The organism is Streptomyces sp. NPDC000404, from assembly GCF_040300365.1.
GTDB classification, from domain to species: domain Bacteria; phylum Actinomycetota; class Actinomycetes; order Streptomycetales; family Streptomycetaceae; genus Streptomyces; species Streptomyces ramulosus.
Map to the genome: position 1 here is coordinate 57,672 of NZ_JBEPDN010000015.1, position 56,991 is coordinate 114,662.

49 protein-coding genes and 1 riboswitch (2 of these 50 running past the window's edge) are annotated in these 56,991 nt (G+C 74.6%); of the genes, 26 read left to right on the forward strand and 23 right to left on the reverse strand.

All coding sequences use genetic code 11. The features are described from left to right. The 3 genes from ABT345_RS26890 to ABT345_RS26900 form a co-directional block, all read right to left on the reverse strand. A protein-coding gene (locus ABT345_RS26890) for an amidohydrolase family protein (RefSeq protein ID WP_345087316.1) crosses the window boundary here: on the reverse strand, positions 1–174 show its 5' portion. It extends 1,128 nt beyond the left edge of the window; the window shows 174 of its 1,302 coding nt (coding positions 1–174); its start codon is at positions 172–174; its stop codon lies beyond the left edge, outside the window. Between the two features lie 336 nt (positions 175–510). Next, complete coding sequence (locus ABT345_RS26895) at positions 511–1,149, reverse strand: response regulator (RefSeq protein ID WP_345087313.1); 639 nt, start codon at positions 1,147–1,149, stop codon at positions 511–513. Further along, positions 1,146–2,459, reverse strand: coding sequence for a sensor histidine kinase (locus ABT345_RS26900; RefSeq protein WP_345087310.1), 1,314 nt, complete (start codon positions 2,457–2,459; stop codon positions 1,146–1,148). Before ABT345_RS26900 ends, ABT345_RS26895 begins: the two co-directional genes overlap by 4 nt. A 230-nt stretch (positions 2,460–2,689) precedes the next feature. Here ABT345_RS26900 and ABT345_RS26905 point away from each other — a divergent pair, with 230 nt between their 5' ends. The 9 genes from ABT345_RS26905 to ABT345_RS26945 all read left to right on the forward strand — a co-directional run bounded on the left by ABT345_RS26905 (position 2,690) and on the right by ABT345_RS26945 (position 14,617). Continuing rightward, a complete protein-coding gene (locus tag ABT345_RS26905; protein ID WP_345087308.1) occupies positions 2,690–3,247 on the forward strand; it encodes a GlcG/HbpS family heme-binding protein in 558 nt (185 codons plus the stop codon). A gap of 185 nt (positions 3,248–3,432) precedes the next feature. Then, positions 3,433–4,029, forward strand: coding sequence for an ankyrin repeat domain-containing protein (locus ABT345_RS26910; RefSeq protein ID WP_345088126.1), 597 nt, complete (start codon positions 3,433–3,435; stop codon positions 4,027–4,029). Beyond that, positions 4,026–5,117 carry a YncE family protein gene (locus ABT345_RS26915; RefSeq protein ID WP_345087306.1) on the forward strand — a complete coding sequence of 364 codons (1,092 nt, stop codon included), beginning with the start codon at positions 4,026–4,028 and terminating at the stop codon, positions 5,115–5,117. Before ABT345_RS26910 ends, ABT345_RS26915 begins: the two co-directional genes overlap by 4 nt. A 185-nt stretch (positions 5,118–5,302) precedes the next feature. Continuing rightward, positions 5,303–6,730, forward strand: coding sequence for a purine-cytosine permease family protein (locus ABT345_RS26920; RefSeq protein ID WP_345087304.1), 1,428 nt, complete (start codon positions 5,303–5,305; stop codon positions 6,728–6,730). A 37-nt stretch (positions 6,731–6,767) separates the two neighbouring features. After that, entirely contained in the window at positions 6,768–8,408 is a 1,641-nt protein-coding gene (locus tag ABT345_RS26925; protein WP_345087301.1) for an amidohydrolase, read from the forward strand. Then, complete coding sequence (locus ABT345_RS26930) at positions 8,405–9,535, forward strand: C45 family autoproteolytic acyltransferase/hydrolase (RefSeq protein ID WP_345087299.1); 1,131 nt, start codon at positions 8,405–8,407, stop codon at positions 9,533–9,535. The genes ABT345_RS26925 and ABT345_RS26930 overlap by 4 nt, the downstream gene beginning before the upstream one ends. A gap of 234 nt (positions 9,536–9,769) precedes the next feature. Next, the gene (locus ABT345_RS26935) at positions 9,770–9,934 is read left to right on the forward strand and encodes a hypothetical protein (RefSeq protein ID WP_345087297.1); all 165 of its coding nucleotides are present in this window, start codon (positions 9,770–9,772) and stop codon (positions 9,932–9,934) included. Positions 9,935–10,142: 208 nt separating this feature from the next. After that, the gene (locus tag ABT345_RS26940) at positions 10,143–13,328 is read left to right on the forward strand and encodes a lantibiotic dehydratase (RefSeq protein WP_345087295.1); all 3,186 of its coding nucleotides are present in this window, start codon (positions 10,143–10,145) and stop codon (positions 13,326–13,328) included. Next, the gene (locus ABT345_RS26945) at positions 13,325–14,617 is read left to right on the forward strand and encodes a lanthionine synthetase C family protein (RefSeq protein ID WP_345087293.1); all 1,293 of its coding nucleotides are present in this window, start codon (positions 13,325–13,327) and stop codon (positions 14,615–14,617) included. The genes ABT345_RS26940 and ABT345_RS26945 overlap by 4 nt, the downstream gene beginning before the upstream one ends. On the opposite strand, the gene ABT345_RS26950 is transcribed toward ABT345_RS26945, so the two are convergent. Next, a complete protein-coding gene (locus ABT345_RS26950) occupies positions 14,560–15,552 on the reverse strand; it encodes a MerR family transcriptional regulator (RefSeq protein ID WP_345087291.1) in 993 nt (330 codons plus the stop codon). The two genes, ABT345_RS26945 and ABT345_RS26950, sit on opposite strands and share 58 nt — an antisense overlap. 286 nt (positions 15,553–15,838) lie before the next feature. Here ABT345_RS26950 and ABT345_RS26955 point away from each other — a divergent pair, with 286 nt between their 5' ends. The 3 genes from ABT345_RS26955 to ABT345_RS26965 all read left to right on the forward strand — a co-directional run bounded on the left by ABT345_RS26955 (position 15,839) and on the right by ABT345_RS26965 (position 17,729). Continuing rightward, on the forward strand, positions 15,839–16,447 hold the full coding sequence (locus ABT345_RS26955) for a DUF4232 domain-containing protein (protein ID WP_345087289.1): 609 nt from the start codon (positions 15,839–15,841) through the stop codon (positions 16,445–16,447). A gap of 285 nt (positions 16,448–16,732) precedes the next feature. Next, positions 16,733–16,951 (forward strand): CbtB domain-containing protein, encoded by a 219-nt coding sequence (locus ABT345_RS26960; protein ID WP_345087287.1) that lies wholly within the window; start codon positions 16,733–16,735, stop codon positions 16,949–16,951. A 22-nt stretch (positions 16,952–16,973) separates the two neighbouring features. Continuing rightward, the gene (locus ABT345_RS26965) at positions 16,974–17,729 is read left to right on the forward strand and encodes a CbtA family protein (RefSeq protein ID WP_345087284.1); all 756 of its coding nucleotides are present in this window, start codon (positions 16,974–16,976) and stop codon (positions 17,727–17,729) included. A gap of 131 nt (positions 17,730–17,860) precedes the next feature. Here ABT345_RS26965 and ABT345_RS26970 read toward each other — a convergent pair whose 3' ends face one another. Continuing rightward, positions 17,861–18,436, reverse strand: a complete 576-nt coding sequence (locus ABT345_RS26970) for a histidine phosphatase family protein (protein WP_345087280.1) — start codon at positions 18,434–18,436, stop codon at positions 17,861–17,863. A 579-nt stretch (positions 18,437–19,015) separates the two neighbouring features. Here ABT345_RS26970 and ABT345_RS26975 point away from each other — a divergent pair. After that, positions 19,016–19,474, forward strand: coding sequence for an Hsp20/alpha crystallin family protein (locus ABT345_RS26975; protein ID WP_345087278.1), 459 nt, complete (start codon positions 19,016–19,018; stop codon positions 19,472–19,474). Between the two features lie 168 nt (positions 19,475–19,642). On the opposite strand, the gene ABT345_RS26980 is transcribed toward ABT345_RS26975, so the two are convergent. Then, positions 19,643–20,287, reverse strand: a complete 645-nt coding sequence (locus ABT345_RS26980; RefSeq protein ID WP_345088124.1) for a CBS domain-containing protein — start codon at positions 20,285–20,287, stop codon at positions 19,643–19,645. A 353-nt stretch (positions 20,288–20,640) separates the two neighbouring features. Between ABT345_RS26980 and ABT345_RS26985 the strand changes: the two genes are divergently transcribed. Beyond that, a complete protein-coding gene (locus ABT345_RS26985) occupies positions 20,641–21,546 on the forward strand; it encodes a universal stress protein (RefSeq protein ID WP_345087276.1) in 906 nt (301 codons plus the stop codon). A gap of 168 nt (positions 21,547–21,714) precedes the next feature. Then, positions 21,715–23,721, forward strand: a complete 2,007-nt coding sequence (gene ftsH, locus ABT345_RS26990; protein ID WP_345087274.1) for an ATP-dependent zinc metalloprotease FtsH — start codon at positions 21,715–21,717, stop codon at positions 23,719–23,721. A gap of 74 nt (positions 23,722–23,795) precedes the next feature. Here ftsH and ABT345_RS26995 read toward each other — a convergent pair whose 3' ends face one another. The 3 genes from ABT345_RS26995 to thiI form a co-directional block, all read right to left on the reverse strand. Continuing rightward, positions 23,796–24,542 carry a SpoIIAA family protein gene (locus tag ABT345_RS26995; protein WP_345087272.1) on the reverse strand — a complete coding sequence of 249 codons (747 nt, stop codon included), beginning with the start codon at positions 24,540–24,542 and terminating at the stop codon, positions 23,796–23,798. 209 nt (positions 24,543–24,751) lie between these two features. Beyond that, entirely contained in the window at positions 24,752–25,732 is a 981-nt protein-coding gene (locus ABT345_RS27000; protein WP_345087270.1) for a 1-phosphofructokinase family hexose kinase, read from the reverse strand. A 373-nt stretch (positions 25,733–26,105) separates the two neighbouring features. Next, positions 26,106–27,377, reverse strand: coding sequence for a tRNA uracil 4-sulfurtransferase ThiI (thiI, locus tag ABT345_RS27005; RefSeq protein ID WP_345087268.1), 1,272 nt, complete (start codon positions 27,375–27,377; stop codon positions 26,106–26,108). A 402-nt stretch (positions 27,378–27,779) separates the two neighbouring features. Between thiI and ABT345_RS27015 the strand changes: the two genes are divergently transcribed. Further along, positions 27,780–28,106, forward strand: coding sequence for a nucleoside triphosphate pyrophosphohydrolase (locus tag ABT345_RS27015; protein WP_345087266.1), 327 nt, complete (start codon positions 27,780–27,782; stop codon positions 28,104–28,106). 127 nt (positions 28,107–28,233) lie between these two features. Here the strand turns inward: ABT345_RS27015 and metE are convergent, their stop codons facing one another. Together metE and ABT345_RS27025 are read right to left on the reverse strand one after the other, a co-directional pair. Next, a complete protein-coding gene (gene metE, locus ABT345_RS27020) occupies positions 28,234–30,552 on the reverse strand; it encodes a 5-methyltetrahydropteroyltriglutamate--homocysteine S-methyltransferase (RefSeq protein WP_345087264.1) in 2,319 nt (772 codons plus the stop codon). Positions 30,553–30,719: 167 nt separating this feature from the next. Next, positions 30,720–30,932, reverse strand: a riboswitch (cobalamin riboswitch). Between the two features lie 234 nt (positions 30,933–31,166). Beyond that, positions 31,167–31,535 (reverse strand): VOC family protein, encoded by a 369-nt coding sequence (locus ABT345_RS27025; RefSeq protein ID WP_345087262.1) that lies wholly within the window; start codon positions 31,533–31,535, stop codon positions 31,167–31,169. Positions 31,536–31,828: 293 nt separating this feature from the next. Here ABT345_RS27025 and ABT345_RS27030 point away from each other — a divergent pair, with 293 nt between their 5' ends. Next, a complete protein-coding gene (locus ABT345_RS27030) occupies positions 31,829–32,932 on the forward strand; it encodes an LLM class flavin-dependent oxidoreductase (RefSeq protein ID WP_345087260.1) in 1,104 nt (367 codons plus the stop codon). 80 nt (positions 32,933–33,012) lie between these two features. Here ABT345_RS27030 and ABT345_RS27035 read toward each other — a convergent pair whose 3' ends face one another. The 6 genes from ABT345_RS27035 to ABT345_RS27060 all read right to left on the reverse strand — a co-directional run bounded on the left by ABT345_RS27035 (position 33,013) and on the right by ABT345_RS27060 (position 39,549). Next, complete coding sequence (locus tag ABT345_RS27035; RefSeq protein ID WP_345087258.1) at positions 33,013–33,627, reverse strand: FMN reductase; 615 nt, start codon at positions 33,625–33,627, stop codon at positions 33,013–33,015. A gap of 192 nt (positions 33,628–33,819) precedes the next feature. After that, a complete protein-coding gene (locus ABT345_RS27040) occupies positions 33,820–34,563 on the reverse strand; it encodes an SAM-dependent methyltransferase (RefSeq protein WP_345087256.1) in 744 nt (247 codons plus the stop codon). 123 nt (positions 34,564–34,686) lie between these two features. Further along, positions 34,687–35,061 (reverse strand): hypothetical protein, encoded by a 375-nt coding sequence (locus ABT345_RS27045; RefSeq protein WP_345087254.1) that lies wholly within the window; start codon positions 35,059–35,061, stop codon positions 34,687–34,689. A gap of 474 nt (positions 35,062–35,535) precedes the next feature. After that, complete coding sequence (locus ABT345_RS27050) at positions 35,536–36,234, reverse strand: DUF4328 domain-containing protein (protein WP_345087252.1); 699 nt, start codon at positions 36,232–36,234, stop codon at positions 35,536–35,538. A gap of 125 nt (positions 36,235–36,359) precedes the next feature. After that, positions 36,360–37,868: a transferase gene (locus ABT345_RS27055; RefSeq protein WP_345087250.1), complete on the reverse strand. Its 1,509-nt coding sequence runs from the start codon at positions 37,866–37,868 to the stop codon at positions 36,360–36,362. Positions 37,869–38,007: 139 nt separating this feature from the next. Beyond that, entirely contained in the window at positions 38,008–39,549 is a 1,542-nt protein-coding gene (locus ABT345_RS27060; RefSeq protein WP_345087248.1) for a protein kinase domain-containing protein, read from the reverse strand. Between the two features lie 283 nt (positions 39,550–39,832). Here ABT345_RS27060 and ABT345_RS27065 point away from each other — a divergent pair, with 283 nt between their 5' ends. Continuing rightward, on the forward strand, positions 39,833–41,173 hold the full coding sequence (locus ABT345_RS27065) for an MFS transporter (protein ID WP_345087246.1): 1,341 nt from the start codon (positions 39,833–39,835) through the stop codon (positions 41,171–41,173). Positions 41,174–41,225: 52 nt separating this feature from the next. On the opposite strand, the gene ABT345_RS27070 is transcribed toward ABT345_RS27065, so the two are convergent. Then, positions 41,226–41,810 carry a helix-turn-helix domain-containing protein gene (locus tag ABT345_RS27070; RefSeq protein ID WP_345087244.1) on the reverse strand — a complete coding sequence of 195 codons (585 nt, stop codon included), beginning with the start codon at positions 41,808–41,810 and terminating at the stop codon, positions 41,226–41,228. A 152-nt stretch (positions 41,811–41,962) separates the two neighbouring features. Here ABT345_RS27070 and ABT345_RS27075 point away from each other — a divergent pair, with 152 nt between their 5' ends. Both ABT345_RS27075 and ABT345_RS27080 read left to right on the forward strand, forming a co-directional pair. After that, complete coding sequence (locus ABT345_RS27075; protein ID WP_345087241.1) at positions 41,963–42,799, forward strand: EamA family transporter; 837 nt, start codon at positions 41,963–41,965, stop codon at positions 42,797–42,799. Positions 42,800–42,886: 87 nt separating this feature from the next. After that, entirely contained in the window at positions 42,887–43,600 is a 714-nt protein-coding gene (locus ABT345_RS27080; RefSeq protein ID WP_345087238.1) for a B3/B4 domain-containing protein, read from the forward strand. A 7-nt stretch (positions 43,601–43,607) separates the two neighbouring features. On the opposite strand, the gene ABT345_RS27085 is transcribed toward ABT345_RS27080, so the two are convergent. After that, positions 43,608–44,564, reverse strand: coding sequence for an AraC family transcriptional regulator (locus ABT345_RS27085; RefSeq protein ID WP_345087236.1), 957 nt, complete (start codon positions 44,562–44,564; stop codon positions 43,608–43,610). A 93-nt stretch (positions 44,565–44,657) separates the two neighbouring features. Between ABT345_RS27085 and ABT345_RS27090 the strand changes: the two genes are divergently transcribed. Continuing rightward, a complete protein-coding gene (locus ABT345_RS27090; protein WP_345087234.1) occupies positions 44,658–45,086 on the forward strand; it encodes a pyridoxamine 5'-phosphate oxidase family protein in 429 nt (142 codons plus the stop codon). Positions 45,087–45,138: 52 nt separating this feature from the next. On the opposite strand, the gene ABT345_RS27095 is transcribed toward ABT345_RS27090, so the two are convergent. From ABT345_RS27095 to ABT345_RS27110, 4 genes are all read right to left on the reverse strand, one after another. Then, positions 45,139–46,125, reverse strand: coding sequence for a phospholipase D-like domain-containing protein (locus ABT345_RS27095; RefSeq protein WP_345087232.1), 987 nt, complete (start codon positions 46,123–46,125; stop codon positions 45,139–45,141). Between the two features lie 337 nt (positions 46,126–46,462). After that, complete coding sequence (locus tag ABT345_RS27100) at positions 46,463–47,386, reverse strand: RNA polymerase sigma-70 factor (RefSeq protein WP_345087230.1); 924 nt, start codon at positions 47,384–47,386, stop codon at positions 46,463–46,465. A 41-nt stretch (positions 47,387–47,427) separates the two neighbouring features. After that, complete coding sequence (locus tag ABT345_RS27105; protein ID WP_345087228.1) at positions 47,428–47,901, reverse strand: carboxymuconolactone decarboxylase family protein; 474 nt, start codon at positions 47,899–47,901, stop codon at positions 47,428–47,430. Positions 47,902–48,129: 228 nt separating this feature from the next. Next, positions 48,130–49,608, reverse strand: a complete 1,479-nt coding sequence (locus ABT345_RS27110) for an RICIN domain-containing protein (RefSeq protein ID WP_345087225.1) — start codon at positions 49,606–49,608, stop codon at positions 48,130–48,132. Between the two features lie 307 nt (positions 49,609–49,915). On the opposite strand from ABT345_RS27110, the gene ABT345_RS27115 reads away from it, so the two are divergent. The 5 genes in view from ABT345_RS27115 to ABT345_RS27135 are tightly spaced (at most 34 nt apart) and all read left to right on the forward strand, a layout consistent with a single transcriptional unit that may run on beyond the window. Next, positions 49,916–50,215, forward strand: a complete 300-nt coding sequence (locus tag ABT345_RS27115) for a WXG100 family type VII secretion target (protein ID WP_345087223.1) — start codon at positions 49,916–49,918, stop codon at positions 50,213–50,215. Positions 50,216–50,249: 34 nt separating this feature from the next. After that, positions 50,250–54,650, forward strand: a complete 4,401-nt coding sequence (locus tag ABT345_RS27120) for an FtsK/SpoIIIE domain-containing protein (RefSeq protein ID WP_345087221.1) — start codon at positions 50,250–50,252, stop codon at positions 54,648–54,650. After that, complete coding sequence (locus ABT345_RS27125; protein WP_345087219.1) at positions 54,650–54,928, forward strand: hypothetical protein; 279 nt, start codon at positions 54,650–54,652, stop codon at positions 54,926–54,928. Before ABT345_RS27120 ends, ABT345_RS27125 begins: the two co-directional genes overlap by 1 nt. A gap of 30 nt (positions 54,929–54,958) precedes the next feature. Next, positions 54,959–56,314 (forward strand): hypothetical protein, encoded by a 1,356-nt coding sequence (locus ABT345_RS27130; RefSeq protein ID WP_345087217.1) that lies wholly within the window; start codon positions 54,959–54,961, stop codon positions 56,312–56,314. Between the two features lie 11 nt (positions 56,315–56,325). Continuing rightward, positions 56,326–56,991 carry the 5' portion of a hypothetical protein gene (locus ABT345_RS27135; protein ID WP_345087215.1) on the forward strand. Its footprint extends 66 nt past the window's final position, so 666 of the gene's 732 nt are visible here — the first part of the coding sequence; it begins with the start codon at positions 56,326–56,328; the stop codon falls past the right edge of the window.

Here is a 56,991-nt window from a genome sequence, read left to right on the forward strand (position 1 = left end):
GCCGGTGGGTCCGGCACCGGTCCCCGGGCCGCGTCCGGAGCCCCGTGCGGGGGCGGCGACGGCGCCCGGCGCGGCGGAGAGGGCGGCTGCCGTTCCGGCGAGGGCGGCGGCCCCGGCGAGCACCCCGCGGCGGGTGACCCGGCTGGACGGGGGCGGCACGTTCTCGACACACATGGCGGGCTCCTTCGGACGTTCTCGGCCTGCGGCACGGCTGGCCGGCCAACGGACGCCCAATTGGTATACCAAAGTGGTGGGGCGCGACAAGGGTCGTCACCTGGGAGATCGGATGCGGCGGCGAGGTTTCCCGCAGGGCGGGGGAGAGGGCGGCGATCACCGCGGGATTTGGTATGCCGCATACGCGGACCGGGGACGCCCCGCCCGCCTGCGCACCGGAAAGCCGGGCGCGGCCCCGCCGCCCGACCGGTCATCCGTCCGGCCGCCGGGCGCCCTGTCTGCCGGGTGTCCCGTCCGCCCGGCTCCCCCTCCGCCGGCCGCCCCGCCCGGCGCCGCTCACGGCAACAGCCGCTGCTCCTTCGCCACCGCCACCGCACCGGCGCGGGTTTCCACGCCGAGCTTGTCGTAGATGCGGCCCAGATGGGTCTTGACCGTGGCCTCGCTGATGAACAGCGCCTTGGCGATGGCGCGGTTGCCCAGCCCCTGCGCGAGCTGCGTCAGGATCTCCCGCTCCCGCTCGGTCAGCGTCGGGCGCGGCCGCCGCATGTTGGCCATCACCCGGCCGGCGACCGGCGCCGACAGCGCGGTCCGGCCCTGCGCCGCAGCCCGGATCGCCGCGAACAGCTCCTCGGGCCGCTCCGCCTTCAGCAGATAGCCGGTCGCGCCCGCCTCGATGGCCCGGGTGATGTCCGCGTCCGTGTCGTACGTCGTCAGCACCAGCACATGCGGCGTGGGGCCGGCGGCCGTCAGCCGGCGGGTGGTCTCCACCCCGTCGATGCCCTCGCCGAGCTGGAGGTCCATCAGCACCACGTCGGGCCGGACCTTCGCGACCAGCGCGAGGGTCTCCTCGCCGGTGCCCGCCTCGCCGACGACCTCGATGCCGGGCGCGCTGTCCAGCAACGCCAACAGCCCGGCCCGGACGACCACATGGTCGTCGCAGAGCAGGATCCGGACCGGGGGCTGGGGAGTGTTCACTGCGGCTGCTCCAAGGGGATCGCGGCGGTCAGCACGGCGCCCTCGCCGGGCGCCGACTCGATGGTGAGGGTCCCGCCGAGCTGGCGGACCCGGGCCCGGATCGCCGGGACGCCGTGCCCGCGCACCCCGGACGGCACCTCGGGCAGCGCCGCCGGATCGAAGCCGCGGCCGTCGTCGGCGACGTCCAGGACCACCTGGTCGTCCAGGACGGTCAGGGTGAGCGCGGCGGTGGCGGCGCCCGCGTGCTCACGGACGTTGGCCAGCGCGCCCTGGGCGATCCGCAGCAGCGCGGAGCACACCGGATCGGGCAGCTCCACCCCGCCCGGGTCGTCGATGTGCACCCGGACCGTCAGCCGGTCGTCGCCGCTGCGCTCCGCGAGCGCCCGCAGCGCCTGCGGCAGCCCGCCGCCGCGCGCCAGATCGGCGGGGGCCAGATCGTGGACGAAGCGCCGCGCCTCGGTGAGGTTGTGCTCGGCGATCGACGCGGCCGCACGGACGTGTCCGCGGGCCTTCGCCGGATCCGCGTCCCAGGTGCGGTCCGCCGCCTGGAGCAGCATCCGCTGGCTGGACAGCCCCTGGGCCAGCGAGTCGTGGATCTCCATCGACAGCCGCTGCCGCTCGGCGAGGGTGCCCGCCCGCCGCTCGGCCGCCGCCAGCTCCCGCCGGGTGCGGATCAGATCACCGATCAGCGCCCGCTGCCGCGCCGCCTGCCGCTGCATCTGCGTGAAGACCGACGTGGCGAACGCGGCGACCGCCGCCGGTCCGATCACCAGATCCAGGTCGAAGCGCTGCGCCAGCGTCAACTGCGCCAGGATCACGAACACCGTCAAGACCGTGACCAGCGCATACGCGGCGGGCGGCGGCAGGGTGCGCAGCGCCGCGTAGAACAGCGGCACCGCCACCCACCCGAAGCTCGGCGCCATCTCCACCAGCACCGCCCACGCCACGACGACCGCGCCCAGCCACACCAGCCGCCGCACCGGCGGCCACGGCACGCGCGCACCGGGCGGCAGCAGCGGCACCGCGGGCCCGCCCCGCCAGGACCCGGCGACGTACAGCAGCGCCAGCGCCACCGCCAGGGCCGGCACCCACGGCGCATGCGCCTCGCCGCCGTGGCGCTGCACGAACCGTGCCATCGACGAGCCGAGCAGCAGGAAGAACGTCGCATGGAGGACGGTCACCAGCCGCCGGGCGTCCGGTTCGCCGTCCGGCACCTGCTCACTCGCGCACACCGCGCACCGCCTTCCTGCCGCCCCGGGGCGGCCGCCGCGCCCGTCCGACCTGCGCGGACGCGTGACGGGCCCTCCCATTGTTTCCCCGCCCCGGCCCTGGGTGGGTCAACCGATCGGTTGACCCCCGTGTCCACCGCCCCGCGCGCGGGCCCGAGCCGGTACGACGACGGGCCGGGGCCGGGGGCGGACCCAGGATGGATGACGGAAGCGGGAGACCGGCCCGGCGGCCCGGCAACGGCCGGCGCCCCACGGCCCCGCGACCGCCAGTCCCTGCGCCAACCAGCCCTCGACACCCCGGAGTTGATCCCATGAAGCACGTCAAGAAGGTCTCGAAGCGCGCCCGCGTCGTCACCGGTGGCGTGGCCGTCGCCCTCCTCATCGGCGGCGCCGGCGCCTGGTCCGCCGGCGCCGCCACCCCGGCCGCCGCCAAGCCGGTCAAGGCCGCCGCGGCCGACGCTAACCTCACCCAGTCCACCCACCTGACCGTCGACGCCGCCACCAAGGCCGCGCAGGCCGCCCTGGACGCCGCGAAGAAGGCGAACCAGAAGGTCTCCGTCGCCGTCGTGGACCGCAACGGCAACACGCTCGTCACCCTGCGCGGCGACGGCGCGGGCCCGCAGTCCTACGAGTCCGCGGTCAAGAAGGCCTACACCGCCGTCTCCTGGAACGCCCCCACCTCCGAGCTGGTCAAGCGCCTGGAGAACGCCCCGACGCTGAAGGACATCCCCGGCACCCTCTTCCTCGCCGGCGGCGCCCCGGTCGCCGCCAAGGGCGCGCCGGTCGCCGGCATCGGCGTCGCCGGTGCCCCCTCCGGCGACCAGGACGAGACCTTCGCGCAGGCGGGCGCCGCCGCGCTGGCCGAGTAACGCCCGTGGCCCACGGCCGTGAGGCCGCCCGGACCCCGGCGGCGCACCCCGTCCCCCGCACGGTGCGCCGCCGGTTCCCCCTCTCCGCCCTGCGCGCGGGGCTCGGGATCGCGGTCCGTACGAAGGCGGCGACCACCCTGTCGGTGCTGCGCACCCGCCCCCTCCGCAGATCGAGGAGCACCCCGATGAACGCGCTCGACCACGCCCTCCTGGCCGCCGCGGCGCACGGCGACACCGACGCCGTGCGCACCGCCCTCGCCGGCGGCGCCGCGGTGGACGTCCGCGACGCGCACCGCCGCACCCCGCTGCTGCTGGCCGCGCTCGGCGACCATGTCGCGGCCGCCGAGGCGCTGGTCGCCGCCGGCGCCGACCCCGATGCGCTCGACGACCGCAGCGACAGCCCCTGGCTGGTCACCGGCGTCACCGGCAGCGTCGCCATGCTTCGCGCGCTGCTCCCGGCCGGGCCCGATGTGACGGTGACCAACCGCTTCGGCGGCACCTGCCTCATCCCGGCGAGCGAACGCGGCCACGTCGACTACGTCCGCACCGTGCTGCGCGAGACCGACGTCGACGTCGACCACGTCAACCGGCTCGGCTGGACCGCCCTGCTGGAGGCCGTCATCCTCGGCGACGGCGGCCGCGCCCACCAGGAGATCGTCGAGCTGCTGATCACCGCGGGGGCCACGCCGGACCTCGCCGACGGGGAGGGTGTCACCCCGCTCGCGCACGCCGAGCGGCGCGGCGCCACCGAGATCGCCGCACTGCTGCGGGCCGTCCGGTGAGGCGCGCCGCCCCGGCGCTGCTCGCCGCCGCCCTGCTGCTCGCCGGCTGCGCGACCCAGGGCGTCGAGGACGCCGCCCCGAAGGCGGGGAACTCCGCCCCCGCGCCCGCCGGCCGCACCCCGCACGGCACCCTTCTCGTCGCCGACTTCGGCGCGGACACCGTCTCCTTCGTCGACCCGCGGCGCGGCGCCTTCGACGCGGTGCGCGTCGGCACCGCCCCGTACGGCCTGGCGGTCGGCGACGACGGCCGGGCCTGGGTCGCCACCGCCGAGGGCGTCGCCGTCGTCGACACCGAGACCCGGAAGAAGATCACCCGCATCCCGTACCGGACGAAGGGGATCGGCGCGCCGGTGCACGGCGAGTACCGCGGCGGCGGCATGGGCATCGCCCTCGCCCCCGACGGCCGCCACGCATACGTCGGCGTCAACCGGCCCGGCACCACCGGCACCGTCGAGGTGATCGACACCCGCACCCTGAAGGCCACCGGCGCCGCCGAGGCGGGCCGCCGCCCCTTCGATGTGGACGTCGCCCCCGACGGCCGCGCGGTCTACGCCACCGGCCACGACTCCTTCGACGTGACGGTGGTGACGCCCGGCTCGCTGCGCACCCGCCGGATCGAGGTCGCGCCCTACGACACCGAGGGCGGCCTCGGCTCCTGGCTCAAGCCGCACTACGCCGCGGTCCGCCCGTCCGACGGGAGGCTGCTGCTGCCCTTCGAGGGGGAGAAGCTGGTCGTCCTCGACCCGGTCACGGGCCGCTCCCGCATCGAGAAGACGACCGCCCGCACCCATCAGCACGGCGTCACGATCACCCCGGACGGCACGCTGTTCGCCGTCGGGACCGGCGCCGTCGAGCAGGGCAGGGGCCCGTCGCTGACCGTCCGTGCGCCCGGCGGCCGGGAGCGGGTGATCGGGCTGGACGGCCCGCACGAGAACGTCGCCGTCGCGCCCGACGGCCGCACCGCCTATGTGACCGGCGGCTTCACCCGCGACGGCTACTGGAACGGCATCTCCGTCGTGGACGTGGCCTCCGGCACCGTCCACCGTCTGGCCGCGGGGCAGCGGCCGCTGGGCGTCGCCGTGCTGTGAGCGGCGGACCGGCCCGGGCGAGGCCTCCCGGGCCGCCCCGCGACGGTTTCCGTCGTCTGCGGGCGTCTTCCCGGTGAAGCCTTGACGCCGCGTCGTGCGCCGCTGTTGGATCCCCGTTATTGGGCACGTAACCAATAAAGGGATCCGGCGGCGACGGCGCCGCCGGTGCTTCTGGGGAGGACGCCATGGCGACCGGAGACCTGACCGCCACCGGCGGGGAGTCCACCACCGCGGACCGGGCCGGACGGCTGGAGGCCCACGGCATCGACCACATCCCCGACGCCGCACGCCACGGCCGCCCCCGGGAGCTGTTCGCCGTCTGGGCGGCGCCCAACGTCAGCTACCTCAGCCTCGTCGTCGGCGCCACGCTCGTCCTGACGGGCCTCACGCTCGGCCAGGCGCTCGCGGTCATCGCCGCCGGCAACCTCCTCTGGATCCTCACCGGCGTCCTCGCCGTCAGCGGCCCCGCCGCGGGCACCACCGGCTCGGTCATCTCCCGCGCGATGTACGGCGTCCGCGGCAACAAGGCGGTCATCGCCGTCACCGGCTGGCTGATCTCCGCCGCCTATCTGGCGCTCAACTGGTCCGCCGCCTCCGTCGCCGGCATCGGGCTCGCCGGACGGCTCGGCGTCCCCGACGGCCCGCTGCCCGACGCCGCGATCATCTGCGCCATCGCCGCCGTCACCCTCGTCGTCGCCGTCTACGGCCACGCCACCATCGTCCGCCTCCACGCCGTCCTCAGCATCGCCCTGACCGCCGTCTTCGTGGTGGTCGCCGGCTACGTCCTGGCCCACACCGACTGGTCCTACCGGCCCGCCCACGCCCTGCACGGCGGCGCGCTGTGGGCCGCCCTCGCCGGCGGCTTCGCCCTCATCGCCTCCACCCCGCTCTCGTACGGCAACAGCCCCGACCTGGCGCGCTATCTGCCGCGCGACTCCCGCTCGGTGGCGGTGGCCGGCTGGACCGCGCTCGGCGCCTACCTGCCGAGCGTGCTGTTCACCGCCCTCGGCGCGCTCGCCGCCACCGGCCTCGACATGAGCGACCCGCAGCGGGCGCTGGAGGGCATCCTGCCGCCGTGGTTCATCCCGCTCTTCGTCCTCGCGGTCATCGGCAACACCGTCGCCAACAACGGCCTGACCGCCTACAGCGCCGGGCTCACCCTCCAGTCGATCGGCGTCCGCCTCGGCCGCGTCCCCGCCGTCCTGATCATCGGCGTCCTCGCCACCGCCATGACGCTGCACGCCCTCCTCGTCTTCGACTTCCTGACCGGCGTCAACACCATGCTGGAACTGGTCGCGGTGGTCACCGCACCGGCCACCGGCGTCTACGCCGCCGACATCGCCGTCCGCCGCAACCGCTACGACGGCCCCGCCCTCCTCGACGAGAGCCGCACCGGCCCGTTCTGGTACGACGCGGGCGTCCACCGCGCGGGCGTGGCGGCGTTCCTCGCCGGCGCCGTCGCCGCGGCCCTCTGCGCCCGCACCAGCTTCTGGACCGGACCCGTCGCCGCGCTGTGCGGCGGCGCCAACCTCGCCCTCCCCGCCGGACTGCTGGTCTCCGCCGCCGTCCACGGGGCCTTCGGCCACCCCCGGCGCCGCACCCGCGCCGCCTGACCACCGACCCGCACCATCCACGAGAAGAAGGCCGCACATGCACGCCGATGTCCTGGTCCGCGTGGCCCACGTCGAGACGTTCACCGACAGCCCGCGCCCCGGCGCCCCCGGCTCACCCCACGTCGTCGCCGTCCGCGACGGGCGCATCGCCGCCGTCGGCGGCGACGAGGTGGCCGCCGCGTACACCGGCCCCGCCACCGAGGTCCACGACTTCCCCGGCGCCACCCTGCTGCCGGGCCTCACCGACGCCCACGCCCACCCGGTGTGGGGCGCGATCGAGACCGGCAGCGGCGTCGACCTCTCCGGCGCCGGCAGCCTGGAGGCGGTCCTCGACACCCTCGCCGACGCGCTGCGCGAGCGCCCCGCCGACGCCTGGGTCACCGGCTACGACCTCGACCTCAACCACTTCCCCGGCGCCCCGCACGGCGCCGCCCTGGAGGAGCGCTTCCCCGGCCGCGCCATCTCCCTGATGAGCCGTGACGCCCACGCCCTCGTCGTCAGCCCACGCGTGATCGAGATCGCCGGGCTCACCGGCCGCGAGACGTTCGACGACAAGTCCTCGGTCGTCACCGGCGCCGACGGCCGCCCCACCGGCTACGTCCTCGAACTCCAGGCGATGGACCTGGTCTTCGCCCACTACCCCGAGGTCACCGTCGACGAAGCCGCCGGCCACGTACGCCGGCAGCTGGAGCGCCTCGCCGCGAGCGGCCTGACCGGGCTGCACGCGATGGACTTCACCGACCCCGGCGAGGCGGTCTACCGCAGGATCGAGGAGGACGGCGAACTGCCGCTGCGCATCCGCTGCTCCCCGCTGGTCGCCGCCGACTCCGGCCCCGGCGCCTGGGAAGCCGCCGCCGCTCTCCAGGGACGCCACGGCCGCCGCTGGCACGTCGCGGGCGTGAAGTTCATGCTCGACGGCACCGCCGACAACGGCACCGCGTGGTTCGACCACCCCGACAGCCACGGCGAGAACGACACCTCCCTGTGGCGCGACGTCGACGCGTACCGTCGGGCCGTGCGCCACTTCGCCCGCCGCGGCATCGCCACCGCCACCCACGCCATCGGCGACCGGGCGGTCCGCGTCGCCCTCGACGCCATCGAGGCGGCCGGCCCCGCCGCACAGGGCCCGCACCGCATCGAGCACCTGGAATCCGTCCCGGACGACCTCCTCGGCCGCTTCGCCGCACTCGGCGTCGTCGCCGGCCTCCAGCCGGTGCACGGCACCCGCCACACCCGCGCGGACGGCGCCGACGCCTGGTCCCGGCGGCTCGGCCCGGACCGCGCGGCCCGCGGCTGGCGCACCCGCGACCTGCTCGCCCACGGCGCCGTCGTCGCCCTCGGCTCCGACTGGCCCATCGGCCCCGGCGACCCCCGGGTGGCCCTCGCCGACTGCCAGCTGCGCCGCCCCGTCGAAGCCCCCGGCACCCCGCCCGTCCAGCCCGAACAGGCGCTCACCGCCCGGGAGGCGTACACGGGCATGACGGTGGCCGCCGCCGTCGCCGCCGGACGCGCCGCCGACCAGGGTCGGATCGCCCCCGGCCACCTCGCCGACCTCACCGTCCTCGCCGCGAACCCGCTCACCCTCGACCCCGCCGCGCAGGCCGCCAACGCCGTCCTCGCCACCGCCGTCGGCGGCCGGCTGCGCCGCCACCCCGCCCCCACCGGAGGACGCCCGTGACCACGCCCCTCGCCCGCCCGGACCACCGCCCGCATCTCATCGCGGACGCCGCCGACCCGTTCGCCCGCGGCCTCGCCCGCGGCAGGCAGCTGCGCACCGCCCTTCCCGGCGGCATCGCCGCGTACGACCGCCTCTTCCGGCTCGGCGGCATCTCCCCGCGGCAGGTCCGCGAGGACGCCGCCCGCGCCCTCGACGCCGTCGACGCGTTCCGGCCCGCGGCCCGCGCCCAGATCGAGGGCATCGCCCACGGCGCGGGCGCCGACCCGCTGGCCGTCGCCGCGCTCAACGCCCGCACCGAAATCCTCGCCCGCAGCAACGCCGTCCCGCCCGGCGAGTGCTCCACCCTCGTCCGCCGGAACACCGACCCGGCCACCGACGCCCCGCGCACCTTCGGCATCCAGACCTGGGACTGGCACATCGAGCTGAACCCGTTCTGGCACACCCTGGAGTCGCGCGGCGGCCGCCACGACGTCGTCGGCCTCACCGAACACGGCATCCTCGGCAAGATCGGCGTCAACAGCGCCGGACTCGCCCTGCACTTCAACATCCTCGGCCACCGCCGCGACGGCATCGGCGGCGTCCCCGTGCACGTGCTGGCCGCCGTCGTCCTGGAGGAGGCGGGCTGCGTCGCCGAGGCCGTCGAGATCCTCCGCGGCGCCCCGCTCGCCTCCTCCGGCTCCTTCGCCCTCCTCGACCCGGCCGACACCGCCCTCCTCGACCTCAGCCCCGACGGCGTCTTCCCCGTCGCACCGGCGAACGGCACCCACATCCGCACCAACCACTTCCTCACCCCCGTCCCCGCCGCCCGGGAGAAGACCTGGCTCTACCAGCCCGACTCCGGCGAACGCCACGCCCTGCTCCGCGAGCGGCTGGCGGAGCAGGCGCCGCCCGCCACCCCGGACGACCTCGTCCCCTTCCTCGTCTCGGGCCCCGGCGAGGCCGCCCTCACCTGCCTGCCCGACATGAGCCTGCCCGAGGGACAGCGCTGGGCGAGCCTCGCCACCGTCCTCCTCGAACCCGCCACCCGCACCGCCCGCGTCCTCGACGGCACCCCGGCGCAGGCGCGGGAGCGGCGCTGGCGGGAGATGCGCGCGGTGGGAACGGGGCGCCGGCACGACGCCCCGTAAGAGATCTGTCGCACTTCGGTCATGGAGAAGTCCCGGAGGCGCTACAGGCGGGCAAAAGACGTTACCGAACCCCCCAGTTGGGCGTGGTGGTCGAACGATCCATGGATAAGTTCGATCTTGTGGCTGCCACGCCTGTCCGCTCCGGACGGCCGGCCGACCGCTGCGCGGGAGCCGGTGTGGCGCCGCTTGTGCGGCCACGCACAGATTCCTCAGCCGAACGAACGGAGAACCACCATGTCTCTCGACCTGCTCGACGCCTTCGACCTGGACGTCCGCGAGGTCGTCGCCGAGGAGACGAGCTTCCAGGGCGACGCCGAGGCCATGCGCACCGGTGCCAACAGCCAGGAGACCTGCTCCACGCTGAACGTCTCGGTCGTCTACTGCTTCCGGGGCTGCTGACGGCCGACCGGACGGCACCCGCCCGGCGTCCGGGCCCCGGACGCCGGGCGGGACGGCGGCACGCACCCGTACCTCCCGCCCCGCACCCTCCCGCGCGAGGCTGGCGACAGCCCACCGCATACGGCAGCTCCGCGAGATCCCGGCGGCCGGTCCGCCGCGGCGGCGACGCCCGCCCGCTGAACGGCCGTTGTGCCGAGAAAGGTCAGTCATGCCCGAGGAGCCGCTGTTCCGAGGTACCGGCATCGGCATGGTCCGCGCGCCCGTCAGACCGGCGCACGAGGCCGCGGAGGTCCGGCCGGACACCGGGGCCGGCGCGGACGAGAGCGCCCGCCTGACCGCGTCGCTGCGCGCCCTGGCCGACGATCCGTCCGTCCGCGAGGCCATCGAGATATCCAGCCCGCCGCTGGCCGACGTGGTGCACCGGGTGCTGGACCGCGCCGGCGACGTCCCCCTGACCCAACTGCGGCGCTCGGTACGGGCGCTGGCGGCCTACCGGCTGCGGATGAGCAGCCGGGCCACGCCGTTCGGGCTGATGGCCGGGGTCGCCCCGGTGCGCTTCACGGACGACGACGCAGCCAAGGCGCGCTGGGGCGACGCCCACACCCGCGCCGTCCGGCCGGACCGCGAATGGCTCACCGCGCTCGTGGCGACCTGGGAGCGCCGCCCGAAGGTCCTGCGCCATCTGCGGGTCGTGAGCAACGCACTGTGCACGGTGCGCGGCGGCAGACTCGTCCTCCCGTACGTCCCGGAGTCCGCCCGCGAGGAGCCCGCCGGGAACGGCGCGGGCCACGCGCCCCGCACGGTGCAGGAGGTCAGCGTCCGGCACACCGTCGTCGTCCGGGCGGTGCTTGAGACCGCCCGCCGGCCGGTGCGCGGCGCGGAGCTGGCCCGTACGCTGCAAGAACGCTTCCCGGGCGCCACCGAGCAGGCCGTCGACGGCGTACTGACCGAACTGGTCGCCAAGGAGATCCTGCTCACCGACGCCCGCCCGCCCCTGGAAGCGGTCGACCCGCTGGCGTATCTGCTGGACGCCCTCGCCGACGTGCCCGCGGAGCACCTTCCCGAGCGCGCCGAACTCGCCGCGCTGCAGACCGAGATCGAGCGGTACGCGACGCAGCCCCCGGGACACGGCCGGGACGCGCTGCGCGCCCTCATCGCCCGGATGCGGAAGCTGAACGACCTGCCCCGGCCCCTCCAGGTCGATCTGGCCCTGGACGCCGAGGCCGCGCTGCCCGCCGCGGTGGCGGACGAGGCCGCCCGCGCCGCCGCCCTGCTCTGGCGGCTCTCCCCGCACGAGGGCGACCCCGACCATCTGCGCGAGTACCACGGCGCCTTCCTGGAGCGCTACGGCACCGGACGCCTCGTACCGCTCACCGAACTGCTCGACCCCGACACCGGCCTGGCCGCCCCCGCGGGCTACCAGCGACCGGTCAGCCCCCGCAGGGCCACCCCCGCCGCTCCCCGCCGGCAGCGTGACGAGATCCTGGCCGAACTCGCCCAGCAGGCGATGCTGGACGGCGCCGACGAGGTGGTCCTCCACGACGACCACCCCGTCGTACGCGCCCTCGCCCACGACGAGGGACGGCCCCCCGCCTCCCTGGAGGTGGGCGCCCATCTGCTCGCCGGCTCCTGCGAGGCGCTGCGCGACGGCGACTTCCGGCTGGTGCTGGCGGGCGGCACTGGGCAGGCCGGCGCCATGCTCGGCCGCTTCGGCTACCTGCTGGGCGAGGCGGACCACGCCGCACTGGCCGAGGTGGCGCGCTCCGGCGCGGCGTCCGACGGCGCGCTCGCCGCCCAGGTGGCCTTCCGCCCCGGCCGGGCGCGCGCCGCCAACGTCGCGCAGGTGCCCCAGTGGCTGGCGCACACCCTGCCGGTCGGCTGCTTCGCCGACCCCGACGACCCCGCCGTCGTCGATCTGCGCCGCCTCGCCGTCGCCGCCGGCCCCGACCGGCTCCACCTCGTCGACACCGCCTCCGGCCGCCGGGTCGACCCCGCGGTCTTCCACGTCCTCAACCCGCAGTGGGCGCTGCCCAACGCGGCCCGCTTCGTCTGCGAGGTCGCCGGCAGCGGCGTGCGCCACTGGCAGTCGTGGGACTGGGGCGCCGCCGCGGCACTGCCCCACCTGCCCCGCGTGCGCTACGGCCGCACCGTGCTCGCCCGCGCGTGCTGGCGGCCCACCGCCGGCCTGCGCGACGCCGAACTGCCCTTCCCGCAGTGGCTGGCCGCGCTGGAGCGCTGGCGGGAGCGGTGGCGCGTCCCCGACCGGGTCTGGGCGGGCAAGGGCGACCGCGGCGTCCACCTCGACCTGACGCTGCCCGGCCACCCGGCGCTGCTGCGCCACGAACTGCTCCGCCACGACGAGGCCGAACTGCGCGAGGTGCCCGCCGACGCCGCCGGGCTCCCCGACGGCTGGCTCGGCGGACGGGACGCCGCCCGCCGCACGGAGGTCATCATCCCGCTGCGCGCCGCCCGCCCCGCCGCGGACCCGGCCCCGCAGCCCCTCCCGGCACGCCGGTACGCCCCGCCGCGCACCGCACCCGGCGTCCACCCGCCGGGCGGGGAGTGGCTGTACGCCGCGCTGTACGCCCCGGCCGAACGCCACGAGGAGCTGCTCGCCGTCCATCTGCCGCCGCTCCTGGACCAGTTGCCGCCGGACGTCGACCGCTGGTTCTTCCTGCGGTACGCCGACGCCGGCGGCGCCCATCTGCGGCTGCGCTTCCACGGCCCGCGCGAGGCGCTCCACGGCGCGCTGCTGCCGCACCTGCACGACCTCACCGGCGCGCTCCGCGACGGCGGGCTGGTGGGCCGGGTCGTGCTGGACACCTACGACCCGGAACTGGAGCGCTACGGCGGCCCGGAGGCCATCGCCGCCGCCGAACGGGCCTTCCACGCCGACAGCGTGGCCGCGGTGGCCCAGCTGCGCCGCGCCTACGCCCGCATCGACACCACCGAGCCGCTGCTGCGGGTGGCCGCGGGCTTCGCCGATCTCACCCGGGCCTTCCATGGCGCGGACGAGACGGCGGGGCCGGCCGCCGCGGACTGGCTCACCCGCGTCGTGCCCAAGGACGAGACGCGCCAACGCGCCTTCCGGGAGCGCCGCCGCGAGGCGCTGGCACTCGTCGACCCGTACCGCACCGCACCGGGCCCCGCCGCCACCGACGAGGCGCTGCACGCCGCCTGGACCCGCCGCGCGCAGGCCGTCGCCGCCTACGGACAGCTGCTGCGCGACCTCGGCGAGCGTTCCTGGTCCGACCCCGACCAGGTACTTCTCTCCCTGCTGCACATGCACCACAACCGGCTGGCCGGCGTGGACCGCGACCACGAGAACCTCGCCCTCGCCGTCGCCCGCGGCGCGGCACGGGCCCACACCGACCGCAGGAGGCACCGCCGATGACCCCCACCGGCCTGACCGGGCACGGCGCCCCCGACCTGGTCGCGCTGCGGAGCCGGGCCACCGAGGTGACCGGCGAGGTCGCGGCGCGGCTGGCCGACCCCCGAAAGGTGGCGGACACCGCCGACTTCTGGATCCCGCTGGCCCTGAACGACGGCCACTCGGGCATGGCGTTGCTCTTCGGGGAACTCGCCCGTAAGGACCCGGCGCACCGCCCCACCGTCCACGCCCACCTCGCCGCCTGCGCCGCCGCCCTGCCCGGCCGGCCCGGCGCCGGGCTCTACCACGAGGTGCCGGCGCTGACCTTCGCCGCGCACACCGCCCGGCGCGTCCCGGACGACTACGCGGGGCTGCTGGCCCGGCTCGACCCCGCGGTCGACGCCGCCGTCCGCGCCCTGCTGGAACAGGACCGGGCGCGCCTCGCCGAGCGCCGGGCCGGGCTTCCCTTCTCCGTCTACGACGCGACCGCCGGCCTCGCCGGGCTCACCAGGCTGCTGCTGGCCCGGCGCCCGGCGGACGACGCCACGCTCACCGCGGCCGTGGCCCATCTGCTCCGGCTCCTTACGCCCCTGCCACGGGACGGGGCGTCGGTCCCGGGCTGGTGGACGCCGCTCGGCTCCCACGGCCGGGCCGACGAGAACCTCCCCGACGGCCACCTCAACTTCGGCGTGGCACACGGCATCACCGGGGTCCTGTCGGCCTTGGTGACGGCCCACCGCGCACAGGTCCCGGTGCCCGGGATCGACGACGGGATCCGGAACATCGCCGAACTGCTCATGGCCCGGCGCACCGCGGACGGCCGGTGGCCCGCACTGATCCCGCTGGCCGACTTCACCGCCGGCCGCACCCCGCACCCCGGCCGCTCCGCATGGTGCTACGGCACCCCCGGCGTCGCCGCCGTGCTGCACCGGGCCGGGGAGGCGCTGGAGCGGCCCGACTGGCGGCGGGCCGCGGTGGACGCCGCCCTGCTCGACCTGGCGGAGCCGTCCGGCGTGGGCGACGCCGGCATCTGCCACGGCTGGGCCGGTCTGCTGCATCTGACGACGGTCCTCGGCCACGCCTCCGGCGACTCCCGGTTCGCCGCCCTGCAGGACCGGTTCGCCGCCCGGACGCTGGACGCCTACGACCCCGGCCGCCCGTTCGGCTTCGGCCAGGACCCCGCGGCGGGAGCCGGGGGCGCGAACTCCGCCGGCCTGCTCACCGGCGCCGCCGGCATCGCCCTCGCCCTGCACGCCTACGCGGCCGGCGCACCCCCGGCCGGTGGCTGGGACGCGGCGCTGCTGCTGAGCTGACCGGCGGCGCCGGGGCCCTCCAGCGCCCGGCGCAGCCAGGAGTGGAGCGGCACCAGCCTCGGCAGCACCGTCCAGCCGTTGACGGTCCACACCAGGCGCCAGTACCGCTCGACGCGCGGGTCGTGGGCCTCCGTCAGCTGCGCGGTCACCGCGGCACGGAACTCGGCGTCCGGGGCGCGTCCGCACGCCTCGGCGAACCGCCGGAGCAGATCGTCGGCGAGCGCCGCCGCCTCCCTGCCGTGCGGGTCGAGATCCGCGTCCCGCGCCTCGGCGAGGGCGTGGTGGGCGGCGCGCGTCACCGCCTCCCCGGCGAGCGCCTCGAAGGGGAGCGGTTCGCCGGATGCCTGGTGGGTGGCGGCGCGGGCCATCCGGGCGCGGAAGTCCGCCTCGCGCAGGAGCCCGGCGATCTCCGCCCAGGCGGCGACCTGTTCGGCGGTCGGCTCGTCCGGCAGATCGGGCAGTGCGGTGCGCACCATCGCCGCCGCGGCCGGATCGCTCCCGGCGCCGAAGGCGGCGTCCAGGAAGTCGTCGATGATCCGGCGGCGTTCCGCGCCGGACAGCTGGGTGAGTCGGTGCATCACGGTGGTCTCCTCGGGTCCGGTGCCGCGCGCGGCGGCGGCGCGCAGCACGCTCCGCCGCAGCTTCAGCGCACGGATCTGTACGTCGACGGCCTCGGCCTGCGCCCGGGCCACCTGAGCCATCGGCAGCTCGCGGTCGAGCACCTGGCGGATCGTCGCCAGAGAGATGCCCAACTCCCGCAGCGAGCGGATCAGTTCGAGGCGTGGCAGGGCGGCGGGGGCGTAGCGCCGATGGCCGGCGTGGGTGCGGTCGGCCGGTGGGACCAGCCCCTCGTCGGAGTAGAACCGGATGGTGCGCACGGGGATGCCGGTGCGCCGGGAGAGGTCCCCGATCGAGTAGCGGGTCGTTCCGTCCATGGCCCCATCCTGGAATCTCCAGTCACTGGAGACGCAACCCGCATCCCGGCGCCGCCGCTCCCCGGGCGGCGGAACGCCCCGCCCCGCGCCCCGCGGCCACCCCGCACGCCCCCGGAAATCCGCATCCGGACATAGCCGCGTATCTCCGCCGCAGACACCCTCACGATTGTCAACGGTCTGTGGAGACAAGGGGGCTGAGCAGGAGAGGGGCCCTGTGCCGTGGGAGTCTCGGTGATCATGGAAGGCTCACCCACGGGTGAGCGGCACCACCCCGCAAGGAGAGAAAATGCGCGCCCACCCCCTGTCCCTCGCCTCCCTGGCCCTCGTCGCCGGGCTCACGCTCACGGCCTGCGACGGAGGGGACAAGTCCGCGGCGGGCGACGCGCCCTCGTCCGCCCAGGGCTCCCAGGACTCCGCGCAGGACGCCACCGCCGTCCCCGCCGACAAGGGCTCCGCCCCCGCCGGGTCCGGCTCCGGCTCCGGTGCCGACGCGGGCGCGGGCGACGCCTGCAAGACCGCGCAGCTCGGCTTCAGCCTCTCCCACGGCATGAGCGAGAACACCTACCTGATCAACCTCAAGAACAACGGGTCCGCCGCCTGCTCCCTCCAGGGCTTCCCGGGCGTCGACCTCAAGGGCAAGGACGGCACCGTCAGCGCCACCCGCAGCAAGGTCGCCCCGGTGAAGGTCACCGTGCAGCCCGGCGAGGAGACCCGCTTCACCCTGAACGCCCCGGCGAACACGTCCGGCGGCAGCGGTGTGACCTTCACCTCCTTGATCGTCACCCCGCCCAACGAGACCCATTCCCACACGCTGCCCGCCGGCATCAACCTCGCCGTCACCGACGAGCCCGACGGGGGCGGCGTCACGGTCGACCCGGTCGGCACGGGCAAGTAACGCCGCCGGCGGCCTCGATCCGTCCGGCCCGCCGCCGGCCCGTGCGGGTGCGCGGCGGGCCGGACGGATCGCTTCGGGCCCGGCCTTGGCCGGTCACCCGCCACGCGGTACCTTCGGTGCGATATCGACGACGGCACGACGGAAGCCGGTGCAAACCCGGCACGGTCGCGCCACTGTGTGCACACCACCCCTCCGCACGGACGGGGCGGTGTGTGAGTCAGACCCGGGGCCGTCGTCCTGTGCACCACCGAGAAGGGGACGCGAACTCCCCAAGGAGGCACCGCCATGGCACAGTCCTTCGCCCAGCCGACCGCCGCCCCCGCCGTACCCGCCAAGCTTCCGCTGAAGGCGGTCGCTCCCTGGGCGGTCTTCTTCGGCATCCTGATGCTCGTTCTGCTCTACTTCGTCGGCGCCGAGCAGGGCGCCACCTCCGTGTTCCACGGCGCGGGGGTCCATGAATGGGTGCACGACGCCCGCCACCTGCTCGGTTTCCCCTGCCACTGACGCGAGGGGCGCCGCAACCTCCATGAACTCCACCACCGTCCGCAACCTGCTCGTTCGGGGCATGCTCGCCGGCCTGGGAGCCGGCGTGCTCGCCCTGATCGTCGCCTACGTCCTCGGCGAGCCGAACGTCAACAGCGCCATCGGCTTCGAGGAGGCCCATGCCGCGCACTCCCACGGCGACGAGGCCGAACTCGTCTCCCGCGGCGTGCAGTCCACCGCCGGCCTCGCCACCGGTGTCCTCGTCTACGGCATCGCCTTCGGCGGCATCGCCGCCCTCGCCTACTGCTTCGCCCTCGGCCGGGTGGGCCGCTTCGGCCCCCGCGCCACCGCGCTGCTGCTCTCCGGCTGCGCCCTGCTCACCGTCTACGTCGTCCCGTTCCTGAAGTACCCGGCCAACCCGCCCGCCGTCGGCGACCCCGACACCATCGGCAAGCGGACCGCCCTGTACTTCCTGATGATGCTGTTCAGCGTGCTCCTCGCCGTCGCCGCCACCCTCCTGGGCAAACGGCTCGCGCCCCGGATCGGCGCCTGGTACGCGACGGTCGCGGCCGTGCTCGGCTTCGCCGTGGTCACCGGCCTCGCCTACGCGTTCCTGCCCGCGATCAGCGAGGTGCCGGAGCACTTCCCGGCGGCGCTGCTGTGGCGCTTCCGGCTCTCCGCCCTCGGCATGCAGCTCACGCTGTGGGCCGGATTCGGGCTGCTCTTCGGCGAGTTGGCGCAGCGGCTGCTGCGCCCGGAGCCGGCCGCGTCCGCCCGGGCGGTACCGGCCGGCTCCTGAGAAGAGCCGTGCGCACAAGGGCCCCCGGCAGCCGGCCGGGGGCCCTTCCGCCTCCCCGGGCGGGGACGCGGGACGGGCCGCCGGGAGCCGCGCGCCCCGGCCACCACCCCGCCGTACGCCCCGGATCTCCCTCATCCGGAGCCGAGCGGCCCCCCGAGCCGGAGGTTCCAGCGCCCCGCCCGTCCACTCAACTCCGTGCAGGTCAGCGGCGGTACGTCGAACCGCCAGAACGCGCGGGCGGGCCCGCCCGTCGCATGGACGGCCGCCGCCCGCACCACCTCCGGTTCCACCACCGCCACGATCCGGCCCCCGGTCGGCCGCAGCGCGTCCAGCCAGTGCGCCACCCGCGCGCACGCGTCCGCCACCGACTCCCCGCCGGGGGCCGCGGCCTCGGGATCGGCCAGCCACCGCGCCACCGCCTCCGGCTCGGCCGCGGCCACCTCCTCCAGGGTCCGGCCGCGCCAGTGCCCGGCGTCCAGCCCGGCCAGCTCCGCCGGGGTGGCGTCCGGGGCCAGTCCGAGGGCCTCGGCGGTCTCCCGGCAACGCACGCTCGGGGAGGCCACCACCGCGTCCGCGGCGGGCAGCGCCCCGGCCGCCGCCCGGGCGCGCGCCGCTCCCGAGGCGTCCAGCGGATCGCCGTCGTCGAACGCCGCCCGGCGCAGCGAGGCGGTCATGGCGGCGGAGACGAGCAGAACACGGCTGGTCACGAGGGCTCCTTCGGCGGGTCGGGCGGCCGGGCGCCTCCCGGGCCGTCGCCGGCCTCCCGTCGCGGCCCGCGGCTCCCGCGACCCGGCGGCGCCGCTTGCGAAGCTAGCACCCGCACCCTCCGCATCCTTCGCGGATCCGCAGGTCCACGACGTACGGATGCCGCCTCCGGGAACGGCGGCCGCAGGCTCGCGTCCGGGGCCGCCACCGGGGAGCCGGCCCCGGAGAGCGTGGCCGGCCGCCCGTGCCCTCGGGACCGGCGGCGGTGGCTCCCGGCGTGGTCCGGCGGAAAGATGGAGGGAGAGCCGTGGGCGTCGTCCGTGAGGGTTCCCCGCGGGAGGCGGGTGCCGATCCGGCCGTGGTCCGCCGGCCGGGCAGCCGGGTGGCGGGGCCGATCGCGGTGCGGCCGGGCCGGAGGCCGGACGGGGTGTCCGGGCCGGACGGGGACGGCGGCGCCCGGCCGCGGCGACGCGCACGGGGCCCCGACAGGACCCGGCACGGGGACCGAAAGCGGGCGGGACTGCCCCGCGGCAGCCGCACCCGCAGCGCCGTACAGCGCACTGCACACCAGGAGCGGAACGATGACCGCAGGCAGGGTGGAACGCAGGCACAGCCTCTTCCCCGACTTCAACGACTGGTTCAACCGCGAGTTCCCGGGGCTGCCCGGATGGCGCCCGGGGACCGCGGCCCACTCCATCCCGGTGGAGGTGACCCACGACGACGACACCTACGTCCTGCGCGCCGAACTGCCGGGCATGGACCCGGACAACGACATCGGCATCACCGTCGACGACAACCTCATCACGGTGCGCGCCGAGCACAGCGAGACCCAGGAGGACAAGGAGCACTCGGAGTTCCGCTACGGATCGTTCCGCAGGTCCCTGCGGCTTCCGGCCACGATTCCCGCGGCCGAGGTCGACGCCTCGTACGCGGACGGCATCCTCACCATCCGCATACCGATGCCCGCGGAGAAGTCCACGACCGTTCGGACCGTCCCGGTGAGGCGGGCCGGTACCGCGGAGAAGGACGAGGGCGGCTGATCCGCCCGGGGCGCCCGCGGACGCGTCCGGTTCACCGTGGGCGAGAGAGGTGGTGTGCGGTGCCGGGGCGCCGCGCCGCCAGTCGGTGATCCGTCCGGCGCCGGCGTGGGCCGAGAAGCGGGAACATCGGCGACCTCGGCCCGTACGAGACGTACTCGCCGAACATCGTCAGCCTCCGGCCCCCGTAGGACCGGTGCCGAGTTCCGTCCGGACGTCGACGACGCCCTCCACGGCCCGTACCGCGCGGATCAGCAGCGGGAGGAGCGCCCGGTCGGCCAACGCGCCGTGGAGGGTCGCCACGCCCTCCGTCACGGTGACGTCCAGCCCTGGGGGAGCGCCGGGCTCGCCGAGGACGGCGTGGCGGATCTCCGTCTCGATCTCGGCGTCGTCACGGAGGAACACCTTGAGCAGATCGCTCCGGCTGACGACGCCCTCCAGCATGCCGACGTCGTTCACGACGGGCAGCCGCTTCACCTTCCGCCGGGCCATGATCCGCGCCGCCTCGGCGAGCGTCGCATCGGGATGCACGGTCACGGCCGGACTGGACATCAGCTCACCGGCGCGCACGGCACCGGCCTTCGCCGCCTCCCCGAACGCCTCCGCGCGGCCCTGATCGCCCTGGAAGCCCTCCTTCGCCAGCAGATCCGCCTCGGACACCACCCCGACGACCCGCCCTTCACCTTCCAGGACGGGGAGCGCGCTGACCTTCCACTCGTCCAGGCACGCGACGATCGCCTTGTAGGGCGCGTCGCGGCCGATGGCGATCGCGGTGTGGGACATGACGTCGCTGACGATGCGGTGGGAGGCGGGCATGATCTCCTCCAGACCGAGGCGGAAGCCCACGGGAGCCGGGCTCCGGCCTCCAGTCTGCGCCTGTCCCGGAGGCGGGAGGAGGGGCGGATGGGCCCGTTCGCGTCCCGGGCGGGGACCGACCGGCCCATGCGCCGTGCGGGCGGCCCGCCGGAGGCCGGCCGGGAAGGCAGTCATCCGCGCCCTGCACGGGGAAGGGGCGCACAGGCACGCTCCGAAGCGCCCGGTTCCCCCGCGGAAGGCACGGGGCACACCGGGGCCCTCCGGGCCCTGAACAGCGCCATCCGGCTCATGGGACGCGTCGCTGCGCATGCGCCATGCTCGAAGGGACCACGGGTACACCGGGGGAGGAGGCCATGGAGCCAGAAGTGATCACCGTCGGGATCGACGGCACCCCTGAGAGCCTTGCGGCGGTCCGGTGGGCCGCGGAGGAAGCGGACCGGCGGCACGCCGTGCTGCGCCTCCTGCACGCCTGGGGCACACCGGCCGCCGGGGAGCCCGGCACGCCCCCGGACCACGACCGGCACGCCGACGCGCGGCGCACATGGGCACAAGCGCTGCGGACGGCGCGCGCCCACCGCGCGAACGTCCGGGTCATCGAGGACCTGGTGAGATCCGAAGCGGTGCCGGCGCTGCTGGCGGCGGTGGCGGAGTCGCGGATGCTCGTCCTCGGTTCGCGGGCCCTCGCGGCCTGGAAGAGCTACGTCCTCGGCGACATCAGCCTGGAGGTGGTCGGCCGGGCGGAGCGCCCCGTCGTCCTGGTCCGCGAGGGCTGGTCCGGTCGGCCCGCCGTCCCCGAGGCCGAAGGCGGCGCCGCACCGGCTCCGGACCCGCACCTCGTCGTCGGCCTGAGCCCCAAGGGCCCCTGCGCCGCCCTGCTCTCCTTCGCCTTCGACGCGGCGGCGCTCCGCGGCCTGCCGCTGCACGTCGTCCAGGGGCGCCGCCTGCCCGTCAGCGCCCGTGCCCCCTGGGCGATCGACCTCTCCGTGGCCGAGGAGATCGTCGAGGAGGGCGAAGCGGCCCTGCGGGAGCGCCTGCGCCCCTGGCAGCGGTGCCACCCCGAGGTGGCGCTGCGGTGGACGGTGCGGGCGGAGAGCCCGACCCGGACCCTGGTGCACAGCGCCCCCGGGGCCGTCCTCCTGCTGGTCGGCCGCCGGCACCACCACGCCGCCTTCCTCCCCCGGGTGGGCCCCGTCGCGCACGCCGCGATGCACCACGTGGCCTGCCCGGTGGCGGTGATCCCGGAGGAGGAGGCCCCGTGACGGGCCCGTCCCCGGCACCACGGACGGCCGGGCCGCCCCGGCCCCTGCGCGACGCGCCGCCCGGGTGGAGGCTGAGGACAGGGCTGTGGGTGTACCCCGCACCGGGGCGGATTCTCCGCACCCCGGACGGCGCGGGCCCGCCTACAGTGAGATCAGGAGACGAGCGCCATGACCCGGAAGGCACAACCGCCCCCGCAGGGGGACCGGCCCACTCCTGGCGCGCCGGTGCCTCCGCCGCGGTGGCGGCGCCTGATGTGGCCGGTGGCCGTCGGTCTGTCGGTTCTTCTGTGGGTCGTCCTGTGGGTGCTCCTGCCGCAGCTGCACCAGCCCGGTGAGCCGGTCAAGGAGAACCTGTCGTACTCGCAGTTCCTCGCCGACGCCGACGCCCACCGGATCAAGGACGTCACGCTGCAGAGCAACGGACAGGCCGGCGGCACGCTGGCCGACGGGCACCGCTACACCACCACCGTCCCCGTTCAGCTGGCCGGCCCCGGACTGCTGCACCGGCTGCAGGCCGACAAGGTGACCATCAAGGCGTCCGCCCCGTCCTCGTCCCCGTCGGCCGGGTCGCAGCTGGTGACCTGGGTGGTGATCCTGGCGCCGTTCCTCTTCGTCGCCTGGTTCCTGCGGCGGATCTCCCACGGCGCCGCGGGAGCGGCGCAGGGCGCGATGGGGGTGGGCAAGTCCAAGGCGAAGCTGTTCGACGCGGAACGCCCCCACACCACGTTCGCCGACGTCGCCGGCTACGAGGGCGCCAAGGGCGAGATCACCGAGGTGGTGGACTTCCTGCGCCGCCCGGAGCGCTACCGCAGGGCCGGGGCGATGACCCCGCGCGGGGTGCTGATGGTCGGACCGCCGGGGACCGGCAAGACGCTGCTGGCCCGGGCGGTCGCGGGGGAGGCGGCCGTGCCGTTCCTGTCGGTGGCGGGCTCCAGCTTCGTGGAGATGTTCGTCGGCGTCGGCGCGGCCCGGGTACGGGACCTCTTCACCGAGGCCCGCCGGCGCGCGCCCGCGATCGTGTTCGTCGACGAGATCGACGCCCTGGGCGGGCGGCGGACCGGGACGGGGGCGGCGGTCTCCAACGACGAGCGGGAGCAGACCCTCAACCAGCTGCTGTCGGAGATGGACGGCTTCGAGGCGGCCGAGGGCATCGTCGTCCTGGCCGCCACCAACCGGCCGGAGGTCCTCGATCCGGCGCTGCTGCGACCGGGCCGCTTCGACCGGCAGGTCGTCATCCCGCTGCCCACCCTGGCCGAGCGGGCCGCGATCTTGACCGTGCACTGCCGCACCAAACACCTCGACCCGGACGCGGACCTGGAGACGGTGGCCCGCGCCACCCCGGGATTCTCCGGGGCGGACCTGGCGAACCTCGCCAACGAGGCCGCCATCGTCGCCGTCCGCGAGGACCGGGAGGTGCTCACCGCCGGGGACTTCGACGCCGCCCGCGACCGGATCCTGCTGGGGCGCCGTGAGGGCTCCAACGTCCTGCTGCCCGCGGAGAAGTACGCGGTCGCCGTCCACGAGGCCGGGCACGCCCTGGCCGCCGCCCTGTCACCGCACGCCGACCCGGTGGCCAAGGTGACCATCCTGCCCGCCGGACAGACGCTGGGCGTCACCGAACAGCTCCCGCTGGTGGAACGCCATCTGTACGGGGAGGACTACCTCAACGAGACCCTCACCGTACGGCTGGCCGGGCGCGCCGCGGAGCTGGTCGAGTTCGGCCAGGGCTCCACCGGGGCCGCCGACGACCTGGCCGGCGCCACCGAGCTGGCCACCAAGATGGTCCGCGAATTCGGGCTGTCACCCGCACTCGGCCCGGTCGGCTACCCGCAGGGCGGCTCGGTATTCCTCGGCGCCGGCGGCGGGCCCGGCCTGTCCTCCCGTCCGTTCGCCGAGGCCACCCAGGCGGCCATCGACGCCGAGGTCGCCCGGCTGCTCGGCGAGGCCGAAGGCCGTGCCACCGGGCTGCTGAAGGACCATCACGAGCAGCTGCGGCAGCTGACCGCGCTCCTGCTGGAGCACGAGACCGTCGACGGCTCGGCCGTCCACCGCATCCTCGGCACGGCCGCGCCGTCCGGTCCCGGGGCGCCCGGTCATGGGCCGCCCGGTCATGGGCCGCCCGGTCACGGGCCGCCTGGTCATGGGCCGCCTGGTCACGGGGCGAGGGAGAAGTAGTTCTCCCGCCCCGCACCGGGGCCCCGCCGCACCGGACGTGCAGTCCACAGGCGGCGGGCCAACGAACCGGCCGGTCAACGAAGCGGCGGTCCGGCCGCCCATGCCACGGCGTCCTCCAGTTCGTCGTGGGCGAACCGCCGGACCTCGGCCCGGACGAAGTGGTTCGCCAGCTGAGGCACCAGGGCGGCGACCTTGCTGTCGGCCGCCAGCGCGATCTTCCCGACCTTCCGGTGATGGTCGCGAAGGAACCGCACATGACGGAACAAGCCACCGATGTTCTCCCAGCCGGGGAATGTCCGCACATGGATCACGACGCCGGCCAACTCGTCGTGCGTCTCGAGCCAGGTGTCCACGGTCCGTGTGAGGGCGTCGAAGTCCTGGGTACGCAGCGGCTGGGCGACCTCGACGACGAGCACTCCCGACTCGGTCAGCCGGTGGGAGATGCCGGGGCCCTCGGGCAGCGACGCCAGCCAGCGCAGGGCCTCGTCGCGCTCCTGGATTCCGAAGACGCGCACCGGGCAGGGCGTCAGAAAGCCCGTCAGCCGGGTGGACTCACGGATCCAGCCCGCGTCGGTGACGACCGCGCACCCTTCGAACAGTCTCATGGCACCCACGCCGACCTTGAGGTCCTCCCAGGCGGCCCCGGGGGTGAAGGACGTGAATTCGGGGCCGATCTCGCACAGGAGCCGAATCCGGCGCCCCTCTCGCCGCGCGTCGTCGATGAGCGGCTCGACCACCGTCCGGTAGTCGTCCTTCGACACGGTTCCGATCGCCTTCACCGCATCGATGCCGGCGGGTGCGTCCATGGCTTTCTCCAGCATGTCCTTCCCCTCTCCGAGCCCGGTCGACGTGCCGTCCGAGCGGAGGCCGGCACGCGGACCGGTGCGACATCACCTCAAGTTTTCCAGAAAACACCTTTCCGGTCATGGCCGAATATTTATACCGACCGTGAGCACAGCACCCGGACCGAGCGCCCCCCGGCGACCGGCGCGGACCGCAGGCAACGGGCGGCGCCCCACGGCCGCGGGCATCAGCCGGTGCGGAGCCGGATCCCCACGTCCCGGCAGAGGGACTCGGCCACCTCGCGGTCGAAGGGCTCGGTACCGGGGGTGAGCACCGACGCGGCGGCCACGGCCACGCCCCACGCACAGGCGGCGACCGGATCGTCCCCTGCGGCCAGCCGTTCGGTCAGCGCCGCCACCATGCTGTCCCCGGCCCCGGCGTCGCTGATCAGCTTCCCCGGCGGTGGCGGGGCCCGCAGCTCGGTGTGGCCGTGCCGGGTCGAGCAGAGCGCGCCCAGGGCACCGATCGTGGTGACGGCGATCTCGGCCGCCCCCGTGGCGAGCAGCTGCGCGTTGACGGCCAGGGCGTCGTCGAAGCCGCGGACGGGCCGGCCGAGGAGATCGGCGGCCTCGGTGCGGTTGCACCGGAACAGGAAGACGCCCTCCGCCAGCGCCTGCCGCAGCGCCGGGCCCGACGTGTCCAGCACCAACCGGGAGCCGGCCGCCCCGACCCGGCGGGCCACGGCCGCGTAGAAGTCGTCGGACAGCCCGCCGGGCAGGCTGCCGCTGGCCACGACGTACCTGCTGGTGCCGATCGCCTGTCCCAGGGTGTCCAGGAGGCGTTGTCCCTCGCGTTCGTCGAGGCGCGGGCCGGGCGGGACGATGTGGTGGCTGCGGCCGGACGCGGTCTCGAACAGCACGAGCGCCTCGCGGGTCTCCTCTGCGATGCCGACGGCGAGGTGGTCGAGGCCCTCCTCGTCCAGCAAACTGTTCAGACGGCTGCCGACCTCGCGGCCGGCGGTGTGGACGGCCATCGCCCGTCCGCCGAGTCGCGCCACCCCGCGGGCCACGTTGATGCCGCCGCCCCCGCCGGCCACGGACCTGACCCGGGCGCGGTTCTTGCCGACGTCGGTGAGGTGGTCGACATCCCAGCACAGGTCGACGGTGGGGTTCACCGTCAGGGTGAGAACCGGCCCGGCCGCGGCCGGGTACGGCGTCGCCGCACTCATCGCGGGGACGCCGCCTCGCCCCGTACGGCCATGGTTCGCTCCCCATGCTCGTGGCCGCACCGCCGCCGGAGCGGCCCGGCCGTCCGGCCCCGGCCGGTTCACCTGCCACGGCCGGACGGCCGAAGAGATCACGTCACCGCCCCCCGATGGAGACAGGTCACCGCCCCCGGCTTCGACGCTAACCCTCCCGGCGGCCCGCTGCACGGCGGCGCCGACGAGGCGGTGCGGCACATGCCGGACGAGACCGGCGTCCCGGCCCGCGCGGGGGCGAGCGGCCGGATGCGACGCCGGCCGCCCGGCGGAAGCTCCTGGGCTCCGGGACCGCCCGCTCCCCGCCGCCACGAGGAGCGGGCGGGACGTGGGTGACCGGCCGTCAGGCGGGCGCCGGACAGCCGCCACCCGCCGCCGGTGCCGTCCCCTCCTCCCCGGGCCGCAGCACCTGCGCCGACTCCAGCAGCGCCTCGATCACCTCGTCCATCTCCAGCCGCCGTTCCACCGAACGCAGCTGCGGCAGCCCGGCACGGGTGCTGACCTGCGGCGGGGCCAGCAGCGAACAGCAGTCCTCGTCCGGCAGCACCGACACCTCGGCGGTCCCGATGGCCCGCGCCTCGTCGATGATCTCCTGCTTCTCCCAGCCGATCAGCGGCCGCAGCACCGGCAGTCGCGCCGCCTCGTCCACCGCGACCATGTTCGCCAGCGTCTGGCTCGCCACCTGCCCCAGACTGTCGCCCGTCACCAGCGCCTCGGCCCCGGTCCGCGCCGCCAGCGCCGAGGCGGTACGCACCATCAGCCGCCGCTGCGCGACCACCTGGAGCCGGCCCGCACCCGCCACCGCCAGCTGCTTCTGCGCCGAGCCGAGCGCCACCACGTGCAGCGCACCCGCCGGCTGACTGCGATTCAGCTCCCGGGCCAGCGCATACGCCTTGTACACGGACGCCGCGTTGGTGTACGGCGCCCCGCTGAAGTGCACGAAATCGCAGGCCAGACCGCGTCGCATGGCCCGGTGCGCGGCCACCGGCGAGTCGTACCCGCCGGACAGCAGCACCAGCGCCCGCCCACTGGAGCCGACCGGCAACCCGCTCAGCCCCCGATGGCGTTCCCACGACAGATAGGTCTCCCGGTGGTCGATCTCCACCGAGAGCGTGACATCGGGCGTCGTCAGATCGACGGGCAGCCCCGCCACCGCCTCCTGGATCCGCGCCCCCAGATGCACCGCCATCTGCGACGACGTCAGCGGAAACTCCTTGTCCCGCCGCCGCACCCGGACCGCGAAACTCCGCACCCGCCGCTGCGCGCCGACCGTCCGCAGCGCCGCCACGGCCGCCGCGGTCACGTCCTCCAGGGTCGACGGCGTCCGCACGGCGGGCTCGACGCAGTGGAACCCGATGACCCGCCGGGCCCGCTCCACCAGCGCCTCCAGCGGCACCTGACCGCCCACCACGGTGATGTTCTGCGCCCCCTTGATCCAGGTGGAGCCGCCGATCCCGCGCAGCGCGATCCGCAGGTTGTCGTGCAGCCGCTCGATGAACCGGCGACGGTTGCGCCCCTTGAGGAAGACCTCGCCGTGCTTGAGCAGCACACAGGAACCGCCGGCCGGAGCGGCGGGGGTGTCCCGGGGAGCGGGGACACGGGAGTTGCCGGTCATGTGTGAACCTTTCAGAAGTCCCAGTCGTCATCGGCGGTGTCCTCCACCTTGCCCCTGACACGGGACGAGCCGGAGAAGAAGTCGTGATTCTCGTCCGCACCCGGCGACCGCGCCGCCAGGCTCTCCGGACCGCCCGCCGTCCCCGCGCCGCCGCACCGGGGCGAGCGGCGTCATCCCCACGCATACGACGCCATCCGAACGAAGGAAGGCATATGCCTGGGACATACGCGGGCGGGTGTGCCCGCCGCGGCAACGGGGCTCCGGGCCGCGCGAACGGAACGGAGCGCCCGGGGCCGGGCGCGGGGTGTCGCGTTGCGGCGAACGCGGCCGGCCGGGGCACTGGGCTGCGGCGGCATGAGGAGCGGCGGTTCGGCGACCGCTCCGCGGCGACGGGTGCAGCAGGTGAACCGCTACAGCACAGCCGGCAAGTTGGTACGCGACCGGATCCCGCAGATCATCCGGGAGGACGGGGCCGAGCCGATCGTCCGGACCGCGGGCCCGGAGGAGTACCGCAGGCGACTGCGGGACAAGCTCGGCGAGGAGGTCGCCGAGTTCCTCGCGGCGGACGAGGCCGGGGCGCTGGAGGAGCTGGCGGACGTCCTGGAGGTCGTCCGCACCCTCGCCGCCGACCTCGGCGCCGGCCCCGCCCAACTGGAGAAGGTCCGCGAGGCCAAGGCGCGCGAACGGGGCGGGTTCGCCGAGCGCGTGGTGTGGGCGGGAAATCGCTGACGGTCTCGCCGGGGGACGTCCCGCAGGCCCGCCGTTACGGTGCCGCCCACGCCCCGGCCCCCCACCTGCCGTGACCCACCGGGGCCGGGACGCCTGTAGGCATCCCGGCCCCGTTGCACACCCGCGGTCAGGAGGCGGGCAGTTCGTCGCGGACGGTGCGGGCCGCCGCCACCAGGTTCTCCAGGGAGGCCCGGGTCTCGGCCCAGCCGCGGGTCTTCAGACCGCAGTCCGGGTTGACCCACAGGCGCTCGGCTGGGATGGCCCGGAGGCCGGTGCGCAGCAGGCGCGTGACCTCCTCGGTGCCCGGGACGCGCGGCGAGTGGATGTCGTACACGCCGGGGCCGGCCTCGCGCGGGTAGCCGTGGGCGGCCAGTTCGCGGGCGACCTGCATATGGGAGCGGGCCGCCTCCAGGCTGATGACGTCGGCGTCCAGATCGTCGATGGCCTGCACGATGTCGCCGAACTCGGCGTAGCACATGTGCGTATGGATCTGGGTGGCCGGGCGGACGCCGCCGGTGGCGAGGCGGAACGCCTCCGTGGCCCAGGCCAGGTACCCGGCGTGGTCGGCGGCGCGCAGCGGCAGGGTCTCACGCAGCGCCGGTTCGTCGACCTGGATCACCTGCGTACCGGCCGCCTCCAGGTCCCCGACCTCGTCCCGCAGCGCCAGCGCGACCTGGCGCGCGGTGTCGCCCAGCGGCTGGTCGTCGCGGACGAACGACCAGGCCAGCATGGTCACCGGACCGGTCAGCATCCCCTTCACGGGCCGCTCGGTGCAGGACTGCGCATACGTCGTCCAGCGCACCGTCATCGGCTCCGGACGGGAGATGTCCCCGGCCAGGATCGGCGGCCGGACGTAGCGGGTGCCGTACGACTGGACCCAGCCGCGCCGGGTGGCGAGGTAGCCGGTCAGCTGCTCGGCGAAGTACTGGACCATGTCGTTGCGCTCGGGCTCGCCGTGCACCAGGACGTCCAGACCGGCCTTCTCCTGGAAGGCCAGCACCTCGCGGATCTCGCCCCGGATCCGCTCCTCGTACCCGTCGGCGTCGATCCGCCCGGCCCGCAGATCCGCCCGCGCGGTGCGCAACTCGGTGGTCTGCGGGAACGAGCCGACGGTCGTCGTCGGCAGCAGCGGCAGCCCCAGCGCGGCGCGCTGGGCCGCGGCCCGCTCGGCGTACGGCCGGGAGCGGCGGGCGTCCGCGTCGGTGACGGCGGCGGCGCGGGCGCGGACCGCCGGGTCGTGGGTGAGCGGGGAGTTCGCCCGGGACGCCAGATCGGCCTTGTTGGCGGCGAGTTCGGCGGCGATCGCGCCGGTGCCGCGGGCCAGGCCCTTGGCGAGGGTGACGACCTCGGTGGCCTTCTGGCGGGCGAAGGCGAGCCAGCGCAGGATCTGCGGGTCGATGTCCCGTTCGGCCGCGGCGTCGAGGGGCACGTGCAGCAGGGAGCAGGAGGCCGCGACGTCGACCCGGTCGGCGAGCCCCAGCAGCGTGCCGAGCGTGGTCAGCGACGCGGTCAGGTCGTTGACCCAGACGTTGCGGCCGTCGACGACCCCGGCCACCAGCCGCTTGCCGGGCAGTCCGCCGGCGGCGGCGAGCGCGCCCAGGTTGGCGGCGGCGGACCCGGTGAAGTCCAGCGCCAGCCCGTCCACCGGCGCCTTCGCCAGCACCGGCAGCGCCTCGCCGAGCCGGTCGAAGTAGGAGGCGACGAGCAGCTTCGGCCGGTCGGTGAGCGCGCCCAGGTCACGGTAGGCGCGGGCCGCGGCGTTCAGCTCGGCGGGCGTACGGTCCGTCACCAGCGCGGGCTCGTCCAGCTGCACCCACCCGGCTCCGGCGGCCCGCAGATCGGCCAGTATCTCGGCGTAGACCGGCAGCAACCGGTCGAGCAGTGTCAGCGGATCGAAGTCCGCGGCCACCCCGGGCGCGGGCTTCGCCAGCAGCAGGTAGGTGACCGGGCCGACCAGCACCGGACGGGCCGTCAGCCCCAGCGCCAGGGCCTCCGTGAGCTCGCCCACCTGCTTGCCGGAGTCGGCGGCGAACACCGTGTCCGGCCCCAACTCGGGCACGAGATAGTGGTAGTTGGTGTCGAACCACTTGGTCATCTCCAGCGGCGCGACGTCCTGCGTACCGCGCGCCATGGCGAAGTACCCGCCGAGGAGGTCGTCGGCGACGGCCGTGCGGTGCCGCTCGGGGATCGCGCCCACCATGACGGTGGTGTCGAGGACGTGGTCGTAGTACGAGAAGTCGCCGGTCGGGACCTCGCCGATGCCGGCGTCGGCCAGCTGCCGCCAGTTGGTGCGGCGCAGACCGGCGGCGGTGGCGTGCAGCGCATCGGCGGTGACGTGGCCCTTCCAGTACCCCTCGATCGCCTTCTTCAGTTCCCGGTGCTGCCCTTGACGGGGGTAGCCGTACACGGTGGCCCGTGCTGCCGCGGCTGCGGACTCGGTGGTCACGGAGATCTCCTTCGCGAGATGAATCCCTGAGATCCCGGCGACGGGACGGAGCGCGAAGGGGTGACGAACCGGACGGAGCGGCCCCGCGCGGCACGGGCGCGGTCCTCCGCCTGATGTGTGTACGCCGACCCGCCCACGAGGTCACCGGGATGTCCGGGCACGCGGGGTGCGCACCCGGGCAGTTGGCAGGTCTTCGGACTCGCGGGCACGTCCTCGGGGAGGACACCTACTGGCCGTCGCTTCCCGGGCCCTGTGGACCCAGTGCGTATGACGGCGGTCGTTCCCGCTCACCGCTGCGGGGCAGTCCCGGATTCCCACCGGGTTCCCTCTTGCGACGCCCCGCCTGGCGGACGGGGCGAACCAGCTGCACTGATCACCCTACGGGCCGACCGGCACCGCGGTGGGGGTGCGCCCGTCATCGGGATGGTGAAGTGGAACACGCCCCTCGCGCGCATGAAACGCACGCGCGGCGGGAAGCGCGGCGTGCGTCTCCCCAAGTCCTTGGCCGCAGGAAGGGATCCTGGCGATCCAGCGACCGGTGCCGGAACACGGCGGCGGAACACGGCGGCGGCCGGCTCGCCGGGCCCCGGCAGGCGGCCCGGTCACTGCCGCCCTCACTGCCGTCCGGTGTCGATGACGCAGAAGATGTTGCCGTCCGGATCGGCGAGCACCAGGAAATCGGCGTCGTCCGGGTAGAGATCCCAGTCGACGCGCCGGGCACCCAGGGACACCAGCCGTTCGACCTCGGCGGCCTGGTCGGCGGCGTCCCCGGCGTACAGGTCCAGATGGATCCGCGGATGCTCCTGGACCGGCGTCCCGCTGCGGCCGAGCGCCACCTGCACCCCGTGCCCGGCGGCCGGTACGAGGACCGCCCAGTCGTCCTCGATCTCCTCGCGCGGGACGTAGCCCAGCGCCGCGCCCCAGAACGCCGCGGCCCGCCGCACGTCCGAGACCCCCAGTACCACGGAACCCACAGTCAGCATGGTCCGAGTCTGCCGCACCGCACGGCGCGCGGGGCGGAAACGGGGCAGCGGGCGGGACGCGGCCGCCGGGCCCGGAACGCACGGTGCGCCCCGTCCGCCCCGCTCCGGAATGCCGCCGGATGGGTGGCGTGGCACCCTGGCTGTGGCGTGGGCCCGGTGACACGGCGGCCGGCAGCGGCCGGGCCGGGGCCGGTACCGCTCCGGTCCCGGAGACCGGGGTGGCCGGCCGTTCCGCAGCACCGGGGCGGCAGCCCGGCCGCGCCCCGAGCACGCAACCGAACGAGGCGGTCACCATGGAGTTCGGCATCTTCACCGTCGGCGATGTGACGGCCGACCCCACCACCGGCCGTACGCCGAGCGAGCACGAGCGGATCAAGGCCACGCTCGCCATCGCGGCGAAGGCCGAGGAGGTCGGTCTGGACGTGTTCGCCACCGGCGAGCACCACAATCCGCCGTTCGTGCCGTCGTCGCCCACCACCCTCCTCGGGTACCTGGCGGCGCGTACCGAACGGATCGAGCTGTCCACCTCCACCACGCTGATCACCACCAACGACCCCGTGAAGATCGCCGAGGACTTCGCCTACCTGCAGCATCTCGCCGACGGCCGCGTCGACCTGATGCTGGGCCGCGGCAACACCGGCCCGGTCTACCCGTGGTTCGGCCAGGACATCCGCCAGGGCATCCCGCTCGCCATCGAGAACTACGCGCTGCTGCACCGGCTCTGGCGGGAGGACGTGGTCGACTGGGAGGGCAAGTTCCGCAGCCCGCTCCAGGGCTTCACGGCCACCCCGCGGCCGCTGGACGGCGTGCCCCCGTTCGTCTGGCACGGCTCGATCCGCTCCCCGGAGATCGCCGAACAGGCCGCGTACTACGGCGACGGCTTCTTCCACAACAACATCTTCTGGCCCATGTCCCACACCCGGCGCATGATCCGCCTCTACCGGCAGCGCTTCACCCATCACGGCCACGGCGCCCCCGACCAGGCCATCGTCGGCCTCGGCGGTCAGGCGTTCATCCGGCCCAACTCCCAGGACGCGGTCCGTGAGTTCCGCCCGTACTTCGACAACGCACCCGTCTACGGGCACGGGCCGTCCCTGGAGGAGTTCACCGAGCAGACGCCGCTGACCGTCGGCTCACCGCAGCAGGTGATCGAGCGGACCCTCGGCTTCCGCGACGCCGTCGGCGACTACCAGCGGCAGCTGTTCCTGATGGACCACGCCGGACTGCCGCTGAAGACCGTCCTGGAACAGCTCGATCTGCTCGGCGGCGAGGTCGTCCCCGTCCTCCGCAAGGAGTTCGCGGCCCTCCGCCCGGCCGGCGTCCCCGCCGCCGCACCGCGCCACCCGGCCGTCGCCGCCCGGGAGGCGGGATCCGGCGTCGATCCGGAGGCCACCTAGCGCGGACGGACCGGCCACGCAGACGGACCGGCCGCCCGCAGCACGCGGGCGGCCGGTCCGTGGTCCGTGCGGCCGCGAGGTCAGGAGGCCGCTCCGCCGCCCAGCATCTGCTCCATCGGGACGACGTCCTCGAACTCGTCGTGCCGCACCCGCGCCCCGCAGCCCTGGACCAGCCGGGCGTAGTCCGCCGCCGCGGCCTTGACCCGGTCCTGCAGCGCCGCTCCCTGCTGGGCGCCGAAATCGCTGGTCGCGGCGTAGACGCCCCGGGGCGAGACGACGGCGTGCAGATAGGAGAACATCGGCCGCATCGCGTGCTCCAGCACCAGCGAGTGCCGTTCCGTCCCGCCGGTGGCGGCCATGAGCACCGGCATGTCGGCGAGCGTCCCCTCCGGCAGCACGTCGAAGAAGGACTTGAAGAGTCCGCTGAACGAGGCGTTGAAGGCGGGCGTCACCGCGATCACCCCGTCGGCCCGCTCCACCGTCTCGAACGCCTCCTCCAGCGGGCCGGTGGGGAATCCGGACAGCATCGCGTCCGTGATGGCCCGGCCCAGCGGCCGCAGCTCCACGAACGACGACTCGACGTCCTGCCCCCGGTCCTCCAGCTCCGTGCGTACCGCGGCTTCCAGCCGGTCGGCGAGCAGCCGGGTCGAGGACGGCTCCCGCAGGCCCCCGCTGATGATCGCCAGATTCGTCATCGCGTCACGATCCTCCGTCTCGGGCGGCGTCGCACCGTGCCCGCGACGCAGCACGCGGACCGCGCACGGACGGTACGCGCTCCGCGCCGTCCGGCGCCGTTTCCCTTCAGGCTACGGTTCGCCGCCGCACCCGGCAGGTCCGCGGCCACCGGCCCGGCGGCGCGTACGCCCACCGGGCCGGGCCTTTCGCGGTCAGCGGCCGTCCGGGGTCCGCTGCAGGACCAGCGTGAGGAAGCCCCAGGTGTCCCGGTAGACGCGCAGCCACTCGGAGCGGCGCAGGTGCGCGGTGGCGAGCACCTCGGCGCTGTCGGGGTCGTCCGGGTGGTCCAGCGCCCAGGCGGCCAGCGTGCCCCAGCAGGCCCATTCGTAGGCGTCCAGCTCCTGGCGGGAGCTGATGTGTCCGTCCACGGGCGTCCAGCCGTCGGCGACGACACGGTCCAAGGTGGTCGCGAGGTCGGCGAAGTCCCCGAGCATCTCGACGGCCTCCGAGGACGGTGTGCGCTCCCAGAAGCCGTCACCGATCACCACCCGGCCGCCGGGGGCGAGATGCTCGCGCGCCGCGGCCAGGGTGGGCAGCAGCCCGCCGAAGGCATGCGCCGCCCCGACGCTCAGCACCAGGTCGAACGGCTCGGCGGAGGCGAACTCCGCGGCCGGCCCGTGGTGGAGCGTGAGCCGCTCCGCGACGCCCCGCTCCCGCGCCCCCTGCCGCGCCTGCGCCAGCGAACCCTCGGCGAGGTCCACTCCGGTGGCCGACGCCTGCGGCCGCGCCTCCAGGGCCCGCAGCAGCCACTCCCCGCTCCCGCACCCGAGGTCGAGCACCCGCTCGTCCCCGCGCCGCAGGCCCTTGGCCAGCAGCCGGTGCACGGCGGCGTCGTCGAGTGGCGACTTGATCGGATGGTCCGTGTGGGCGATGCGGGAGATCTCTTCGCGATTCATCGGGGCAGCTTGGCAAGCGCGGGGGAGGGGCGCACGCGAATTTCGGCGGCGGCCACCCGCAAACGCCCGGGCCGGACCCCCGAAGGAGCCCGGCCCGGGCACGTCCGGCCGCCGCGGCGGCCGTTACGGCTTGACGAGGAGGATCGAGTTGATCGGCGTCAGGTCCTTGTCGATGTAGTAGCCGGCGCCGAGGTAGCCCTGGCAGTCGCCCGTGCCGTTGTACCCGGTGCAGGTACGGGCCGTGGCGCCGCCCGTCTGGTTGTTGAAGACGTAGTGCTTCCCGACCTGCCCTTTGAGGTTGTGGGCGCCGTAGCTGTAGAACGTCAGCGACGGGCGGTCGTTGTTCCATCCGGCGTTCTGCGGGTAGACGCAGACGGCTCCGGACGGGCAGCCGCGCACCGTGCCCGCGGCCTGGGCGGCGCCGGCGGTGGTCGCTCCCGCCGTGACGAGGGCGCCGGCCGCGAACGTCAGCGCGACGGCCTTGGTGATCTTCCGCATGGTGGTTCCCCCTTGAGGTCTGGTGGCGCGTCGCTCCGCGGACCCCGCCGACTCGCGGCGCGGCGGGTGCCTCGGCGACGCACCGGAAATGTCGCATGAACAGCCAAGTCCCCACCATCTCTTTCGACTTGGAGAGAAACCGGCGGTATGTCGCGATGAAGTGTGCTAAATGCCGCGCACTCGCCGTTGTCTCGCGGAGCGTGGTGAAGCCGCAGGACAACGGCCGGGGGCGGCGCCGGGGCGTGGGCGCGGAGGCCCGCCCTCCCGCCTCGGCGCGGGGCGGGGCACGGCGCCGAAATCCGACCGCTGCGAGCCCCCGGGAAGCACCCCGGCGTAGGGCCGCGCCCGCCGGCCCGCCGGGGAGCGCGCCGGCGCCCCGCCTCCCGGGCGCGGGCGCCCTCACCCTTCTGCTGTACGGACCCGTCCGGCGACGGTACGAGACGGCGCGGCGGGCAGCGCGCCGCTACGCCGCGCTCACCCCGTCCCCTGCGGGAAACGCCGGTTCTGCCAGCCGGTGATCCGGCAGAGGATGACGACGATCAGTACGGCCGCGGCCAGGTCGAGCGCCGCGCAGACGGTCGAGAGGGCCGCGGCGTGGCGCAGGCTCGACTCGGTGATCTTCTTGGCCAGGTAGTAATGGCCCATGGAGCGGCTGAGCAGCGTGTCGGCGACGAACAGTGCCCACCAGACGGCGATCGGGGCGCGCGGGGCCGGGCGGTACGGGGCACTCGCCCGCCAGACGTCCGTCACGACCTGGTAGGGGAGCCACAGGTTGGCGACCGGCGCGAACCAGCCGCCGATCACCCAGCCGCGGGCGCGGCGCTGTGCCGTGCGGGCGCCGTACCGTTCGGCGTTGCACCGCGCCCGCCACAACCAGACCAGGAACACCGCGCCGGCCGCGCAGTACAGCACCACCTGGGAGAGCGACACCCACAGGCCGAAGGTGTCGGCGGCCCGCAGGTCCGCGACCGTCGCCCGGCCGGCCCGGTAGGCGTGGACGACGAGGTAGTCGCGCCAGTCGGAGACCGTGAGCAGGGCGTTTCCCGCGGCCGCCGCCGGGATGAGAAGGGCGGCGGCCAGGGCCGGCCGGGAGACCGCCCGGAACCGCTGCCGAGGTCCGATCGGGACGGCGCCCGCCGCGCCCGCTGTCCAGTCCTGCTGTACACCGTCCACGTGCTCCCCCGAAGACTCGTGCGGCCGCCGGGCGCGGCCCGAGCCGGAGCAGCGTAGTGCGGGCGGGCCCGTTGGGCACCCGGTCCGGTCCCGCTGCCGTACGGCCGTGGGCGCCCGGCGTCCGCTCAGCCGCCGAGGAGGCGCAGTGTGCGGTAGCCCAGCCAGGCCAGCAGGCCGAGGACCGTCGCCAGGGCGGCGCCCCGTCCCAGCGATGCCTGGGTGGCGAGCGTGGCGCGCCAGGTCAGCCGCCGGGCGCGGACGCCGGTGGTCGCCAGGGCGGTCTGCAGGGTGCGGGCCAGGTGGTGGGTGGGGGTGAGCGCGACCGCCGTGCCCCGCAGGGCGCGGGAGGCGCGGAGCGCACGGCGCAGGAGACCGCCGCGCCGGTGCCGGGGATCGGAGTTCGGGCCCACCGGGTGCACCTGTGGCGTCCAGTCGTGACGGAAGACGACGACGGCGGAGGTCCAGGGGTCGTCCGGGACCACCGCGTCCAGCCCGGACGGGACGGGCAGGTGCGCATCGAGGCGTGCGGCCGTGTCCGGGTGGTGTCCGGATGCCAGCAGGACCAGCTTTCCCGCGGGTTGGGTGGCCCGGGCCTGTTCGACCTCCCACCAGAGTCCGTCGCCCGTCCCCAGTCGCAACACGATGAGCCGGGACAGCTCCATCAGCCGCAGGATCGCGGGCCGCCAGTCGTCGAGCGGCAGGTAGAACCGCGCGGCGCCCAGGCGCGGCAGCGGCTCCCCGGGCCTGCCGACCGTGATGACCGGGCCGACGGCGCCCAGCACCCCCGCGAGCTGCTCCTCCCGTGAGTGCAGATTGACGAACGTCCCGTCGTCGACCTCGGCCGCATCGGCGTCATCGGCGAAGCTGCGCAGATAGAGCACGGGACGGCGGCCGTCGGCACGCAGCGCCTGCGCCGCGCCGCGCACCGCGCGCGGCCGCGCATGACGCAGGATCAGCACCCCCGAGCCCAGCGCGGCCAGCCCCGCGCAGAGCAGCAACACCTCTGTCTCCAGCGGCATTTTCCAGCCCTGCTGCTGCGCCGTCTGCACGGCCAGCGCGCCCACCGCGAACAGCGTGTACCCGGCGCCGCAGGCCACCAGGTACACCGGCCGCCGCCACCACGGCTGACGCGGTACGAACCGGCTGACCACCTCGACGACCTCCGCCGCGGCCGCCCGCCGCCGGCGCCGCAGCCACAGCGCCGGTACGGACAGCACCGCGGCGGGCGCCGCCCAGCACAGCGTGGCGGTGGCCGACGCGGCGGCCTCCCGGGCGAGCCCCGCCCGCTCCCGCCGGACCTCCGCCGCCAGCCCGGCGACCCGTGCCCGCGCCTCGTCGACCCGGCCCGCCCCGGCGGCGCCGGCCGCGGCCGCCACCAGGGACCGGCTCCGCCCGGCTGCCGGGGCGTGGTCCCGGAACCAGGCGGCGCCGGTCCGGATCCCGGCGGGCGGCGCGGCCCCGCCGGCACGGTCCAGTGCGGCGGTGAACGCGGCGGCCCGCGCCGGGGCGTCCCGGAAGCGATCCCGCTCCCGCAGGTCCGCGGCCGCGCCGAGCGCCAGGTGCAGCGCGACGTAACCGGCGACGACCGCGCCCGCCATGAACAGCCGGGCCCCTATCCGCAACCGCGAAGACACCTCGGTACGCCCCCTTCGGCCCGCCGCGCCGCCTCCGGCCCGGTGGCCGACGCGTGCGGCGTACGTACCTTCCCCCGCCCGAGGGCTCGGAACCGCGGTGGGACCCGAGGGCTCGGAACCGCGGTGGGAGGAGCGGACGTCAGGGCAGGGTGAACTTCTGGGTGGCGGCGCCGCTGCAGTCGTGGATGCGGAGCGGGACGCCGTCGCGGAGCGGACCGGCGGGCTCCAGGCAGCGGGACGAGGCCGGGTTGAGCAGGGAGCCGTCGCCTTGCTGCTCCCACTTCTGCCCGTCGGCGCCGGTGCAGTCCTGCAGCTCGACGGCGGCGTTCTGGGCGGTGCTGCCGCCCACCGGGCCCAGGCAGCGCCGCAGCGTCTCCAGCGCACCGCCGGAGCGGTGGACCCACCGCTGGCCGGCGGCCGAGGAGCGGCACCGCCACAGGTCCACGGGTGCGGCGTCGTCCCCGCCGTGGACGCCCAGGCAGGTGTCGCCGGGCCCGGCGACCGGCCCGGGCGAGCCGGCCGGGGCGAGCGCGGACGCGGAGACGGCGGGCGGCGGTTCGGGCGCGGCGTCGTCCTCGCTCCCTCCGGGGTGGGTGAGCAGGAACGCGCCGACGGTCAGGACGACGGTGAGGGAGGAGACCCCGGCGAGGACGACGGGCAGCCGGTTCGTCTGCCGCCCGGCCGCGCCGTCGGGGAAGTGCGGCGCCTCCGGCGGGCGGACGGCGGTGGCGGGCGCCGGTGCCGTGGCCGTGACGGCGACCGTGCCGTCGGGCCGGGGCCGCACCTCGCGCACCGTCCCCGTCGCACCGGCCACGGCGGCGGTCCCCGGCGCGTTGGCCGCGCCCGCCCCGCGCCCCGCCGGCCGCCGGCCGCTGAGCAGCGCCATCGCCTGCTCCACACCGGGGCGTTGGGCCGGGTCCTTCGCCGTCAGGGCGGTGATCAGCTCCCGCAGTCCGCCGGTGGCCCGGGTCATCTCGGGGAGCGGGGCGAGCAGGACGGCGGACAGGGTGTCGCTCCGGGACTCGCGGCGGAACGGCGCCACGCCCTCCACCGCGTGGAACAAGGTCACCCCGAGGGAGAACAGATCCGAGGCCACCCCGCCCGCCCGGCCGTCCGCGCGCTCCGGCGAGGTGTACTCGAACGAGCCGACGAAGGCACCGGGCGCCGTGATCGTCTCGTCCCCGAGCACCCGCGCGATGCCGAAGTCCGCGAGCAGGACCCGCCCGTCGTCGGCCAGCAGCACATTGCCCGGCTTGATGTCGCGGTGCACGACGGCCGCGTCGTCCGCCGCGCGCAGGGCCGACAGCAGCGCCGCGGCGACATGCGTCACATGGCCGGGATCCAGCGGCCCGTGCGCCAACTCCTCCCGCAGCGAACGGCCCTGGACCAGCTGCATCACCGTCCACGGCACGCCGTCCTCGATCACCACGTCGTAGACGGTGACGACGTTGGGGTGGTCGGCGAGGGCGGCGGCGTTGCGGCCCTCGCGCTGCGCGCGGGCCAGCACCTCCTGCCGCTCCGCGGCGGAGGAAGCCGGCAGCCGGACCTCCTTGACGGCCACCGGGCGGCCCAGCAGCTCGTCGTGGCCCTCCCAGACCCGCCCCATGCCGCCGGCCCCGGCCTCGGCCACCAGGCGGTACCGCCCCCCGACCAGCCGCCCCGGCGCGCCCTCCTGCGTCACAGCCCTCGCCCCTCGTAGCCGACGCCGCACGTGCCTGTCGTCGCCGACGTCGTAAGAACTTGTCGTAAGAACGATGACGATACCGACCGCGCGGGATGCCGGGGGCGACGGCGACGCGTTCCCGTGCCCTCGGCGCTCCGCAGGGTGCGTCGTCAGGAATCAGCCGCTGCGCCGGACCGCTCTCACGGTGGCCGGATCGCTCTCGCGGGAAGGCGCATGATTCATCGACGGCACATGGCGTGCGACACGCTCTTCCACATGTCTGAGTCATGGGGAGGGCTCGGTGGCCAAGCAGACGGTCCCGGTGATCCGCGGCGGTCCCGTGGTGGCGACCCTTGCGACCGGCACGGTCCTCAACCCGCTGGACGCCACGATGGTCGCGGTGGCACTGAACCGGATCCAGGCCCATTTCGGGGTGTCCGTCGCAGCGGTGTCCCTGCTGGCGAGCGGCTTCTTCGTGGCGGGTGCGGTCGGGCAGGCGTTGATGGGGGAGCTCGCCGACCGCTTCGGGCCGCGCCGGGTGTTCCGCGCGGGTCTGCTCGTCGTGGCGGTCAGTTGTGCGTGCGCCCCGTTCGCGCCGGCGTCGGGGTGGCTGGTGGGGCTGCGGGTCGTGCAGGCCCTGGGGACCTCGGTGGCGTTCCCCGCCGCCATGGCGACCATCCGGCGGCAGCTGCCCCGGTCGTCCGGGAAGGCGATGGGGGTGATCACGACCGTCAACACGCTGTCGGCCGCGGTCGGGCCGCTCGCCGGGGGGCTGCTCGTGTCATGGGCGGGCTGGCAGGCGGTGTTCGTGGCCAACGTGCCGGTGGCGCTGATTGCCGTGCTGCTGGCCGGCAGGTTGCTGCCCGCCGACCCGCCACGTGCCACGGACGCACCCCGCATGGACCTGCTCGGCGCCGGGCTCCACACCGCGGCCCTGGTGGCGTTGCTGGTGTTCCTGCTGGATCCCGGCTCCCCGGCGTCGTGGGTGGCGATCGCGGCGGCGGTGCCCTTCACCGTGGCTTTCCTGCTGTGGGAGCGGCGGGCCCCGAAGCCGTTCCTGGACGTGACGCTGATCGCTCGCCGACCGGTGCTGCTCGGGGTGTTCGCGCAGTACGCGCTGGCCAACATCGCCTACTACGGAATGCTGTACGCGGTGCCGACATGGTTGCAGGCCGACCGCGGCACCGATCCCACCACGGCCGGGCTGGTGCTGGTGCCGGTGGCGGTGTGCAGCGCGGCGGTGACCCCGCCGGCGGCACGGTGGATCCAGCGCCGGGGAGCCGGCCCCGCGCTGCTGGCGGCCTCGGCCGTGCTCGTCGCCGGTGGCGGCCTCATGCTGACCGTGGACCACACGACCCCGTTGGCGTTGATCACCGTGGTCTGCGTGCTGGTCGGCATGGTCAACAATCCCCACACCCTGGGCCTGCAGGCCGTGCTGTACGCGCACACGCCGACGGAACAGACCGGTGCGGTCAGCGGGTTCTTCCAGGGCTTCCGCTACATCGGCTCCATCCTGTCGACCGCGCTGCTGGGTCCGGCGCTCGGGAGCCAGGCCCACGCCGGCGGCCTGCATCTGGTGGCCGGTGCGGTGCTGGGAGTGGGCGCGCTGGTCACCGTGGTGAACCTGACGCGGGCCCGGTGACACGGCCTCGGTGCCGTGCGGTCCGGCCCCGCCCGGTGTCCCGTTCCCCGGCTCAGCCCGTTCCGCCACCCCCGGCCGGCAGGTGAACGGTCATGATCAGGTGGCAGGTTCCGGTGCCGGCGCCGCGGTAGGCGTGCGGGGTGTCGGCGTCGAAGGTGGCGGTCTCGCCCGCGGCGACGGCGTGCTCGGCGCCGTCGACGACCAGCACCATCCGGCCCGCGGTGACGCTGACCGTCTCGACGACCCCGGCCTGGTGCGGATGGCTCGGGTACTCCTCGCCCGGCTCCAGCTGCCAGCGCCAGACCTCGACCGGCGCCGGGGTGGAGGTGGTCAGCAGGAGCCGCGCCTCGCCGCCGTGCGGGCCGGACCACAGCCGTGCCACGGCGTCGGCGGACACCACCCGGACCCGGCCCTCGGACTCCCCCTCCAGCAGGGCGGAGACCGAGACGCCGAGGGTGTCGGCCAGCCGGACCAGGGTGGCGAAGTTCGGATTGCCCTGGGCCTTCTCCAGCCCCACCAGGGCGCCCTTGCTCACCTGCGCCCGCCGCCCCAGCTCGTCCAGGGACAGACCGGCGCGGGTGCGCGCCGCCCTGACGTTGTGCGCCAGCGTCCGCAGGGCAGCCGCCGTCTCGGCCATCCGATCACCCTTCTCCTGGCGGCCGCCGGCTCCGGCGCCCGCCGCCTGTCACGAGCGGAACGCCGCCCGCACCCCGCGGTCGGCCGGTTGACATGCCGCGGTCGTTTGGTTGTACGGTTCGGTCGTTCCACTGCAATAGTAAGGGAAGTGCCGTGATCGCTCTGCTGCTGGCCCTGGGCAGCTCCCTCGCCTACGGGTGCGCCGACTTCCTCGGCGGTCTCGGCGCCCGCAAGGCCCATGTGCTGCGCACCGTGATGATCGCGGCGCCGGCCAGCCTCACCGTCGAGCTGCTGCTGTGGCCGCTGCTCGGCGCCTCGTTCAGCCCCGGCGCCCTCGCCTGGGGCGCCGCCTCCGGTCTCGCGTCGGCCGTGGTCTTCGCGCTGCTCTACCGGACCCTGGCGATCGGCCCGATGAACGTGCTGTCGCCGGTGACCGCCCTGGTCTCCGCCGCCCTGCCGGTCGCGGTCGGCCTGCTCCAGGGCGAACGCCTGGGCCCCGCCGCGCTACTGGGACTGCCGCTCGCGCTGCTCGCGGTGGTCCTGGTCAGCGCCGGGCACGGCGCCGGATCGGCCCGCCCCTCCCGGACCGCGCTGCTGCTCGCCTTCGGCGCGGGCGGCGCCATCGCCCTCCAGCTGGTCTTCCTGCACCAGGCACCGTCCGACAGCGGCGTGGCCCCGCTGATCATCGGCCGCGCGGTCTCCTCCGCCGTCACCCTGACCGCGGCGGGCCTGCTGCGCCGCCGCCTCGGCACGGAACGGCCCGCCTACGCGATGTCGGCGGGCGCGGGCGCGCTCGACTCGCTGGCCAACCTGCTGTTCCTCCTCGCTGCCCGCAGCGGCGACCTCGCCGTCGTCGCCGTGCTCACCGCCCTCTACCCGGCCGGCACGGTCCTGCTGGCCCGCGGCGTGCTCGCCGAACGCATTCACCGCGGCCAGCTCGTCGGCCTGGGCGCCGCAGCCGTCGCCGTCGGCCTCCTCGCGCTGGCCTGACGCGCCCCCGACCGCACCGGCCCCCGTTCCACCGCCTCCGGCGCGGCCACGACCTTGATCATCCAGCACACCCCGGAAGGACCCGTCATGACCCTCGTCCGCCTCGCCCCCGCCGTCGGGGAGGCCTTCCCCGACACGTTCCTCGCCCTGGTCACCGCCGCCGGGCTGCGCGGCCGTACGCCCTGGCCCGCCACCGACGCCGCGCTGGCGGAGCTGGAGCGGCGCTGCGCCGAGGGCAGCTGGCTCCCCGCCGACGAGAGCGATCCCCGGATCGAGGCGTGGCACACCGCCTACCGCTCCTTCGGCACCAACCCGCGCCGCATCCGCCCCAGCGTCGACGCGCTCGGCCGCCGCCTCGCCAAGAAGGGCGCCCTGCCGCGCATCAACCCGGCGGTCGACACGTACAACGCCGTCTCCGTCCGGCACGGCCTGCCCGCGGGCGCCTTCGACCTGGCACAGGTCACGGGCGACATCGACATCCGGTACGCGGACGGCACCGAGAGCTTCACCCCGCTCGGCGCCCCCGGCACGGTCGAGCACCCGGGCCCCGGCGAGATCGTCTACACCGACACCACCGGAGTCCTGACCCGCCACTGGAACCACCGCGACGCCCACCGCACCCGCGTCACCGAGGACTCCGCGCACGTCGTCTTCGTCCTCGAAACCGTCCGCGGCACGCACGACGGCCACCTCGTCGAGACCGCCGCCGAGGAGCTGGCGGAGCTGCTCGCCCCGCACGCCGACCGGACCGCCGTGCACCACCTCGACCCGTCCCGGCCGCGGGCCGCCGTCCGGCTCTGACCGTTCCTCAGCGCGCGGCGGGCGCCGGGGCGCCGGCGGCGGCGCGCCGGTACGCGGTTGGGCTGGTGCCCCGGACGCGTTTGAACGCCGCGCTGAAGCCGAACGGATCGGCGTACCCCACACTGCGGGCGATGTCCGCGAGGGTCGCCGACTCCCGCTCGACCAGCAGATCCGCCGCGAGCGTCATCCGCCACCGGGTGAGATAGGTCAGCGGCGGTTCACCGACCAGCTCGGTGAACCGCTTGGCCAGCGTGGCGCGCGAGACGCCCGTCCGCCCGGCCAGCGCCCCGACCGTCCACGGCGCCGCCGGTTCGGCGTGCAGCAGGCGCAGCGCCGCACCGACCACCGGGTCCCGCTGCGTCGACCACCAGGCCGAGGGCTCACCGCCGGACCGGTCGAACCAGGCGCGCAGCGTGCACACCAGCATCCAGTCCAACAGCCGGTCCAGCACCACCTGCTGGCCCGGCGCGTCGATGCGGAGCTCGGCCGCGATGTGGTCCAGCAGGGCAAAGTCCCCGTCCTCGGCGGGCAGGCGCAGCACGGCGGGCAGCGCGTCCAGCAGCCGGCGGCTGACCTCGCCGTGCAGCGGATGGGCGCCGACGAGCAGCGTCGCCCGGCCCGCACCGGCGGCCTCGCCCGGGCCGAGCCAGCCGCGCCGGTGGCGGGTCCCGCCCAGCCCGGGCGCCGTGCACCGCTCGCCGCACGCGACCGGCTCGGCCCGGGTGCCGACCTCGTCGACGAAGGTGAACGTCCCCGGCCCGCGCACCACGGCCGTCTCCCGGGCGCGCAGCGGCTCGGGCGGCCCGTCCTCCGGCACGATCCACCCCGCCCCGTCGAGCAGGAGGCACACGGTCAGCGGGGCGCCGTCCACGAAGTGCAGCGCCCAGGGCGGGGAGAGGACCGCGCTGCCGAACAGCGAGCCGTGACCCCGTACTCCGCGGATCAGATCATCGAACACGTCCACGCCGTCGAGGCTACGGGTTCCCCTGGACGCATACGCAGGTGATCCGGCTTCTGACGCATGGGATCGTCCGGGGCGGGCCGCTTCAATCGACGTATGAACAACGCCAGTTCCCTGACCGACGAAGACCTCGAACTCCTCCGCCGCCCGCTGCACGGGATCCTGACCACGGCCGCCGGGCCCCTTCCGCCGCAGTCCCGTCCGGTGTGGTTCGAGGCCACCGCCGAAGGCACGCTCCAGCTGTTCTCCGAGGCGGGCGCCCTCAAGGTGCGGCGGCTGCGCCGGGACCCCCGAGCCTCGCTCCTCGTCGTCGCCCCGGCGCCGGAGCGCGAGCGCTGGGTCGCGGTCGCCGGGCGCACCACGATCGAGACCGAGGGCGCCCACGACCTCGCCGCCCGTCTGGCCGCCCGCTACTGGGACCTCGACGCCCCGGACCGCGCCGCCGACATCGCGGCCATGGGGGAGGCACCGGACCTGGTGCGGGTCGTGCTCCGCCCGGAGAGCGTCCGCCGCTACCGGATGTGACCCCCGCGTCCGGCCTGCCCACCACGGGGGAGCGGGCGGGCCGGACGGGGCCTCAGGCCTTTCCCGAGCCCTTGCGGAAGTCGGCGGTGAACGCCTTCTCGATGCCGCCGACGATCGCGGAATCGCTCACGATGATGCCGAGTTCGCGGTTGTGGTTCAGCGAATTGGCGGAGAAGTTCTCCGACCCGGCGAATACCTTCGCGGCGGCGGTGCCGTGGTCGACGACGATCGCCTTGGCGTGAATGTAGTAGCCGGTGGAGCTGGTGTACGTGGTGACCTTTCCGCCCGCCGCGGTGACCTTCTTCAGCTGCTTGCTGTACTTCGAGGACCGGTTCTCCGCGACGACCCGCACGGCGACACCGCGCCGGGCTTCTGCGACGAGCGCGTTGACGAGAGTGGTGTCGCCGAATTCCTCCTGCTGGACGTCCAGGCTGTGCCGGGCGCTTTTGATCAGCGCCAGCAGCCGACGCTGCGAGTCGGTCGGCGACCAGACCAGATCGGTGGCGTCGGACGGGGTGACCGGCTTCTTCGCGTAGTCGGCGGCGAAGACCTTCTCGATGGCCCGCACATCGGCCGCGTCCCGGTCGAAGACGCCGTAGTCGCGGGAGGTCGCGTAGTACTTGGAGTCGAAGTTGCCGGTGCTGATGTACGAGGTGGCGCCGTCGACGGTGATCGTCTTCTGGTGGGTGTAGACGTACGCCGGGGACGAGTACGTCACCCCGGCGCCGGCGGCGGACAGCGCCTTGTACGCGGCGCCGTCGACATCCGCGTGCTGGGCGTCGAAGACCACCCGCACCTTCACGCCCGCCTTTTCCTTCTTCACCAGATCGTTGACGAGAGTGGTGTCGCGCAGCTCGTAGATCGTCACGTCGACCGATTTCCGGGCCGAGTTGACGAAGGCGTAGAGGGCGGATTCCTTCTGGTCCGGCAGGATCACCAAGGAATGGGTGCCGGCGGCGTGGGCGGCGGGAACGAGGGAACTGACCGCGGTCATGGCACCCGCGGCGAGAGTGGTCACGAGACTACGGATGGGACTCACCGGAACTCCTCACGTGGCCGATGCGGCACGCAATGCGCGTAGCGGATCCAGTAAGGCACGGCATCCGGGTGCGCTGAAGCCCGGTTCGGTGAACAACGAGGCAGGATTGGGCAAAAGCAGACCAAGAACTTATGTGAAGTCAATTGTCCTTAAAATATGGCGCGTTGACGGTCGAATGCCGCGGTGCGGTGACGTATTTCCGTTCGAATGCCGCGGGGTTCCGGCTTTCCGGGATTTCGCTTTTCCGGCCCGGCGGCATTCCGTACGGGTGGCGCATGTGGCGCGAGGGGCGGGGGCGCCGGCCGCCCGGGCGGTGTGCGGGCGGCCGGACGCGCCGTCAGCTCAGCTGCCGGCGGGCCCGCCGGATCTCGCGGTCGACGCTCCAGGCGTCGGCGACCGGCCCGAGGTGGCCGAGCTTGTCGGGGTTGAGCACTCCGCGGACGGTCTGGATCTGCCCGTCGAGGATGTCGAGGACCAGGGTGTGGAGCACCTTGCCGTCCGCGGTGCGGAAGACCGCACCCGGGTGGCCGTTGATCTCCTGCGGGGTGAGCACCACGCCGACCTGCGTCATCCAGGGGAAGACCGAACCGAGCAGCCGGGCCACCTTCTCGGCGCCGACGACCGCCCGGGCGAACTGCGGGGCCTTGCCGCCGCCGTCGCCGACCATCGTGACATCGGCGGCGAGCAGTTGCTGCAGCCCGTCCACGTCACCCTCGTGGAGCGCCGCGAAGAACCGCGACGCCAACTCCTCCTGCTCCGCCCGGACCGCGGCGAACCGCGGCCGCCCCGCCGCCATGTGCCGCCGCGCCCGCACCAGCAGCTGACGGCAGGCCGCCGGTGACCGGTCCACCGCCGCGGCGACCTCGTCGAACCCGAAGCCGAACACCTCCCGCATCACGAACACCGCCCGCTCCAACGGGCTGAGCCGCTCCAGCAGGAGGAGCGCCGCCATCGACAGCGAATCGGCCAGCTCCGCCGAGCGCTCCGGATCCTGGTACGGATCGCTGAGCAGCGGCTCGGGGAACCACGGGCCCACGTACTCCTCCCGCCGCACCCGCGCCGACCGCAGCACGTCGATGGCGATGCGCGTCACCGCCGCCGACAGATACGCCTTGACCGACACGGGCCGCGTCGTCGCACCGTCGAAGCGCAGCCACGTCTCCTGCACCGCGTCCTCCGCCTCCCCGACGCTGCCCAGAATCCGGTACGCGAGCGAGAACAGCAGCGGCCGCAGCTCCTCGAACTCCTCGACCTTGCTCACGGTGATCCCTTCCCCTCGATTCCCCTGCGGTCCGGCGCCGTTCAGTGGAACTGGCCGGGGACGTAGTCTCCCGCCGGCTGCCGGGTGAGGACGTTCAGCCGGTTCACCATGTTCATGAAGGAGACCAGGAGCACCAGGGCGGTGAGCTGTTCCTCGTCGTGGTGGGCGGCGGCCCGCGCCCAGACCTCGTCGCTCACCCCCTGGCCCGCGTCGGCGACCCGGGTGCCCTCCTCCGCGAACTCCAGGGCGGCGCGCTCCGCCTCGGTGAAGACCGTGGCCTCCCGCCACGCCGCCACCAGATGCAGCCGCACCGCGCTCTCCCCGGCGGCGGTGGCCTCCTTGGTGTGCATGTCGATGCAGCCCGCACAGCCGTTGATCTGGCTCACCCGCAGGGCCACCAGCTCCTGCGTCACGGCCGGCAGCGGCGACTCCCGGAGCGCCTGCCCCGCGGCCATCAGGTACTTGAACGACTTGGGGGCGTCCGGGCCGGTGGTGAAGGTCAGTCGTGCGTCCATGGCGTGTTCCTCCGTGCTCGTCGGTGCGTACACACCTGGGACGAGACGGCCGGGGCGCCTGTGACATGTGCGGGTGTGACCTGCGTCTCGCGGAGGATCAGTCCGAAGGGACGGCGCGGTCCGGCCCGGCTGCCGCCGAGCGCGGCCACGGCGCCCGGCACCTTGCGCCGGGCGCGGTTCGACGCGTCCTCCTTGCCCGTGGCGGATCGGATCGGGGGAACACCGTGTTCACTTCTTCCGGAAGCGTTCGGCGGGGCCGTCCAGGCACGGGTGCAGCTGGATGGCCCGCCCGTTGTCGATCTGCTTGGCGCACTTGTCGGCCTGGGCCGCGTAGAGGTTGTGGTTGCGCAGGGTGAACTGCTGGGCCGGGTTCCCGCTGCAGTTCGCGATCTGGACGGTCGTGCCGGCCTCGGTGGCGCCCCCGGCGGCGTCCATGCACAGCCCCTTGGTGCGGATGGTGCCGTCCGAGCCGATCTTCCACAGCTGGTTGGGCTGCCCGTCGCAGGGCGCCAGCGCCAGCGGGGTGCCGTCGGTCCCGGCGCCGCCGGTGAGGCAGTTGTGCGTGGCGTAGTTGGCCAGGGGCGTGCCCAGCGGGTTCTCCTCCGGCGCGCCGGGTGCCCCGGAGGAGGCCGGGGGTGCGGACGAGCCGGCGGCGGAGGCGGACGGGGCCGCCGAGGAGTCGGCGGGTGGCCGGTTGCCGAGGAAGAAGACCAGACCGGCCGCGACGGCGCAGACGGCGGTCACCGCCGAGCCGATGATGACGGCGCGGCGGCGGGTGTCCGACGGCCCGCGGTCCGGCTCCCGGGGAGCGGGCGGGGCGGCGGACGGCCGGGGGCCCGGGGCGACCGTGACGTCCTTGACGTCGTCCGCCAGCGGCGGGGTGTCCAGCGCCGGGTTCGGCGGACGCAGCACCGGCTCGGCCAGCAGCCGGGTGTCGATCAGCCCCCGGGAGTCGATGGTGAACCGCCAGCGCGGGCGGTCGCCCCGGCCCAGGACCACCACCGCCCACGGCGTCCGCGGATGGTCCGCCAGGTAGTGGACGCGCTCCCGGTCCCGCCCGCCAGGCATGCTCGCCAGGATCAGCACCCCGCCGGCCGGCTGGGACAGCGCGGCGGCGGCATCGTCCAGATGCTGCACCTCGGTCGTCCCGATCGGGTCCGCGGTGCCGGGCTTGAAGCCGACCCGGACCACCTGCACACCCCGCGACCACGGATTGGTGGTCAGCTCCCGCGTCCAGTCCTGGACGAGCGCCCGGGCGAGCCGGCTGTCGCCCTCCAGGGCGGTGATCCCGCCCGAATCCCCGAGGTTGAGCAGGGCGAAGCCCTCGCGGTAACTGCCGAGGGAGACCAGCTGCGGGTACGGCTCCCGTACGGACTCCTCGACCTCCGCGGTCTGGATGCCGCGCAGCTGCGCGGACCAGGCCCGGGCGGCGGGATCGGCGGTCCAGCCCGCCGGGGGCCGCTCGTCGGGGCTGCGGAGCAGGAAGCGCACCGTGTCGGCGCCCACCACGACCGCCTGGGCCCCGGGGACCGGCCGGTTCTCCCGCGCACAGGCGGTGGCCATGACGCGCATCGCCCGGTCGACCGTCCACATCCCGTGATCGGTGCGCAGGCCCCCGGCGAACGGGTCGGCCGCTCGCCTGCCGAAGAGGCGGGCGAGCCGGCCTGCGGGGCGGCCTCGGTCGGCGGGACGGCGGGGCTCTGTCACCTTCAACTCCTCGGCTGTGGGCGTCTTTCCGCTCCTCGTGCGCGCGGCCCCGCGAGCGCGGGGAAGACACCCCCTGGTCCTGCCGGACGACGAACGGCTTCGCGCGGCTTCGCGGGCGTGAAAGGAACGGTGACCGGCGGGGACGGAGGGTGTCGAGAGGCAGCGGGCGTGCTTGGGACCTAGGGCCCACCGCGGCCCGGCAGCGGTGGACCCCCTCCACCCCCGTTCCTAGCATCGACCGCGTCCGCACACCGGCGAGCGCCGACGGGCCGGGCCACGGCCGCGGCGACAGCAGAAGGGGGCCCTCATGGCGAACATGAACGTGACCTACGGCGAGATGCAGGACAGCGCGAGCCGGATGCGCAACAACAAGGCCGACATCGACGCCAAGCTCAACGAGTGCAAGAGCATCGTCGACAACCTGACCGCCAGCGGCTTCGTCACCGACCAGGCGTCGGGGAAGTTCGACGAGGTGCACACCGAGTTCGTCACCTCCGCGAACCAGGCCATGGAGACGCTGGACCAGCTCTCGCAGTGGCTCGACAAGGCGGTCAGCTCGATGCAGGAGATGGACAGCCAGATGTCCAGCTCCCTGAACCAGAAGTAACGCGGGACCGGCCGGCGGCGGGAGGGGGACAGCCATGCCGATGATGATCACCATCGCCCGGCACCCGGACGTATCGGCGGACGTGGTCCTGGACGCCGACCCCGGCACCGCGCTGCGGGACGTCGTCCGTGAACTGCTCGCCGGCGTCGGGGTGTTGCCGCCGGGGGTCGCGGATCTGCCCGAGGTCTACCTCGGCGCCGAGCGGCTCGACCTCGGCCGGCCCCTCGCGGGCAGCGGCATCCACGACGGCAGCGTCCTCTGGCTCGACCGGCCCGGCAAGGGCACACGACGGCGCGCCGGACTGGTCACCGTCCGGGCGGTGGCGGGCGACGGCGCGGGCCAGGTCTGGCACCTGGAGGCCGGCGAGCACCTGATCGGCTCCCACCGCAACTGCCGGGTGCGGCTGGGACACGGCCGGCCGCCCGAAGCCGCCGTGATCCGGGTGTTCCTGGACGCGACCGTCCACCTCAGCGCGTCCGCCGAAGGCCCCCTGCTGGACCGCGCCCCGCTGCCCGGATACGAGGTCCCCTGGCAGCCGCGCTCCCAGCTCCGCTGCGGCGACACCCTCCTGGAGGCGCAGCCGGTCCAGCGGCCGGACGCCATCATCGACCCCTCCCCGGACGGCGAGTACCTCGACTACAACCGCCCGCCGCGGCTGCTCCCGCCCACCAAACGCACCGAGTTCCGCCTGCCCGCCGAGCCCACGGCCCCGACGCCGAACGCGCTGCCGTGGCTGGCCGCCGCCCTGCCCGCGGTCTTCGGCGGCGTCATCGCGGTGGTGTCGGACAACCCGATGTTCCTGATCATGGCCGGGATGTCGCCGGTGATGATGATCGGCAACTGGGTCTCCGGGCGGCGCCAGGGCAAGGTCGGCCACCGCCGCAAGCTCGCCGAGTACCACGGCCAACGGGCCGCCATCGAACGGGAGATCGCCGCCGCACTCGACGAGGAACGCCTCGACCGCCGCGCCGCCAGCCCCGACCCCGGCGAACTGCTGGACATCGCGACCGGCCCGCGCGCCCGGCTCTGGGAACGCCGCCGCGTCGACCCCGACCACCTCCTGGTCCGGGTCGGCATCGCCGACCTCCCCACCGAGATCGTGGTGGAGGAGGAGGGCGAGGGCGGCCGCCGGCGGCGCGATCTGCGGGCCGCACCGGACGTCCCGGCCACCTTCTCCCTCGCCCACGCGGGCGTCGTCGGCGTCGCCGGACACCAGGAGTGGCCCCGGCGGACGGCCCGCTGGCTGGTCGGACAGCTGGCGGTCCTGCAGAGCCCGCGCGATGTGCAGCTGTACATCCTGACCGACCCGGAGGGCGAACGCCTCTGGGAGTGGGCGGCCTGGCTGCCGCACACCCGGCCGCAGCTGGGACAGCAGGCCCTGGCGCTGGTCGGCGCGGACGCCCAGACCCTCAGCCACCGGGTCGCCGAACTGATCGAGCTGATCAACGTCCGCAAACAGGCGCGCCTCCAGGCCGGAGCGCAGGCGGTGCTGACCGACCCGGACGTCGTCGTGGTGATGGACGGCGCCCGGCGGCTGCGGGCGCTGCCCGGCGTGGTGACGATCCTGCGCGAGGGCCCGGCCGTCGGCGTCTACAGCATCTGCGTGGACACCGACGAGCGGACCCTCCCCGAGGAGTGCGCCACCGTCGTCGTCGGCGGCGCGGACCGCCCCGCGAGCCTGCGGCAGCAGCGCGCCGACCAGATCGACGGCATCCTCGCCGACGAGGTCACCGACGGCTGGTACGAGGCCACCGGGCGACGGCTCGCCCCGCTGCGGGACGTCAGCACCAACCAGGGCGAGGCCGCGCTGCCCGCCACCGCACGGCTGCTGGAGACGATCGACCTGGAGGACCCCGAGCCCGCCGCCGTCGCCGAACGCTGGCGCTCGGGGGGCCGCAGTACCAAGGCGGTCGTCGGCTCCTCGCTCGACGGCCCGTTCAGCCTCGACCTGGTGAGCCACGGCCCGCACGGCCTGGTGGCGGGCACCACCGGCTCCGGCAAGTCGGAATTCCTCCAGACACTGGTCGCCTCGCTGGCGGTGGCCAACCGCCCCGACGCCATGACCTTCGTCCTCATCGACTACAAGGGCGGCGCCGCCTTCAAGGAGTGCGTCCAGCTGCCGCACACCGTCGGCCTGGTGACCGACCTCGACCCCCACCTCGTCGAACGCGCCCTGACCTCGCTCGGCGCCGAACTGACCCACCGCGAACGCCTCCTCGCCGCCGCGGGCGCCAAGGACCTGGAGGACTACCTCGACTACGCGACCCGGCGACCCGGCCTCGCACCGATCCCGCGGCTGCTCATCGTCATCGACGAGTTCGCCTCCATGGCCCGCGAGCTGCCGGACTTCGTGACCGGCCTGGTGAACGTCGCCCAGCGGGGCCGCTCGCTCGGCATCCACCTGATCCTCGCCACCCAGCGGCCCTCCGGCGTGGTCTCCGCGGAGATCCGCGCCAACACCAACCTGCGGATCGCGCTGCGGGTGACCGACGCCGGCGAGAGCACCGACGTCATCGACGACCGCGAGGCCGCCAACATCTCCGCCGCCACCCCCGGGCGCGCCTACGCCCGCCTCGGGCACAGCTCGCTGATCCCCTTCCAGACCGGCCGGGTCGGCGGCCGCCGCCCGTCCGCCCACCGCACGCACGAGGTGGCCGCGCCGTTCCTGCGGCCCGTCTCCTGGCTGGATCTGGGACTGCCCGCACCGCAACGCCCGCGCGTCGCCGGGGAGAGGGACGAGGCCACCGATCTGTCGGTGCTGGTCACCTCGGTGCGGCGGGCGGGGGAGCTGCTGGGCATCGAGCCGCAGCGCCGCCCCTGGCTGCCGCCGCTGCCGCTCTCCCCGGTCGTCGAGCTGGCGACGGATCCCGTCACCGGCTCCGGCCAGGACCCCGCGTTCTCCTGGGCGCTCCAGGACCTGCCGACGCAGCAGCGGCAGGAACCGGTGACGGTCGACATGGCCACCTTCGGCCATCTGCACATCATCGGCGCGCCCCGCTCGGGCCGCTCGGCGGCGCTGCGCACCTTCGCCGCCGCCGCGGCCGCCGCGTCGAGCGTGGCCGATCTGCATCTGTACGGGCTCGACTGCGGCAACGGCGCACTGCTCTCCCTGAGCCGGCTGCCGCACTGCGGCGCGGTGGTGCAGCGCAGCGAGACCGACCGCGCCGTCCGGCTCCTCACCCGGCTCCACGACGAGGTGCAGCGCCGCCAGCGGGTGCTCGGCGAATCCGGGTTCGCGGACGTCGCCGAGCAGCGGGCGGCCCGGCCCGCCGAGGAGCGGCTGCCCCACCTCGTGCTGCTGCTGGACCGCTGGGAGGGGTTCATGGGCACCCTCGGCGAGTACGACGGCGGGGCGCTCACCGAACTGATCCAGACGCTGCACCGCGAGGGCGGCAGCGCGGGCGTCCACCTCGTCATCGCCGGGGACCGGATGCTGCTGAGCGGCCGGATGTCGTCGCTGTGCGAGGACAAGCTCGTGCTGCGGCTCTCGGACCGCTCGGACGCCAGCCTGGCCGGGCTCAACCCGCGCAAGATCCCGGAGAATCTGCCGCCGGGCCGCGGCTACCGCGCCCTCAACGCGATCGAGACGCAGGTCGCGCTGGTGGCGGCCGACCCGGCGGGCCCGGCGCAGGTCGCCGCGGTGCACGCGCTGGCGGCCCGGCTCACCGAACGGGAGGCCGCGGTCCCCAGGGCGGCCCGGCCGAACCGGATCGCGGTGCTGCCGACGGAGCTGACCTTCGACCAGGCGTGGGAGCAGGTCGGCACGCCGGGGCGGATGTGGGCGCTGGTGGGCGTGGCCGGTGACGACGTCGAACCGGTCGGCGCCGACCTCCACGGCGACCAGCCGACCTTCCTGGTCGCCGGGCCGTCCCGCTCCGGCCGCAGCACCGCGCTGAGCGTGATGACCGAGTCGCTGCTGCGCGGCGGCACCGAGGTGGTCATCGGGGCGCCGATGAACTCGCCGCTGCGCGCCTTCGCCGGACGGGCCGGTGTCCGCGGCGTCCTCACCGACGAGCAGCCCACCGAGCAGCAGTTCGCCGGACTGCTCGACCCGGGCGACGGTCCGGTGGTGCTGGTGGTCGACGACGCCGAGGTGTGGCGCGACCTGATCTGCCGGGACTGGTTGAAGACCTTCGTCCGCAAGGCGTCCGGCAGCAACCGCGGCGTGATCATCGGCGGCGACGTCGCCACGGTGGGCGTCGGCTTCGCCGGCTGGCAGTCGGAGATCAAGAAGAACCGCCGCGGCGTTCTGCTGTCGCCGCCCAACCTGGGCGACGGCGACCTGGTGGGCGTGCGGCTCTCCCGCTCCCAGGTGGCGGCGAAGGTCGTACCGGGCGCCGGGCTGCTGCACCTGGGCAGCGGCGCCCTGATGACCACACAGATTCCGCGGGCGGCCCGGGCCGAGCCCGCCACGGACGACCGCAGGGGGCAGTGATGGCAGACCTCGTGGTGAAGGACCTCAAAGAACTGGCCGACGGCCTCAACAAGTTGGTGGAGGACTTCAAGGCGGCGACCGACTTCCAGGACCACTCCAGGGACCTCTGGGGCCAGCACAACGCCAACGAGTCGATGAAGGACTTCGCCTACAACTGGAAGGTTCACCGCTCGGACATGGCCGACAAGATGAGTTCCTTCAGCGAGAAGGTGGCCAAGATCGACGAGGAATGGACGAAGGCCGACGAGAAGATGAAGAAATCGCTCAAGACCAGCTGACACGCAGGTCGGAAAGGGCTGGGGAGGCCGATGTCCGGCATCAGGAGTTACGACTGGTCACCGCTGGATCTCGACGCAGATCCGGTCCGCGCCGACCTCGATGCGGTGCATGAGGCGCAGAAACAGTACAAGAGCATCGCCGACACCATCGACGACGCCCTCGCCAAGCTCGAAAAGATCATCAGCAGCAACAGCGACAGCCTCGCGGGCCAATACGTGGAGGGCCTCAAGTCCGACGCGGAGTCGATCAAAGCGGATCTGAAGAAGGCCGGGGCACGCTACAGCGATGTCGTGCGGGAGTCCGGAATCTACGAACCGCATCTGGTGAAGGGGCTGGACGACACCAAGAAAGCCCTGCACAAGGCCGAGGACGCCCGGGCCAAACAGAATACGGCAAAGGCCATGCCGGATCCGCAGAAGGACTCGCACGGCGAGATCTCCGACGAGGAGCAGGAAAAGGGCGACGAGAAGAACAAGGCCGTCAAGGGGGCCGACGACAAGCTGGCCGAGGCGAAGAAGGACCTCCAAAACGCACTCGACGCCCTCAACGACGCCGGCACGCGCTTCGGCGACGCGGTCAACTGCGACCGGTACGACGACGGTCTGACCGACTCGGGGTGGGACCGGTTCGTCGACTGGCTGGCGCGGATCGGCAGCGACCTCTTCGGCTGGGTCGCCGCGGCCTTCGCGATCCTGGCCCTGCTCATCCCAGGGGTGAATGTCATCGCGCTGGCGGCATTCGTGACAGCCGGGATCTCCTTCGCGATCAGCGCCGTGCTCTACAGCGAGGGCAAGGGAAGCCTCCTCGACGTCATCCTGGGGGCCGTCGGACTGGGGGCCGCGGGACTCAGCGCCATCGTCACGGTGTGGGGAAAGATCGAGGCCGCCGCTGCGCGGAGCCTCGCCGGCCAGCTCCAACCGCCGCGCAATGCGTGGGGAATCTCGGGAGACGCGACCGAAATGTTCGGGATTCCGACCGGGCCCGCCGCGGCCGGGCGGATGGCGGAAGCGCTCAGATGGGTGAACATGTCGGAATGGTTCAACAACCCGGCTTTCAACTGGCTGCTGCGCGGACTCGACATCGTCACCCCCGACCTGGGTTTCATGGCCTCCTTCTGGAAGCAGCTCAAAAGCGCCTGGGACCTGTGGAAGTCACTGGGGAACGCCCCGGGAGCGTTCTTCAAGAATTTCCTCGCCTCCCTCTTGGGAATTCAGGAAGCCCGCGGGTTCGCGGCCGTCTTCCGGTCGGCTGGATTTCCGGTACCGCGCTGGGTGTTCCTCGCGGGCTTCGCGGGAGCCAGCTTCAATTTCTTCTCGCTCATCTACAGCATCCTCCGCCTCCGGAAGCTGTTCCCCGATGTCAACCCGTCCGGTGCGCCGTCCTGAGGAATGGAAAAATGCCGAGTCAGCAGAAATTCTCGATGCCGACCTGTGCCTGGCACTGGGAGTGGGTGCCCCCGGCCCCGCCCGGCGGCACGGACGACGACCCCTGGGCCGCCCACCTGGTGGAGCTCTACACGGCGTGGACGGCCGAGGGGCTGGCCGCCGCCCGGAAGCTCTGGCCCAAGGAGACCGGGGAGCTCGAGGAGGACTTCCCGCTCACCGCGGACGCCATGGGGCGCACCGTCGCCGCCTGGCTGCGCGAGCGGGCCGGCCAACTGCCCGCGTGGTCGCGGCTCGCCTGGGGCGCGGCATTCGTGAACGACAAGCCGCACTGGGCGCCCGTCCCGGTCGTCGTGGAATTCCGCCGGCCCGGAGCCGACGACCCGAACTACCTCCTGGAGACCATGGGCGCCGGCGGTATCGAGAGCGACGCCCGGACACCCGTGGTCGAGTACGTCACCACCCTGGCCGGTGACGGGTTCCGGTTCCTCGCCCTGGGCCGGACACCCGAAGGCGCGAGCTACGGGCGCGTCGGCGCGGCGCTCCGCCTCGAAATCCCGCAGGACGGCGGCGCGTCCGAGAGCGGCGTGGACGTTCTGCTGACGACGTCGGTGGCCGACATGGGACTGCTGGCCGTGATCGGCGCCGGGATGGAACAGCTGATGCAGGAGATCGCCGCG

What these genes read in the sequence shown, in the direction of transcription:
- ABT345_RS26900 (WP_345087310.1), bottom strand. Translation starts at nt 2,459, where the DNA reads ATGGGAGGGCCCGTCACGCGTCCGCGCAGGTCGGACGGGCGCGGCGGC.
- ABT345_RS26905 (WP_345087308.1), top strand. Translation starts at nt 2,690, where the DNA reads ATGAAGCACGTCAAGAAGGTCTCGAAGCGCGCCCGCGTCGTCACCGGT.
- ABT345_RS26910 (WP_345088126.1), top strand. Translation starts at nt 3,433, where the DNA reads ATGAACGCGCTCGACCACGCCCTCCTGGCCGCCGCGGCGCACGGCGAC.
- ABT345_RS26920 (WP_345087304.1), top strand. Translation starts at nt 5,303, where the DNA reads ATGGCGACCGGAGACCTGACCGCCACCGGCGGGGAGTCCACCACCGCG.
- ABT345_RS26925 (WP_345087301.1), top strand. Translation starts at nt 6,768, where the DNA reads ATGCACGCCGATGTCCTGGTCCGCGTGGCCCACGTCGAGACGTTCACC.
- ABT345_RS26935 (WP_345087297.1), top strand. Translation starts at nt 9,770, where the DNA reads ATGTCTCTCGACCTGCTCGACGCCTTCGACCTGGACGTCCGCGAGGTC.
- ABT345_RS26940 (WP_345087295.1), top strand. Translation starts at nt 10,143, where the DNA reads ATGCCCGAGGAGCCGCTGTTCCGAGGTACCGGCATCGGCATGGTCCGC.
- ABT345_RS26945 (WP_345087293.1), top strand. Translation starts at nt 13,325, where the DNA reads ATGACCCCCACCGGCCTGACCGGGCACGGCGCCCCCGACCTGGTCGCG.
- ABT345_RS26950 (WP_345087291.1), bottom strand. Translation starts at nt 15,552, where the DNA reads ATGGACGGAACGACCCGCTACTCGATCGGGGACCTCTCCCGGCGCACC.
- ABT345_RS26955 (WP_345087289.1), top strand. Translation starts at nt 15,839, where the DNA reads ATGCGCGCCCACCCCCTGTCCCTCGCCTCCCTGGCCCTCGTCGCCGGG.
- ABT345_RS26960 (WP_345087287.1), top strand. Translation starts at nt 16,733, where the DNA reads ATGGCACAGTCCTTCGCCCAGCCGACCGCCGCCCCCGCCGTACCCGCC.
- ABT345_RS26965 (WP_345087284.1), top strand. Translation starts at nt 16,974, where the DNA reads ATGAACTCCACCACCGTCCGCAACCTGCTCGTTCGGGGCATGCTCGCC.
- ABT345_RS26975 (WP_345087278.1), top strand. Translation starts at nt 19,016, where the DNA reads ATGACCGCAGGCAGGGTGGAACGCAGGCACAGCCTCTTCCCCGACTTC.
- ABT345_RS26980 (WP_345088124.1), bottom strand. Translation starts at nt 20,287, where the DNA reads ATGCCCGCCTCCCACCGCATCGTCAGCGACGTCATGTCCCACACCGCG.
- ABT345_RS26985 (WP_345087276.1), top strand. Translation starts at nt 20,641, where the DNA reads ATGGAGCCAGAAGTGATCACCGTCGGGATCGACGGCACCCCTGAGAGC.
- ftsH (WP_345087274.1), top strand. Translation starts at nt 21,715, where the DNA reads ATGACCCGGAAGGCACAACCGCCCCCGCAGGGGGACCGGCCCACTCCT.
- ABT345_RS26995 (WP_345087272.1), bottom strand. Translation starts at nt 24,542, where the DNA reads ATGCTGGAGAAAGCCATGGACGCACCCGCCGGCATCGATGCGGTGAAG.
- ABT345_RS27000 (WP_345087270.1), bottom strand. Translation starts at nt 25,732, where the DNA reads ATGAGTGCGGCGACGCCGTACCCGGCCGCGGCCGGGCCGGTTCTCACC.
- thiI (WP_345087268.1), bottom strand. Translation starts at nt 27,377, where the DNA reads ATGACCGGCAACTCCCGTGTCCCCGCTCCCCGGGACACCCCCGCCGCT.
- ABT345_RS27025 (WP_345087262.1), bottom strand. Translation starts at nt 31,535, where the DNA reads ATGCTGACTGTGGGTTCCGTGGTACTGGGGGTCTCGGACGTGCGGCGG.
- ABT345_RS27030 (WP_345087260.1), top strand. Translation starts at nt 31,829, where the DNA reads ATGGAGTTCGGCATCTTCACCGTCGGCGATGTGACGGCCGACCCCACC.
- ABT345_RS27035 (WP_345087258.1), bottom strand. Translation starts at nt 33,627, where the DNA reads ATGACGAATCTGGCGATCATCAGCGGGGGCCTGCGGGAGCCGTCCTCG.
- ABT345_RS27040 (WP_345087256.1), bottom strand. Translation starts at nt 34,563, where the DNA reads ATGAATCGCGAAGAGATCTCCCGCATCGCCCACACGGACCATCCGATC.
- ABT345_RS27045 (WP_345087254.1), bottom strand. Translation starts at nt 35,061, where the DNA reads ATGCGGAAGATCACCAAGGCCGTCGCGCTGACGTTCGCGGCCGGCGCC.
- ABT345_RS27070 (WP_345087244.1), bottom strand. Translation starts at nt 41,810, where the DNA reads ATGGCCGAGACGGCGGCTGCCCTGCGGACGCTGGCGCACAACGTCAGG.
- ABT345_RS27080 (WP_345087238.1), top strand. Translation starts at nt 42,887, where the DNA reads ATGACCCTCGTCCGCCTCGCCCCCGCCGTCGGGGAGGCCTTCCCCGAC.
- ABT345_RS27090 (WP_345087234.1), top strand. Translation starts at nt 44,658, where the DNA reads ATGAACAACGCCAGTTCCCTGACCGACGAAGACCTCGAACTCCTCCGC.
- ABT345_RS27105 (WP_345087228.1), bottom strand. Translation starts at nt 47,901, where the DNA reads ATGGACGCACGACTGACCTTCACCACCGGCCCGGACGCCCCCAAGTCG.
- ABT345_RS27115 (WP_345087223.1), top strand. Translation starts at nt 49,916, where the DNA reads ATGGCGAACATGAACGTGACCTACGGCGAGATGCAGGACAGCGCGAGC.
- ABT345_RS27120 (WP_345087221.1), top strand. Translation starts at nt 50,250, where the DNA reads ATGCCGATGATGATCACCATCGCCCGGCACCCGGACGTATCGGCGGAC.
- ABT345_RS27125 (WP_345087219.1), top strand. Translation starts at nt 54,650, where the DNA reads ATGGCAGACCTCGTGGTGAAGGACCTCAAAGAACTGGCCGACGGCCTC.
- ABT345_RS27130 (WP_345087217.1), top strand. Translation starts at nt 54,959, where the DNA reads ATGTCCGGCATCAGGAGTTACGACTGGTCACCGCTGGATCTCGACGCA.